Genomic DNA, 57,671 nt, shown 5'->3' on the forward strand with positions numbered 1-57,671 from the left:
AGTTCTTAACGAACTCCATTAAATTCAATAAACCTGTTTCACGTAATGAGAATAAGTTCATCGCATCCAAATTACAGATGCTGACATTGATTTCAGGGATATTATTCGGAAATAAAGATACTCTGCTTCTACCGCAGAATACTATTTCCGATCAAGTATCCGAAACAGTTGGATCAAAAACGATTTAAACCTGCGATATATGAATAAAAGTAAATTGATCGAACAAATAGCAACAGATACCGGCATGACAAAAACTGATGTAAAAGCCGTGATCAACTCCTTTATAGACAATGCTACGGAAGCATTACAGGATGGTGACCAGGTCGTATTCCAGGGATTCGGAACATTTCTTCCCTGGCAACAGACCGAACGGCCTGCCCGGAATCCCCAGACAGGAGAACCGGTGATGATCAAGCCGCGTACATCTGTCAAGTTCCGCGCAGGTTCAGATCTGTTAAAGGCTCTGAACAAATAATCCCAGGAAACTTCAGTATAACTATTCAACCAGCTATGGCTGTCTCTCCTGTGAAAGAAGATGATTTTTTCTATTTACGGGAATGTCTAAAATAATTATGACGTCCTCAAAAATATTTTGAGGACGTCATAAACAACTTTTATTGATGAAGAACATATCATCTATGTTCTATAAACCGGATCATATTTTACGATCACCTATTTTCCACCACAAATTTATAATCTCCCGATCCTACCTCCATACAGGAAAAACCATTGTCATATCCTAGTATTTTCATATCAGACACCCCCTTTAGGGAGCTGCCGCTTTCTGTTATCTTCGAATCTGTCGACGAGGGAAGATATATTCGCGCAGTTGTATTAGCAGGGACTGTTACCTGAAGTTCAAAGATATCTCCTTCCTTCTTCCAATTACTTACAATTGTTCCGTTTACAGATTCATAACTGCAATTTACCCACGAAAGATCGCCGGCCGGTTGCGGCTTGATCACTACTTTACTGAAACCGGGAGCCCCGGGGGTGATTCCTCCCAAAGATTGATACATCCACTCACCTACACTACCGAACATCGGATGGTTTTGTGAAAAGACATTGTCCGAATACCTCCAAGTTTCCCACAATGTAGTTGCACCGGATTCCAACATATGGCCCCAACCCGGAAAGTCTTTCTTGGTCACCATCTCATAAGCTATATCATTTCGGTTGTTAAGGCGCAAAACCTCAAAGACGGCGGGAACTCCGAAAATACCTGAAGCGACATGCCCATCCCATTTATCAATTGCTTGTAACAGGACATTGAAAGCTGGAGCCTTTTCATTTTCCGGAATCAAGTCATAGAACAAGGCAAAAGCTTGCGCTGCCTGGGTACAATTACCGACTTTTCCTGTACCGGCCTTCAGAAACTCTTTAATAAAAGCCTCCTTTATCTCTGAGGCCAACTGAGTATATGTCTGAACATCTTTTGTTTGTTTCGTCAGAGAGGCAAACTCTGCCAATAAAATCACATGATGATAATAATGAGCCGTTGCAAACAATGACGGAATACGTTCCTCAAGACTTTCATGATCATTGATACATCCTCCTATCCTATTCCCTTCTGCTTTCAAACGGAGAAATTCCACCTGTCTACGCAAAGCAGGGTAAAAGTCTACGATAGTTCGCAGATCACCATAATATTCGTATAACTGCTTCTGCATGAAAGCAAAAGCCAATTGCCAGCCAATCGGACCAGAGTCGTCTCCCAACCCCTCTGCTGCAATTCCGTTATAAGGAGCTGTTTCCGTTATCCCACCTTCAGGGCGTTGATCGTTAGCAAAGTCTTGAATCGCTTTTCGATAGAAATTCTCCATATCATAGAACCAGCAGAAAGTCCTGGCTGTACCGACAATGTCACCGCCATAACCGAATTTTTCGCGTGCCGGACAATCAGACTGCACACTGAATAAATTACTGTGGAATGTATAGTCTAGTACTTTATCCAAACGATTTAGCATCGGGTTAGAACATTCGAAACGCCCTGTCTTCTGCAAATCTGCACTCAAACGAACTCCTTCAATATCTGCCAGAGAGGGCCGACCGGGCCACCCGGTTATTTCAACATACCGAAAACCATGAAATGTAAAGCGAGGCGACCATATTTCCTCATCTTCGCCCTTCAAAATATAAACATCTTCCTGCCAGGCAGTCTGAGGTTGTCCGGGCATATTCCAATTGGCATTCCAAACTTTCTTCTGTTGTCCGGCAACCGAGGTCATAACATTCAAACTACCATCCGAATAGACATCTTCTCCGTAACGAATTTTCACGGCTATTCCTTTCGGACCTTTGACTTTGATACGTGCAACACCGGCAAAGTTTTGTCCCATATCGAATATAAACTCTCCCGGACGGCATTCAGTCATTCTGACCGGTTTTATAACTTCAAGAACCCGGACAGGTGGCTGCATCTGGACACTCAATTGTCCGGTCGGTATTTCCGGTACCAGTATAGCCTGTTTCCAATTGGTGTCGTCGAAATCCCCGGTATCCCAACCTGGAATCTCGTGACGGGCATCATAATGTTCACCCAGATAAACATTGTTACGCATAATCGGACCAGTTGCTGTTTTCCAACTTCCATCCGTACATACAGTCTCTATCGAACCATCTGTATACTGAACACGAAGCTGTGCCTTCAGACAAGGCCTACCGATAGTCAGATATTCTCTTAAAGGCTGAAAAATACGGATAGGTAGCGGATTATAGAATCCGTTTCCTAACATAACACCGATCGTATTCTTTCCGGAGGCGATCAATGAAGTAATATCATACGTACTATATAATATTTGTTTCCCATAATTGGTCCAACCTGGGTCGAGCACATGGTCTCCGACACGTTTTCCGTTCACACTGGCTTCATAATATCCGATACCGGCTATATATAAACGAGCTTCCTGCACCGGTTTACGTAATTGGAAATCTCTACGAAAGAGCGGGGCAGGATCATCCTTATAGAAATCCTCTTCCTTTTCCGGTGCTTTGGAACCGTCCGCGATCCACTCGGCTTTCCAGTCAACCGAAGACAACATGGCTGTCTCCCACCAAGCCGTCCGACTCCAATCGGAAACCTCACCGTCCTGATTATAAACACGAACCCGCCAATAGTAACGGGTAAAAGGTTTTAACTTTTTACCTGAATAAGTGATATTCACATTCTGTCGGCCATCAACCTTTCCGCTTTTCCAGACCAATTTCCTTCCATGCTGAAGATCATTTTCATTCAAAGAAACCTGTATCTCATAAGCCGATTGCATCTGGTTGCGAGCTTGTGACTCCAATTGCCATCCAAGCACTGGGGTTAGGGCATCCGTACCTAATGGATTTTCCACATACTCGCAGGTCAGTTTCTTCAACTGTAACGGTTCGGCACCTGCAAGCCAGACAAAACCAGCCAAAAGACAGATCAAAAGTCCTGTCCTTCTCATTATAAAGTTATTATTCATTATTCGTCTATTCCTAATGTTACATTAATTTAACAGGGCCCAACATACCTGTCGGTGCCCACTTTTGATGATGAGTCCATGCCTGCCCGATTTTATTTTCGGGGGTGGCCTTCAAATAATTACCGACTGTTGTCGTAATCTTTATCTGCAATGATTTGACCGGAGCCTTAGCTAAATGTTCAGGCAACTGATACACATGGTTTCCATACCATTTACATCCCAGGTTCTCTCCATTCAGAGTGACTTCAGAAACGCCATATACTTTCCCTAAATCCAGATAATAAAATCCGGCTGTATTCTCAACCGTCTTTTCATAATACAGGTTACCGGAAAACGATTGTGTTTCCGATTTTACAGAGAAGTCTACCAACGTATCCAGCTCACGTTTAGTCGATTCACCATTGATATGCGCCATCCTGACCGTCCATCCGTTCAGTTCGACCGGAGACGAACTCTGAAGCGGTAAAGCCGGAAGAGATATCTTCGAATCTTTTAGCTCCTCAAAAACAATCAGTCTGGAAGCGGCTGGCTCCAAATCTATCTGTAGAGTCGATCCGGAAGATACGGGATAAGGGCTCCGTTCACCTGTTTCCGGATTCCATAACCAAGGAGTTCTGCCATTCGCTGCAAATGTCGCCTGTATCCGTATTTCATCCTCCGGATTACAATTCGTTATAAAGTAGATGTCCTTATCTCCTGTCTGATGACGAATCTGGCTAATGTAAGGACTCGGTGCATCAATCTTCATATAAGGGACAATGCCGCATTGCTGTTGTATCTGGCGGAACCAGGAAATCATCTCAACCGGGGCTTCTACGAAAAAGACTTGTGACGGATAAGATTCCTTGATTCGGCTAATCGCCTGTCTGACTCTTTCGTCGTTTGCATCATGATCTTTAAACCCTGGAGATTTATGAGGTTCTTTACCGACAAAGATCAGTTTACCTCCGACTTTAACGAATTCAACCAGTGTCTCAGCTGTTGCAGGCATCATCGACTCTACTTCCAACAGCATCAATGTATTATATTTCCTATTATTGAAAATAAGGTTACCTTTCTTGAAACTGCTTTGTTGAATGACATTCTCGCTTATATAGTCACAACTATTCCCATTCTGATGAATTGCTTCCCACACATGGTATTGATAAGACGGATAATGCAGGCTGGGGAACGGATCACGTTGTGGCCCGTGTATCGTCCACATATCGGCCAGCGGATGCATCACGGCAATATCTGCAAAGAAGTCGGATTCCTGAAGAACCGTCGATACACGGCTCTTATAGGTTGCCCACAAATTAAAGTAAGGCCACCAACTATTCCGTTCGTTAAGGAATGCCCCGTACATGATCCAACCGGGGAACGGCACTTCCCGTGGACTATAGTTAAAACCATGCAGGATTGAATGAGTTACACCTGAAAGGTTACTCTGGTCTCCTGTCATCTTTATTTTTTCCAGCGAGGCATTAAAAGCATTGCTTGTATTGGTTATCTCCTCACAACTGACCAATCTTTTTCCTGAATAATGTGCAGCCGATGCCACAAACTTATTCACATTCGTATTTGTCGGTGACTTCACAAAAGCATCCTTGTCACAACTATCCGCATTCCAGAACCAAGTCTCGCATTCGGGAATATCGACTTCAAAAGAGGCTTCCAGTGGATGAAACTCACGACCATAAGCCTGTACCCTAGATTTGAAATTATACTTATTACACCATTGTGTATAAGGTTTTAGAAAACGGTCTTTGACAATATCCATACAAGTGACAAAAAAGTCATAACGAACACGGTCGACTTCTTCTTTCGCCTTCCCGGAGAGAGTCGTTGCTGCCACTCCTTCGATCGCATGTCCCATATGCCCGACTTTATACAAAATAAAAGGTAGATAAGGAGTTACATCATATCCTCTACGCTGTTGGAACTCTTTTGTAAAGTCATGGCACCAGTTCGCTCCCTCCAATTCCATACTGTCACAGAACATAGCTCTGAAACCTTTCAGTCCCTGAATCGCCGGGAACAGATGATCCGACATACGATTCAGGAATTTCTCTACCGCAACCTGATTATAATGGTTCAGCACAGGGCCAGCGGCACCAGGAGCACCATTAATCACAGCCTGAAAACCGGTTACCTTAACCAGAGCATACAGAATATGCTCACCTTCCGGTAATTCGACAGTGATCACCTCCGCCCCTTTTTCAAAAGGAATATCTTTACCCGGAGAAAACGTATTCATTTCTACGGGGGCCAAACACAATGAATGCAATTCACTGATTGATCCTTCATACTTGGAACCGACCTGCGGAGAAGCATCTTTCAGTAAATCTACTGTCTTCAACTGTATTTTACCGGGACCTTTTACTTTTTGGGCCGTTTGCGTCATTAATTGAGTCTGTTCCTCCGGTTGCAGAAATTCTCCGCCAAAAGGCCAGCCGGATCCGACTATGATATCGCAAATCATTCCACGTTCTTCAGCCCCTTTCAAAGCTGTTTTAACCATTTCAATCCACTCGGGACTCAACCATTCCAGTGACGGGATCCCTAAGTCGTCTCCACCAGGGAACCTGATCGGATTGATTTCGACACCACCGATACCAGCAGCTTTCATTATATCCAGTTCACGGAAAATCTCTTTGGCTGTCACTTTATCCCCGTTCCACCACCAGCGGACAAATGGCTTGGAGGTAACGGGCGGATTCTGAAACAGCATGTATAGACGGTCTTCTTCATCAGTTCCGGTTCCATTTTGGGCAAACCGGCATCCCTGCATCAATGGCAGACTCAAGATCGACATCATACCTGATTTAATAAAGGTTCTTCTTGTTAGGCTCATATTCTGTGATTTATAGATTTATATTCCTTCTTCCAATACAAAGTCTTCCATCAGACCATAATCTAGTTGATCATAATCATTACCCGAAGGACGCCCTCCCATTTTCCTAAAGTTTCCCGGTCCTACAATACCCCGAGACTGCACATTATGGAACGGTTCCATCAGATTCTTATTACTTCCAACCACTTTTATGCAGATTGTATTTTCTCCTTTCTGCAGATATTCGGAAATATTCAATGTATACGGTTGAGCAAAAATGATCCCCGCGGGTTTCCCATTGACTTCCACACCGGCGACTGTTCCTTCCCAATCGTTCAGACGCACACGATATAAATGCTCCGGATCTGTCAGATTATACTGTTTAGTATAAGTAACTGTTCCCGGATAAAAAGACCATCCCTGTTCTTTCCAGCTTCCAATTGACAGCTTTTCTACCAGAGCTTCGATCGTCCACCCTTTTGCTGCCGGTTTCACACAGAAATCACCTAAAATATAAATCGGTTCTATCTCCGCATGGATTTTCATCGGCGACAATTCCAAAGATAATAAATTCTCTCCGCTCTTTACGTTCGCACCTATGGAAAATACCCCCATATCTTGACCGAGCCAGAATTTTCCGACTTCCGGCTGAATCTGTTCCATATTCCTTTACAGGTTCAGAAACTGTTTGCTTAATGTATTAAAATCAGCTACACCATCTTTCTGTGCCTTATTACACGATATCAGCAATAACAACAAAGCAAAAATAAAGATGGAGAAGTGTTTAAACATGGTATATATGATTTAAATGTTGTATTTTCTGTTTTTATTAATCAGGAAGATGAACTTAATCATCTTCCTGATAGCTTATAATCAATAATCCTTATATCCTGGATTTTGAACTAACTTATCATTAATTTCCAATTCTCTCTTATTAAAAGCAAAGATCAAACGTTCCTTCGTTACATTGAATGCAGAAGGTAATATCCATCCATATAACCTCTTCATTTCTTTGCCATATTCATTCATCACTGAAACCGCTTGCCCTGTACGGATCAGATCCGTCCAACGGTGATTCTCAAAAGCCAACTCATGTCGCATTTCATCAGATACATTCTGCTTTGTTGCAACAGTCAGAGGTTTCAGACCAGCCCTTTCACGAACTTGATTTAAATAAGGAAGAGCTTCTGCCTCTTTCCCCTGTTCCACCAAAGATTCAGCTAACAATAACAAGGCTCCGGAATAACGATACAATGGGAAATTATCACCAGCCTGGTCAGGATAAACATAAGGCGGATGGTAATATTTACTACAGAAATAACGGAATGCCTTCCCAGCAGGAACCGTATAGTCTGCAATATCCTCCGTCACCAATTTATCAACCGTAAATAAGTCACCATCCAAAGTTCCTTCCGCAATATGAACAGAAATAGGCAAACGTTTATCTCCCGGTTCATACGATTGAATCAGTTCTTCAGTCGGTACATTGTTACCGGCATTACTTCCTCCATAATTGTCACATCTCACTCCCATCAAAAAATCTGTATTTGTACATCTGGGAATGCATCGCCATGGAATATTACTGTGTTGTCCACCTTCTCCGTCCAGATACTGAACTTCGAAGATTGATTCTTTTCCATTCTTGTTCGATGGATCAAAGACTCTAGCATAATCCTCCTCCAAACTATATCCCATTTTAGTGATATCTTTCAAATCTTGCTCAGCTTTTGCATATTCACGATTCGGCTTTGTCATATAAACATAAGCACGCAACATTTTCGCAGCCCCCTGAGTAGCTCTTCCAGACTGAGGGAAATGATCCGGCATCGGCAATCCGATCTCTATTGCTTCACTCAAATCGTTTATCAGTTGATTATAGATTTCATCAACAGTCGAATTTGGAACGAATGCATCCTTTTCACTAGTTACTTCAGTCAACATCAGAGGGACTGGTCCCCAGTGTTGTACTAAATAGAAATAATAAAAAGAACGCATGAATAAAGCTTCAGCCTTCACCTTAGACTTTTCTGTATCAGTCATTTGAGACCCATCAATTCGGCTTAACACCGTATTTAATCGAGCAATTCCTGCATAGATATCATTATAAGTATTACTTAAAACGGATGTTGTTTCATCATCTAAAAACAAAGCTACAACCTCCACGTTCAAATAAGGACTCCTATCCCCATTATTCATGGAATAAAATGTATTATCAGACCTTTGTTCATCCATAAAAATACCATTAAATGCTATCGGACGCAACTTCTCATAAGACCCGATCAAAGCCTGGTCGAAATGTTCAGCTGTCTGATAAAATGAAGATGAATTTATAGATGTCTCCGGATACAAATTCAAGAAATCATCAGAACAGGAATTCAATCCCATCAATGCAGCTAATAGCAAACTATATATATGTTTCATATTTCTACTATTTTCGTATTATTTAAAATTTAACATTCAATCCGACAGAGAATGTTCTTGCCACAGGATATGAACTATAATCCAATCCTTGTTGATGTCCTGCTGAACCATAAGCATTTACTTCCGGATTCATACCTGGATATCCTGTTATTGTAAACAAATTCTGTCCACTACCATATATACGTAAACTTTTTACATACGGATTAGACTTCAACGGAAATGTATAACCTATCGTCAAATTTTTAAGAGACAAATATGAACCATTAAATACCCAACGAGAGTTATTAAAACGGAACAATTCTGTCGTACCACTTCTTGTTCTGGGAATCTTTCCGTTACCCGGATTTTCTAACGAACGCCAGCGTTCCGCAACCTCTTTCCGCACATTAAACACACCATCCAGATTCTCTGTCCACTCATAGGTTCCGTCCATCACATCCCCACCGACAGCACCAGCAATCACAAAGCTTGCATCAAAATTTTTCCAGAAGAACTCATTCGTCATACCATAAATAAAATCCGGATTTGGATCACCGATCATTGTACGGTCATCCATATCAATTACTCCATCGTTATTTATATCTTTCATACGTACGGTACCAACCATAGAACTCGCATGCTTAGGTTGAGAATCAAATTCTTCTTGCGTCATATAAACTCCATCGTAAACATATCCCATAAAGAAACCGAGAGGCTTGCCTACTTCCAGTCTATGATAATCCATTTGGTTAGAATTACCTCCCCAAGGAACATTATTAGTACCCAGCTTCATTACTTTATTTCGATTGAATGTTACATTCAAATTGGTATTCCATTTGAAGTCACCTACAAGATTCTTCGTCTCAAGGCCAATTTCATGCCCCCAGAAACGAAATTCTCCGATGTTGGACTGTATGCTTGAAAATCCGGATTGATTAGGAATATCCACTCGATACAATAATCCATCCGTCTTTTTCCTATAATAATCGTAAATAAGGAAGATTCTATCATTTAATAATCCCACATCAATACCCACATCGTATTGATTGGTCGTTTCCCATGTCAAATCATTATTTCCGATTGCATTCAAGGCTTTTCCTCCAACAATTGTGTTATTGAAAACATAATTCGCACTACTTGCTGAAGCTATATAAGAATAATTACCGATATTATTATTTCCGACTTTACCATAACTAGCTCTGAACTTCAAGTAACTAAGAGGATCCATATTTTCCATAAAACTTTCATCTGAAACAATCCAACCTAATGAAACAGATGGAAAATTCGCAAATTTCGAATATGCACCGAAACGTGAACACCCATCACGTCTGAATGTTGCCGACAATAAATATTTACCATCATAATTATAATTCAAACGAGCCAAATAAGAAATAATAGCCCAATCATACCAATTACTGGCATCCGAACTTCCATCTTTGCGGGTTGCAATACCAACCCAAGGAACCTCATCATCCGGATATTGAGATGCCGATACTTTAGCATTCTGCGAAGTAGCCTTTTGTGTACTATAACCCAACATCGCATCAATTGTATGTTTTTCCATGAATGTTTTGTTATAAGTAACTGTATTCTCCAGCAACCAAGTCAGATAATTACGGCTATAATATTCTCCGGTAGCCGGATTAGGAGGAGCAGATCCCAAACCGCCTTGAGCCGTTGACGGAGTCCAACGGTTTACTGTCTGATTCGAAAGATCGATATTTGCACTAAATTTATATTTCAAATCTTTAATAAACTCGATTTCAGCAAAAGCATTCAAAAGACCGTTAATATCTTTCGTCACATTTTCCCGCTGAGTAAGTACCAAATAATAGTTCGGATTGGCAAACATTCCTGGCTGCGTATAAGAAATAGGATATGTACCATCATCATTTTTGTATTTCAACTGAGGGTCCATCAAATAAGCACAACCGATAATACCACGACTTTCTCCCAATCCCGGAGGTATTTGTCCCGAACGATAAGAACCACCCAGATTCAATCCAAATTTCAAATGATCATTCGCATTAAAAATATTATTAGCTCTGGCAGAAAAACGTTCGGAATAAGTATTTATAATAACACCTTCTGTTTTATTATATCCTAAATTCACAGATGATTTTATTTTAGCAGTACCTCCGGAAAGTGCCAAATTGTAATTTTGCGTATTAGCTGTACGCAATAACACATCATACCAGTCTGTACCGTTAGTCAATAATTCTGGATGCTGATAGACCTCGGGAACAGTAACATTCGGATCTTCATAACGAGCTTGATCTTCATAATATTCTTTTTTAAACTGAGCAAATTCTTGTGCATTCATTACGTCCGGCTTACCTCGGTTTGAAACCTTTTCCCATCCGTAATACATACTGAATTCTATATTCATCTTTCCTTCTTTAGCTTGCTTCGTTGTTACCAGAATCACACCATTCGCAGCTCTGGAACCATACAAAGCTGAAGATGCAGCATCTTTCAAAACGGTTATATTTTCAATTTCTTCCGGATTGATTGCATCCAAACCTGTGAGAGAAGGAAAACCGTCAATAACGACTAACGGACTATTACCGCCTGAGATAGAAGCTTGTCCGCGAACCCTAAAAGAGATTCCACCATTCGGCTCACCGGAATTCTGGTAAATCTGTACACCCGAAAACTTACCCTGCATTTTTTGTCCTATATTAGGGACAGGCATATCAACCAACTCATCTGTACTCAGTCGGCTCATTGATCCGGTTAGATTACGTACTTTCTGCGTTCCGTAAGCAACAACAACAACTTCATCTAATTGCTTCGTATCTTCCTGTAAAACAACATCTATTTTACTCTTTTCTCCAACAACCTGTTCTTTTGATACATACCCTAGATAATTAAAGACTAAAACAGCTTTATTATTGGGAACACTGATCGAATAATTACCATCCATATCCGTAACAGTGCCTTGCGTTGTTCCTTTAACCATAATAGCAACTCCTAACAGAGCCTCTCCATGATTGTCTGTAACTTTTCCGGTTACGAACTTTTCTTGTTTTACATTATTAATATCCGCAGATTCCTTTCCGGCAGAAAGAACAATATAATTTCCTTCTATCGAATAATTTACATCTGTTCCGTCAAAAAGGTTACTTAAAACATCTTTTAGAGATTTCTTATCCATATCCAAAGAAACCTTCTGATTCATATTTACATGCTTATTATAGACGAACAAATAATTAGATTGTTTTTCTATTTCTTCCAAAACCTGCTCTAATTGAATATTATTCCGTTTAATGGTAAACCGGAGATTTTGTGAATTGGTATTTTCTGCATGTAGGCAGAAAATGAACACGAATAATAACAAATAGGTTATTTTCATGATTCTAAAAAAGTGTTTACACCGTGAGCTTTTAGCATAACAAGTCCACGATAATGATTTTTTATTCATATCTTTGTAATTCTAGTATGATTAATACAATTATTATTTATTGTGTTAATTAATTGCCGATAAGTGTGGGCGCACTTGTCGGCATTTTTTAACAAGGCTAACTAAAGTGTTTTTACCATAGGCTCTTCATTTTTAAGTTATACAATTATTATTTAATATAAATCACAGAATCGTCTTCACTCCTCCTGAATGTATAATCAGCATCTTTTTGTAATACACGCAAGGCATTATCAATACCATCTGCAATACGAAATTTTCCACTGAACACATGATCTGACAATTTTTTATTTTCAATGATGATACGGATACCATAACTTTTTTCGAAACGAAGCATTAATTGATCAAAGCTTACATTTCTAAAGCAAATTAAGCCTTCCCGCCAACGAAATAAATCATAATCACCGATCTGGCTGGAAAAAAAGGTTCCATTAGCAAAATGAACTTCATGATCCGGAGAAAGTAATAAAGCATTCGAAGGATCATTCCTGTCTGTTACCTTTACGGCTCCCTCAATTAATGCTGTCGAGAAATCCTCCGAATCGGCATAAGCATCCACATTGAACTTTGTACCTAACACTTCTATGTCACATTTACTGGTATGAACAATAAATGGTTTATCGTTATCATGTTCTACTTCGAAATAAGCTTCACCATTCAATATCACTTCACGCCTGGAACCTGTAAAAAAAGCAGGATATTTAATTTCCGAACGAGCATTTAACCAAATTTCCGTTCCATCCGGTAATCTTAGATTAACTCGTTGTCCGGCCGGGACAACTATTGTGTTCATAGCTAAACGAATCTCATCCATCTTATTTGTATAAATAAAGAAACCAACTAAACATACTACTGCAACAACAGCCACAATCCGTACTATTTCAAATATTCGAGTCCGAGAATAAAAAGGATGTCTCTCCTGTTTTATTATTTGTACCTCTTTCCTGTGCCGAGATAAAATAACCGCATCATAAAATTCACGTTCCCGCATCAGTTCTTCCTTATGAACAGAGTCTTCTCTCAGCCAATTTTTTATAATTAACTTTTCTTCTTTCGAAGCCGTATTGTCAAAAAACTTATATAATGTTTCCTTGTCCATAATTAGCACCTTTCGTATAGTAAAGCAAATAAGTAAGTAATATCCCTAAACCAAAATCATTTTTTTTCAAAAAAAATCTCATATCTGTTTCTCATCAGAGATGATCTAATCAAAAATCCTATACATTATTAATAAGAAAGGGAAATAATCTTTCAAAGCATCTCTCAATAACTTTAACGTTTTGGTTATATGGTATTCTATACTTTTGGTCGAAAGACCGACTTCTTCCGCTATTTCCCGATGATTTTTATCTTGATATCTACTCATGATAAATATATTTCTTGTTTGTTCCGGCAAATCAGCCAATGTCTTATCAATAATATGCTGTACCTCTTCCGAAAATAATCTTTCCGGATTACAAGCTTCCAGAGTTGCTATCTTTATCTGTAATTCCCACTCCTCTGTCTGAATCAAATATTTTTCTATATCATCACGTGTTTTTAACCGCTGAAGGTAATTCAGACATTTATGCTTTATAACTGTCAGAATATAAGAAGGAATATTATTTCCCTCATTCAAAGTCGTTCGATTTTCCCAATAATACATAAAACTTTCAATGACAATGTCCTCTGCCTGATCACTGTCATAAACATAAGTTTTTGCAAAACGAGTAAAACGATCTTTGTATTCTCTAAATAACTGATTAAAAACTTCTATATCCAAATAATCTCCCATAAGATAATAAAGTTAACAAGGTAAAGATATGGAAAAACTTTACAATATTCATGTGATCATAAGAACTAAATAACAAAGTATCACGTATTCAAGTCTAGTGTCATTTTTTAAACTTTTAATATCAATTTTACAACACACACAGCTATATAATAATCTATCTTTGTCCCCCATTTAAACCATGAACAACTCTATATAAACGTTTATTCAGATGAAAACAACCTTAAAGAAGCTTTTTTTATGTGGTTTTCTTGTTAACAGCCTACTTGCAGCCTACGGACAAGATTTTTACGCACCCCAACGTGCTTCCTGGGCTGAAAAAGCAGAACAAAGTATTCCAAGGCTGACCGTTACCGAAAAAAAGCCTGTCGCCCTGGTCAATATAGTTAAAGATGAAACAGCATTTCAACAATATAAAGCAGTTCAGACTGCCCCTATAAACAAACTATACGACAGTTCGTTTAAAGAGACAAAGTCCGTTATCGTAGACTTTGGGGAACATATAACAGGAAGTTTCAGCTTCAGTACAGACTTGTTGAGAGCCGAATCCGACGCACCTGCCCGTTTCAAGCTGACATTCGGAGAAGTACCGTCGGAACTGGTCACACCTTTCGATCCCTATCAGGGAGGACTCAGCCGTGCATGGTTACAGGATGAAGTTGTTACCGTGATGACTATGCCTGCAACAATGACCATTCCCCGCCGCGTCTCCTTCAGATATGTAAAAATAGAGTTGATCGCCACACCTCCCGGTTATGATTTCTGTATTTCCGGAATGAAATGTGACGCAGTGACGTCGGCTGTCAACACACCTGAAGAGTTATCGGCAACCACACCTCAGTTGTTCAAGGATATAGACAGGGTTAGCCTGAATACATTAAAAGAATGTATGCAAACCGTTTATGAAGACGGTCCTAAAAGAGACCAGCGCTTATGGCTGGGAGACCTGTATCTGGAAGCATTGGCAAACAATTATTCTTTCAAACAGTACGACCTGACCAAACGATGCCTGTATCTGCTTGCCAGTTTAAGCGAACACAACGGAAAACTGAATGCGACTGTTTTTGAAGCTCCGGAACCGAAGCCTCAGGCCAGACAACATCTATATGACTATTCTTTCCTGTTTGGCGTGACCCTCAAAGACTACTTACTGGAAACCGGAGACAGGGAGACAGCGGAAGACCTGTGGCCCGTCGTTAAAAAACAACTGGAATCGGCCTACAAATATCTACAGGACGACGGAATGATGAATTACGAGCAAGCCTCCCGTGAATGGTGGATATTCTTCGACTGGAAAGATGGGTTACACCGGGAAGTAGCATTCCATGGCGTTACCATTTTCGCATTCCGGGAAGCCTACGAACTGGCACAACTGCTGAATAAAGAAAATGAGGTATCGCAATTACCGGGGCTTATCAAAAAAATGAAAAAAGCAGTCCGCAAGCACTATTATAATCCTAAAACAGGACTGTTCACCGGCATACTGAACGACCAGGTATCGTACGCCTCCCAGATCTGGATGGTGTTAGGCGAAGTACCCACACAAAAAGAAGCCCAAAGGGCATTAAGGGCTTTGAAAACGACAGAAAATGTATGTACGCCGGGAGCACCTTACCTCTTCCATTATTATATAGAAGCCCTGATCAAATCGGGATTGAAAGAAGAAGCCAAAAAAGAAATGGCGGAATACTGGGGCGGAATGATCCACAAAGGGGCTGATACCTTCTGGGAAGTCTATGATCCCCGGAATGAATACCTGTCACCCTACAACTTCTATCCGGTTAATAGTTACTGCCATGCCTGGAGTTGTACCCCTACGTATTTCATTCGGAAATATCCGGAAATATTTCAGAAATAAGTTATATTTGTCTCTGTTCTAACTGAAATACAGAGACATTATGAAAGTAAGAAATTCTACTATTCCTCCTGACAGCCTGATAAACCAATATCTTCCGGCTAATTATTCGGACTCATTCGAATGTGAAACAGACTCGGATAAAAAGATCACGCCGGACGATATTCAGGTATCATTCTGGACAACTATGCCTGGCTGGGTGAATCAGCTGTTCAAACTACGGAATCTACTGGTAAAGCCATTCGGCTTACAAGCCGGAGAAGGAAAGATTCAGGAGTTTAAAGAATGTATCCGGTCAGGAGGCAATTGTAGTTTTGCCAGTGTCACGGACAAATCCCCACAAGAAACAATTGTTTGTCTCGACGATAAACATCTCTGCGCTTATTTATCCATCCATATAGAAAACCTCGAAGGAAATCGTAAAAAGATCAGAAGTATTACCGTTGTACATTTCCATTACTGGCTGGGATATGTTTACTTCTATACTATATGCCCTTTTCATTACCTGGTTGTCAGAAATATGCTCAGATACACATTGAAAAAGTTGATATAAGCAAGTTTACGATTGATTTTTGAAGATATTTGACCGATTACTGAAACCTTATTACTACAGGATTATATTCCTTTGCCAACGAAAAAATGAAAAAAACAACAGATAGCTTTAAGGGATAACCCTCCTTTTTGAGTCTGACTAATATATCAACAAATCTATATATCATGAGAAATGTGTTTTTAATGTCTATCTTATTATCGGTCTTATTCGGTGCTTGCCACAGGACTTCTCAAAAGAATGCCGCTACGGTAGCCGATGTTACCACCATGCAAAAAAGCGAACTGTTTATGATATTGCCGGACGATTGCCCGACACCCGACGGTATGGCTATTGCCCCGAACGGTGACCTCATCCTGGCTTGTCCCAATTTTGCAGATCTGTCAAAACCGGCCTGCCTGATGCAGATTACCAAAGAGGGAAAAATCAGTAAATGGATGGATGTGCCCGTATTACCGGAAACGGGTTGGGCCGCACCCATGGGAATCACTTTCGATGACGAGGGTAACCTTTTCATTTGCGACAACCAAGGATGGAGCGGAGCCGAAAAGGCCAAAAACAAAGGGAGAATACTCTGTTTAAAATTAGACGGGTATAAGCTGAAAGAAGTTATTGAAGTAGCTTCCGGCATGGAGCATCCGAACGGAATCCGCTTCAGGAACGGGAAATTATATGTAACCCAAAGCTCCTTGTCTTCCATCCAGGACCCGTCCGGTTTGCTGGTCAGCGGTGTATATTGTTTCGATAAGAATGATAAAAATATAAAGATCACCAATACCCGGGAAGATAAAAACCTGATCACCACCGTCATTACCAAGAACAAAGATGTACAGTACGGACTGGATGGCATCGTGTTCGATAAGGAAGGTTATTTATATGTAGGCAACTTCGGTGACGGTACTATCCACCGGATAACAATGGATGGCAACAGCAATGTAACCAGTAATGAGATCTGGGCACAGGATCCCTCACAGCTACGCACCACCGACGGGATGTGTATCGATGACGACGGAAATATCTGGGTAGCCGATTTCTCCGAGAATGCTGTTGCCCGCATCGATAAGGACGGTCGTATTCAGCGTATTGCCCAGAGTCCGGATTGCGACGGAAGCGACGGCGGACTCGACCAGCCGGGAGAACCGATCGTATGGAACGGCCAGGTAATCGTTTCCTGCTTCGATATCGTAACAGGCCCCGACAAAGTAAATACCGGACACGACAAGCCTTTTACACTAGCTAAATTACAACTTAACTAACAGATTAACCATAATATCATGAAACACTACTTATCTACATTTGCCGGATCGGCCATATGCGGAGGTTTTGCTTTCGGCATCTGGCCGGAGCTTTGGAAGACCTACGGCCTCATGGGAGGATGGCTGGCGGCTACACTTATCATCGGGATCATGTGGTACATGAACCATTACAACGGAGCCATATTAAACCCGGAAGGAAAGATATGGCTGGACCAGGGATGGTGTATCGGTTCCGCCGGTATAGCCTGGGGGATCGTCCGTTTCCAGGGCGACATCACACAATTCTTTCTGGCGGCTCCTACCCTGTTTTGTTGTCTGATCGGGGGAGCTTTGGCCGGTCTGACTATCTGGGCGATGCGTTCGTGCGGTAACCGCCTGTCAAAAGAGGAGGAGGCAGTATGAGCGAGTGGTTACAGACTTACAATGAACTGTTCGGCATGTACAATGCCGGTATCATCACCAGTATATTCGGTTCTTTCGCCGTCACATTCACGGTTATATTCTGCTGGCCTAAACTGGTCAGGGACTTTGGAGCAAAGGGAGGCTTTATCGCCGCCGCATTAATTATTGGAACGTTCTGGCTCGTCAACCATAAATTGCCCGGCTTCGGTTTCTCCACCGGGCTGGCTCCGGATGCAAATGGACTGCCGATGCAGTTCAGCCTGATCCATCAAGGTGCACGCGGAAGTGCTCCCTGGGTAGATATGGGTTGGGCCATCGCGATGGGATTTGTGGTCTGCGATACGCTCTGCGCCCCGAAAGGCCAACGTCTGGGCTTATTGAAAGAAGCATTCCCGCGCTGGGTGGTTATCATAGCCGGAGGGATCGTTGGAGGTATTCTGGTCGGACTGACCGGATATACGAATGCTGCATTATAAATAATATTCTATAGACCATGTCAAAATACGTTATTGCACACGACTTAGGCACGAGTGGCAACAAGGCGACTTTATTCAACGAAGAAGGTATGCTGGTCGCCTCCTATGTAGCCTCTTACCGTACCGATTATGCTGCCGGCAACCGGGCGGAACAAAATCCTGCGGATTGGTGGAAAGCAATCGTTGAAACGACCCATGCGCTATTGCAAATCGTTTCGCCGGATGATATTGCCGGGGTTGCCCTGAGCGGACAAATGATGGGTTGTTTATGCGTCGATAAAAAAGGAAATCCGCTTTATCCCCACCTATTGTATTGCGATCAGCGTTCGCAGGAGGAGGAAGCGTTCCTGGCCGGAAAGATCGATCCGCTTCATTTCTACGAGATAACAGGCCATCGCATCAGTGCCTCTTATTCGATAGAAAAGCTCATGTGGATACGGAAACATCTGCCGGAAGTATTCGCAAATACTTACAAGATGCTCAATGCTAAGGATTATATCAATTTCCGTCTTTGCGGTACGATTGCCACCGATCCGTCGGATGCATCCGGTACGAATGCCTACGACCTGAATCGCTGGGCCTGGAGTGAAGAGATCATCGAGGCAGCCGGACTGGACATTTCGCTGTTCCCGGAAGTACGTTCCTCCATCGATGTGATAGGCGAGGTAACGGAAGAAGCAGCCAAAGCTACCGGACTCCGGAAAGGAACACCGGTCGTTTGCGGAGGCGGTGACGGCAGTTGTGCCGGAGTAGGCGTTGGCTGTGTAGCCCCGGGAACATCTTACAACTACCTGGGATCTTCCTCATGGGTAGCCCTGACTGTAGAGAAACCTGTTGTCGACGAACAGCGGCGCACGATGAACTGGGCGCATGTCGTTCCGGGCATGCTTCATCCGTCCGGCACCATGCAGACGGCAGGAGCTTCCTATAACTGGATGGTTCAGCAACTGTGCCAACAGGAACAGGAAGAAGCCAGACAAAGGAAAGGAAATGTATACGAACTGATCGACGAACAGATCCGGAAATCACCGATAGGTTCCAACAAGCTGCTGTTCCTGCCCTATCTTATGGGCGAACGTTCCCCGCGCTGGAACGTAAATGCCAAAGGAGCCTTTATCGGACTGACCGTAGGACATACGCATGGAGATATGCTTCGTTCCGTCATGGAAGGTATCACCTTGAACCTGGGACTTATCGTGAATATATTCCGAAACCACGTGCCGGTTGAGAATATGACCGTGATAGGCGGCTGTGCCAAAAATCCGATCTGGCAGCAAATGATGGCCGACATCTACCAGACAGAAATAAAGATACCGAACTATCTGGAAGAAGCCACCTCGATGGGTGCCGCTATCCTGGCCGGTATCGGAGCCGGACTGTTCAAGGACTTCAGCGTAACCGACCGCTTTATCCATATCGATAAGAAGATCACCCCTATCCCTGCCAATGTGGAGAAATATCAGGAATTAATCGGAGTATTCGATAGAACATACGACCATTTGAAAGAGGTCTATACCGATTTATCGAATTTAAACCTATAAGAAAGAATATGAAAGGACAAATGAAAAGCGTAATCGCAACAGCTCCCGGCGTAGTAGAAATCCGGGAGATAGATATACCGGCTATCACGCCGTATCAGGCTTTGGTGAAAACCGAGATGGTAGCCCTGTGTAATGCAACCGACAGTAAACTGATTTCCGGGCATTTCCCCGGAGCAGACCAGTTCCCGATGGCTCTGGGACATGAGAATGTTGGTATCGTAGTGGAAGTCGGGGCTAAAGTTCGCAACTTCCGTGTGGGCGACAGGGCCATCGGCGGGTTAAATGCTACTTTTACAACTCCTGGATTGAACAGTGCCTGGGGAGGCTTCAGCGAATATGTCGTCGTGAACGATTTCGAAGTGTTGCAGGAAGAAGGTCTCGCCACACCGGAACAGGGCTGCTGGGACAGCTTTGAGATTCAGAATGCCGTACCAGCCGATATACAACCGGAAGAAGCGGTAATCGCTTGTACCTGGCGTGAGATAGTCGGCGCATTTAAAGACTTCCGTCTGGCTCCGGGCAAGAAAGTAATGGTATTCGGTGCCGGTCCCGTCGGGTTGAGTTTCGTCAAACTGGGCAAGTTGTTCGGCCTGGGACAGGTGGATATCGTCGATATGCTTCCCGCCAAGCTGGAGCTGGCCAAACAGATGGGAGCAGACAACGGATATACTCCGGCAGAAATCGCCACCCCTGAATTTATAGCCGCTGCCAACCGTTCGTACGATACGATCATTGACGCAGTAGGTTTACCATCCATCGTTAACTCGGCTCTGCCGCTTATCAAAATGGCCGGCGACATTTGCGTCTACGGTGTAATGACCAAAAATCCGACAATCGATTTAGATCAGGCTCCATACAACTTCAACCTCTACATCCACCGCTGGCCGACCCGCTCAGAAGAGAAACGGGCCATGATCGCACTGACCGGATGGATACGTGAAGGCCGTCTGTCTGCCTCCGACTTTATCTCCCATCGCTTTAAGATTGAACAAATAAACGAGGCTCTGGAAGCCGTAAAACGTAACGAAGTAATAAAAACAGTATTAACATTCTAAACATCATTTATCATGAACGAAATAATCGCAAACTTAACAGCAGAAAAATTGGCAGGAATGATCGATCATACCTTCCTGAAACCTTTCGGCACGGCAGAGAACATCGAAAAACTGTGTGCCGAAGCACGGAAATATGAATTTGCAATGGTAGCCATCAATCCGGCAGAAGTAGAAACCTGCGTCAAACTGCTGGAAGGTTCGCCTGTTCGCGTCGGTGCAGCCATCGGATTTCCGTTAGGCCAGACGACCACCGAATGCAAAGCGTTTGAAACACGTGATGCCATCGAAAAAGGAGCAACGGAAATCGATACGGTAATTAATGTCCGCGCTCTGCAAAAAGGAAGATTGGACATCGTAAAGAAAGAAATCGAAGATATGGTAGCCATCTGCAAACCGGCAGGCGTGATCTGTAAAATGATTCTGGAAACCTGCTACCTGTCTGATGCAGAAAAGGAGACAGTCTGCCAAATCGCCAAAGAAGCAGGTGTCGATTTCGTGAAGACTTCGACCGGTTTCGGCACGGCCGGAGCCACCGTAGAAGACGTTGCCCTGATGCGCCGGGTAGTTGGTCCGGAAATCGGAGTGAAAGCAGCAGGCGGCATCCGCGACCTGGATACGGCATTAGCCATGATTAAGGCAGGCGCTACCCGAATCGGTACGTCTAGCGGAGTCTCAATCGTAGAGGCTTACAAAGTTTCTTCCTTATGAAACATTAGTTTCATACCAAGAAACAACAGTTTCATCCAGAAGAAACAAATTGAAACAAAGCATCGTTTCAGTTTATTCCGGTAACCGGATTATTAATAAAGAAGGGAGTAACATGAATAACTTACACAAAATAGGAATGGGACTTATACTCGTTGTACTGGCAGCCTGTCAGAACAACGAGTATAAAGATCACCATCCCGCCGATAAGCAGGAATTTATAGCCGAAATACAAGACCGATTCAATAAAATAAAGGCTACCGAAGGGGTAGTCTCAAAAGACAGTACCGCCACCCTGATCCGGGAGGCGCATCTGCATTTATATCATCACTATCCCGTCTATTACGACTGGTGGCTACAGGATGGAAGTAATGTGAAATGGTTTGACGGGACTTTTTCCGGTCAGATCAGCGAACGCCTGCACAAACTACAGCTGGAAACAAAAGTAACCGATACCCCGGAAAGCATCACACAGGCTTTGTCTTCCTATCTCGACGCCTGTACGAAAAGAAGAGAGCAGCGGCTGGCTTCATTTATAAAAAACACTCCCGAAGTTGTGTTTACCAAATTCCGTACGCTGCGTCCGTCTTTCTTTGCCTATACGGAAGGTTTGTCCGATGCCCGTGCGGAATGTAATTTCTTTGCCGGGGGAGAATTGGCATCTTTTAAGATGGATGGTATCTGGGCTAAAGAAGAAACCTTGCTGAAAGATACAGCCGGCGTTTTCCGTGATCCGGACGTACATTTCGATGGAAAGCATATATTATTTGCCTGGAAGAAGTCACAGAAAGAAGACGACTTCCACCTGTACGAAATGGAAATGCCCTCCCGGAAACTGAAACAGATCACTTCCGGCCTGGGATTTGCCGATATAGAGCCGATCTATCTACCGGACGAAAATATCCTGTTCAACTCGACCCGCAACGGTAGTGCGGTAGACTGCTGGACCGTAGAAGTCAGCAACCTCTATCTCTGCGACCGCGAAGGACGTTATATGCGGCAGGTCGGATTCGACCAGGTGCATACCTCCAATCCGACACTGCTCGACGACGGCCGCGTTGTCTATACCCGTTGGGAATACAACGACCGTGGTCAGGTATTTATGCAACCGCTCTGCCAGATGAATCCGGACGGTACCGGACAGGCTGAGTATTACGGAGGAAACAGCTTCTTCCCTACCACGGTCACACATACCCGCCAAATCCCCGGAACACGAAAGGTGATGGCAACCATACTCGGTCATCACACACCTCAACACGGTAAATTATGCATCATCGACCCTGAAGCCGGACGCGATGAGAACGAAGGTGTCATGTTGGTTGCCCCGCTCCACAGGCCGGAAGCTGTAAAAGTCGATACATACGGACAATTCGGCGACCAGTTCCAACACCCTTACCCTTTGAATGAAGAAGAGTTTCTGATTTCCTATACGCCGCTGGGCTACCACGTAGGCCATCCGATGGAATTTGGTATCTACTGGATGACACCGGACGGAGAACGCGAACTATTGGTTTCGGATGCCAGCATATCCTGCAATCAGCCAGTTCTGCTGGCCGAACGTGAACGTCCTTTCGAGCGTGTAAACAATGTGGACTACACGAAAGAGGAAGGTGTCTACTATATGCAGAACATTTACGAAGGAAACGGTTTGAAAGGCATCGAGCCGGGAACGATCAAGAAACTGCGGATTGTCGAACCCATCTACCGCGTAGCCAGTATCGGTGCCGCTTATGGCTTTGATGCGGGGGGCGGCGGACATGCCTTTTCCCCGGTAGGAGTCGGCAATGCCAGCTGGGACGTAAAACGGATACTGGGAACGATAGATGTGCAGCCGGACGGTTCGGCCTTCTTCAAAGTGCCTTGCCGCACGCCTTTATACTTCCAGGCATTGGATGAAAACAACCGCGTTGTACAGACCATGCGCAGCTGGTCGACTTTGCAGCCGGGAGAAACACAAAGTTGTGTAGGATGCCATGAGCACAAAAATACGGTTCCGGTAGCTTCGCATCCGGTATCTATAGCGATGAACACCGGTATCCAAAAGATCGAGCCGGAAGGAATTGGCGACCGTTGCTTCAGCTACATCAAAGAGGTGCAGCCTATCTGGGATGCTCATTGCATATCCTGCCATGACGGGGTGAAAAGCAAACTGAGCCTGAAAGGCGAGTTGAAAGTAGTCGACCAGCAGACCAAGCGCAAGTTCTCAGACTCTTATCTGAACCTGACGCATGCCCGCCAGATGACGAGAGACAACGACTCCTGGCAGGGAGATGCTCATCACCCGGAAGTAAACTGGATAAGCAATCTGTCCGAACCGACGTTGCTCGCCCCTTATTTTGCCGGTTCCAACACAAGCAACCTGATCAAACGGCTTGAAAACGGGCACGGCGGATGCAACCTGAGCAAGGAAGAAATGGAAACGATCGCTTTATGGATCGACCTGTGCGTACCGTTCATCGGTGATTACCGGGAAGCAAACAACTGGACACAGGAGGAGAAGGATTATTATACGTATTATGAGAAGAAACGGGAAACATCCCGGGCTGCCGAGAAAGAAAACATCCGTCAGTATCTTCAATCGTTAAAAGCAAAGAAGTAAAGATTATGAAAATAAACTGGACTTATATAGCCTGTCTGTGCCTGGCTGCCCTGACAGGATGCAACGGGAATGATGTTTTTGCTCCGGATCATATATGGAGTGCCGGAGAAGGAAGCGGACTTCTGGTGACAAACCGGGATAAAAAAGAAATATGCCTCATCGATACCCGTTTAAAGAATACAGGTATCAAAGTGACATTGCCAACCGCCGCCAACGACCTGACGGAAACGCCCGACCGGCATATCTGGGTGGTATGCGACGGTGTCGGAGGCTCTTTATGTGAGCTGAACGGGAAAGACCTGTCCGTTATCTCTCAAACAGCCTTGGGACACACGCCTTCTGCCCTCTTGTTCAACCGGCAGACAGGTTCTTTATGGACAACCCAACGCTTCAACAACGAACTGTGGGAAGTATCTCCGGAAACCAAAGAGGTGTTGAACCGGATTACCGTAGGCCGAGAACCGGTAGACATCGTTTCATTCGCTGGCGACAGCTTATTGCTGGTTGCCAACAACCTGCCGGAAATGTCATCGCTCACTTATCCGATTGCCTGCCAGTTGGATATTGTCGATGTAAACAATAAAAAGGTAGTGAAACGCTTACAGCTTCCAAATGGTTCCACAGATGTAAAAGCATTGGCTACGGACAGCAAAGGCGATTATGCGTATGCCGTTCATCTGCTGGCACGCTACCAGCTCCCGACCAACCAGGTAGACCGGGGATGGATGAGTACGAACGTCCTGTCCGTCATCAACCTGCATACACAGGAAGTGGAAAACACGGTCCTGTTGGACACTCCGCAGAAAGGCGCCTCCAATCCGTGGAACGTTGTCGTTTCGCCGGATGACAGTAAAATATGGATCTCTGTCTCCGGAACTCACGAACTGGTTTGTGTAGACAGAACCTCATTGCATGACCGCTTGGCACGGGCAAAAGACGGCAAAAAAGTAACCCCTTCGACCAAAGATTATGCGCATATCCCGGATGATGCCGGTTTCTTATACGGCATCCGCGATTTCTACAAAACGCAGGGGAAAGGTCCCCGTGCCTTGTACGTCACACCGGATAAAGTCTATACGGCGAATTACTATACCGGAGAATTGGTTGCCTTCAACGGAAGCGGCAAGGATATGGTTTCTACCTCATTGGGTGCTACGCTCGCATCCACTCAAAAAGGGAAAGGCGATATGTATTTCCACGATGCTTCCATCGGTTTCCAGGAATGGCAGAGCTGTGCCAGTTGCCATCCCAACGATGCCCGCATGGACGGGCTGAACTGGGATTTGCTGAACGACGGCATGGGGAATCCTAAGAATACCAAGACATTGGTTTTATCCCACCAGACTCCTCCCTGTATGGTTTCCGGTATTCGTAAAGATGCGGAAACGGCTGTCATCTCAGGTATCAAGTATATCTTATTTGCTGCCTCGACAGAAGAAATAGCTCCGGCCATCGACGTGTACCTGAAGTCATTGTCACCGGTTCCGAGTCCTTACCTGGTAAACGGTAATTTATCCGAAGCAGCCCAAAAAGGGAAGGTACATTTCGAGAAAAACTGTGCGTCCTGTCATTCGGGTACTTATTATACGGATATGAAACAATACAAGGTAAACTGGACGAACGGGCCGGATCAGAACGTAAAAATGGATGTTCCCGCCTTGAACGAAGTATGGAGAACAGCTCCTTACCTGTATGACGGGCGCAGCTACACCATGCAGGAAATGCTGAAAGTGCATGGCCCCGCAGAAACACTGTCGGAAAACGAACTGAACGACCTGGCAGAATACGTATTATCTCTTTAAGAAACAACATTATGAGACATTTTACTTATATCCTTTTTCTTTCCTGCATCCACTGCTTTAATGTATTGGCACAATGCGGGAACTTCGCCGGAGCCGATTACTCCCAGGGGATCGTTTTCATTATGGAAAACAACAAGATCGTCTGGCAACATGAGGCTCCGGAATCGAATGATCTCTGGGTACTTCCGAATGGGAACTTATTGTTTTCGGTTGGCAAAGGAGTACTGGAAGTGACCCGGCAAAACGATACCGTCTTTTATTATGCTTCGGAAAGTCCCGTCTTCGCCTGCCAGCGTCTGAAAAACGGGAATACTTTTATCGGTGAATGCAATGCCGGACGCTTACTGGAAGTTTCTCCCGGGGGGAAAATCGTAAGTGAGGTGTGCATCCTGCCGGAAGGTGTCTCGGACGGAACATTCGCCTTTATGCGTAATGCCCGCAGACTGGATAATGGCAATTATCTCGTTGCGCATTACGGAGGGGAATACGTCAAAGAATACAATTCAAAAGGAGAAGTGGTCTGGCAGGTACAGGTCCCCGGCGGTCCTCATTCTGTGATCCGGCTGCCGAACGGCCACACACTGGTCGCCATAGCCGATAAGACACAGAATCCCCGCATTGTCGAATTAGACAAAAAAGGCAACACCGTATGGGAAATATCGAACAAGGACATTCCCGGAGAGCCTTTAAAGTTTCTGGGAGGCATGCAATATTTCCCTGACGGGCGCTTGCTCTTCACCAACTGGGTCGGGCATGTAAATCCGGAAAAACGGGATCATCTGTTCCTGGTAGACAGGGATAAGAACGTTCTATGTACATTAAAGGATCAGGAAGGGATACAAACCATGTCTTCCGTATTCAGCCTGGATGAAAATACCGGTTCATTTCATTAAGGCATTTTCTAATTCGTTGTTATTCAAACAATCATTCAGACAACAGCTATATGAGAAAATTATTTTTTATATCCTTATTCGGGATTGCATCGCTTACAGCCTGTCTGGCCGATAAGCCGCTACAAACAGAAAATAAGACCTATAGGAATCCTGTCATCGATTACAGTCTTCCGGACCCCAGCCTCATCAAAGCCGATGACGGTTACTTTTACGTGTATGCAACGGAGAATATTCGTAATCTTCCTATCCACCGTTCCAGAAACCTGGTAGACTGGGAAGAAGTAGGTACTGCCTTTACAGACGAAACCCGTCCGACTTTCGAGCCTAAAGGCGGTCTGTGGGCACCTGATATCAATTATATCAACGGACAATACGTTTTATATTACTCCATGTCCGTCTGGGGTGGAGAATGGACCTGCGGCATCGGAGTCGCAACTGCCGACAAACCGGAGGGTCCTTTTACCGACCGGGGGATGATGTTCAGGAGCAATACGATAGGTGTGCAAAACTCCATCGACCAGTATTACATCGAAGAGAATGGCAAAAAGTACATGTTCTGGGGAAGCTTCCGGGGAATTTACGGGATAGAGTTGTCAGACGACGGACTAACCCTGAAGGAAGGAGCAGAGAAAAAACAGGTAGCCGGTACAGCTTATGAAGGAACTTATATTCATAAACGTGGCAAATATTATTACCTGTTCGCCTCTATCGGCAGTTGCTGCGAAGGATTAAAAAGCACCTATACAACCGTAGTCGGCCGTTCAGAAAACCTGTTCGGTCCTTATGTGGACAAAAAGGGGCAACCGATGATGGAAAACCATCATGAGATACTGATTCGCGGAAATGAGGCTTTTGTCGGTACAGGTCATAACTCGGAAATAGTGACTGACAAAGCTGGAAACGACTGGATGCTTTATCATGCGGTGAGTAAAGAAAATCCTACCGGACGTGTTCTGATGCTCGATCAGGTCAGATGGGTAAACGACTGGCCGGAGGTAACCGGCTCTACCCCCTCACTGGAGGCTGAAACCCCTGTATTCTAAATACTGAAAAAGGATAAGGTAGCACTATAGACTCAGATGTATCAACATTACAAACCTACATCTATCAGCACTATAGACTTACACCTGTCAACACTATAGTGCTACCTTCCCCACATCGATATGCTACTTATTTCTGCCGCGTACCTTCTATTACCTCCCGGTTGATTTGTTTAACCTTATCCAGATTCATCTTCTCAACCCAACGATCATAAGTGACCAACCCGTTTATTTCGTGCTCCACATCCGTCGTCTGCGTGTAAATAGCCGTACTCAAGCCAAAGTATTTAATCATTTGCTCCAATTCGTTAAGCATAAGTATATATGTATCGGTCAGTACCTCTTTGTTCAACATCATTTCATAAGCATCATTCCTTACAGGCCATAAATGATCTCTGACAAATAATCCTTTTCCTCCGAACTCACCGAGAGACGCAGCTCTTTTCTCATCCGGACGAGGCATTGCCTTCGGCTCTATTTTGCCGTAATGATGCATATCGACAAAATCACCATTACCGGGATCTCCATAGGCCGGCCGGTAACCCGGTGCATAATTATAGCCGGACAAACCATTGACCAGGCGGCTCGGATCATACTTTTTCACCCAGGCTGTTATATCAGTAACCTCGAACGCTCCCCAGTTTTCATTAAAAGGAACCCACATCACAATGGAAGGTGAACTGATATGCTGATCGATCATTACTTTCAATTCTTCGCGGAATTGCTTACGTACAGCAACAGAATCGGTACCATCCGGTTCCCAAAGATTAGGCATATCCTGCCAGACCATCAATCCCATGCGGTCACAATGATAGTACCAACGCTGCGGTTCCACTTTTATATGCTTACGGATCACGTTAAAACCGGCCCGTTTGGCTAATTCTATATCATACAGCAATGCTTCATCCGTCGGAGCCGTAAAAATACCATCCGGCCAATAGCCCTGATCCAGCAACCCTATTTGAAAAACAAACTTACCGTTCAATAAAGGGCGGTTTACTCCATCCACCTTTCCTAAAGAAACGGAGCGCATTCCAAAATAAGAATCGACTTCATCCACTACCTTACCTTTCGTATTCTTCAGCTGTAACTTTAAATCATACAAAAAAGGATCTTCAGGAGTCCAGAGACGAGGGTTCTGTATGGGAATATAAAACTTACCATTAACGGTTCCTTCCGCTTTCGCTATTTCCTTTCCACCATCTTTTGCTACTGCCGAAACTTTTAACCCGTCATTATCTGTGTTAACAAGCACCTCCAAACGGTTGTTCTTCAGATCGGGGATCAGCTTGATCCGAGAAACATATTGTTTTTCCACAGGTTCTAACCAGACTGTCTGCCAGATACCGGACGTAAAAGTATAATCGCCACGCGGCCCGTTTTTACCGGATGCTGCTTTTCCATCGTTAGGATCATAGGCACCGACCACAAGAGTATTTTCACCCGACTTCAAAAAAGCAGTAATATCAAAAGTAAAAGCATCATATCCTCCTGTATGTGTGCCCACTTTCTTTCCATTCACAAACACAGTCGAAATACGGTCTACCGCACCAAAATTCAATAAGACATTCTTTCCTTTCCAGGCTCCGGGTATAGTAAAGCTTCGACGATACCATAGACAAGTATCCCCTTTGCGGGCAATACCTGATAATTCTGCCTCCGGAGGGAAAGGAACCCTGATTTGTTCCGGCTTAACGGGGAATGTCGGGACAGAAGTTGCCGATACCGGGTCCTGTAAGTCTTTTCCACCCATATAATCCCATACACCATTCAAATTCAACCACTCCGTCCTCACCATTTGTGGCCGCGGATATTCCGGCAAAGGAACAGCAACTTCCAATGCTTTATTGGTCCAGGGAGTTGGTAATGTAAACTTTTTCGGGCTTTGCCCTTTCATACTAATCCCTCCCCCTAAAAAGAAACAGAAGAGAAAGCAAATAAACACAACTTTTTTCATGATATTGTTATTTAATATAAGTAAATGAGATCTAGAATGAGATAATTGCCTGAAAGTTCAATGGGTCAAAATTAATAAGTAAATCCCACTTTCTATATCATTGTATAAATATTTCTATATTGAAAAATATAAATAGCCAAAGGCATGTACTTTCATAACTATATATTTTGAGGTCATAATAAAAAAAGGGTGCATCATTATCTAATGACACACCCCTCCTACAAAGCAATTTATTTTACAGCAAGTTCGAAGACCTCCGAATAAATAAACTGGTCAGCTCCTTCTGCCTTAATACCTATACGAGCATACACTTTTCCTGTACGATTCTTTGCATTCTCCAAAGATTTTAGCTGTGATGCATCGGTTATCGCGAATGAGAAGTTTTTATTCCCGGCAGACTTATCTTCAGAATAGTCCATACGTGCGAAATTCGTCTGCTCATCTACAAACCGGGTAGAACTAATAAACACACTTTGCGTATTTATCGCTGCATCAGAAATAATCTGTTTTACAGCACAGGTAGCCGATAAATTAGTTCCATTCAGACTGATTGCAGCATTTTCTATCATAAAATAAGGAGTCACATAGATCTTGACTTCGGTACTACCCTTCAGTGTAAAATCGACTGTATCTTTTTTTACTTCAGATATCTGTACAGTTTTCCAGGGACCATTATTATTGTTTGTAATCATATGGTAATCGCCGTCAAAAAGAATGGCTTCAAACTTAGCATCCTGGTCGGCATACAACGTAATACCATCTGATAACTGCCAGCCATACTGATATAACGAGAGTTTTATGGCTTCTCCGGTACCTTTCACCTGTAAAGGATGTTCTACGCCACCGGCATCTTTGTACAGGATCTGGCCATACAACTTGGATTCGGGAGCATCGTAATTATCCATACCACAACTAGTGGCAAAAACAGCCAACAACAATAATGAGGCTATATTATATATTATCTTTTTCATTCTCATTACCTTTTAATTAAGATTGATACGGATTCTTTACCATCTTAGGATTCCTGTTAATCCAATCCTGGTTAATAAAGTTATAATAATTCTTCGGTTGAAAATAACGAGGATACGGAGACATATAAGTTGTTGTAGCATCAAAAACCCATTTCAAGTCATTCGGATCGCCCACCTGATCAATCTGATAAGGGAACAATACACGATGAATGGCCGTCGAGGTGTTCTCATTGTTATCCCAAAGCTTATCAGCCAATCTCCAACGTTTCAGATCATAGAAACGATGGTTTTCAAAAGCAAACTCCACACGATTTTCACGAACAATATCATTCAGTGTGATAGTTCCGTTCAGCGGCTGGATACCAGCACGTTCACGAACTGCATTCAAATAACGGCGAGCATTATCCTGATCGTTCATTTCCATGGCTGCTTCAGCAGCAATCAGATACATTTCCGATACACGGAAACGAGGGAACCATACTTCAGAACCACGGCCACGGGTGGTTGCACCGACAGTTTCATCCATAAACTTTCTGACAAAGAAACCTGATTTGTTTACATATTGGTCGTCACCGGTAGTCATCGGACCATTTACCGGAGTAATGATCAAACCTCTTGAAGTCACATCCTGTCCACGTTTGCCATGATAGCTTTTCCATTCACCGCTCTCATTACGTTTAACACCTGCGCGTAATACGACTTCCGAACCTCTGAAAGAAGAACCCGGTACTATTACAGTTGCAAACAAACGAGGATCTTTATCCTTGAACAGGTCTATTGCCTTATCGTAAGCGATATAGCTACCGTCAGAATTTTTTATATTCAGTTTTCCATCACGATTACCGATGTATTCGAAATCTTCCACCAGATTTAGTACCGGGCCTAAATACGCCTGATCGATATCTTCGGCATGCGATGACGGAACATTATCGCGAGTCCATCCCTGATAATTGGACGGACCTTTATAATCACGTGCCCAAATAACTTCGGTATTATTATCTTTCAATGTAGTTGCAGCATAGAAATTATCTGCTTTATCAGATATATTATTCTGTAACACATACACACCTCCATCAATCACAGCTTTCGCAGCATCATATGCTATCTTATAATATTCAGAGGCTTTAGATGCCGGAATACCGACTTCGTCACCCGGAGTAGAAACCGGATTCTCCATTTTGTTATTATAATTGGCAATAGAACCGGCATAAACAGCAGCCCGAGCTTTTAATGCCAACGCTGCCCATTTGGTTGCACGGGCTGAATTTTTGGAAGCTTCAGATGGTAACATTCCATCCGCTGCGATTTCGGTACATTCTTTAATAACGTAATCATACAACTCTGCTTCTGTCGAACGAGGATATTGTAAAGTAGTGATATCCATTCCCGATTCATACGAAAACACTTCGTCGCCAACAATCGGCATTCCTCCCATACATCTGCACATGCAGAAATAAGTATAGGCACGCATAAAACGGACTTCACCGCGAAGCTGGTTCTTTCTCTCTTCAGATATTACATCTGTATTATTCAAGCTGGCCAAAAACTGGTTGATATTGCGTATCAATCCGTAATCATAAATACGCCAGTGATCGTCACCAAAAGTACGGAATAAATCAGGACCTCCGCTCGAACGTAAAGCCTCGTCCAAACAAACATAAGAACCGGCATCTGTTATGCGTTGCCCCCACTCCATACGACCATAGAAGTTAGCCAGAACAGAGGTAATCATTTTCTCATCACTAAACACCTGTTCATCAGACAAGATACGGTCCGGATCCCGATCCAGAAAATCGGAACATCCGCAAAATGCCAATGTAAAAGCCAAACAGGCAGAATAAATATATTTCTTTTTCATACTAATTAGAATTTAAGAGTAAGACCTAAATTAATAATACGTGTTGTAGGATAAGCCAGACCTGCCGAATTCTCAATTTCCGGGTCTATACCATGAGTATTGGTCAGAGTCAGTAAGTTCTGTCCTGAAACATACAAGCGTAAATCAGTAATAAAAGCTTTAGCCAGTATCGATTTCGGTAATGAGTAACCGAATTCAAGATTTCGGAGCTTCATATAACGTACATTATGCATCCAGAAATCGCTCTTCCAATAGTTACTGTGTCCTGAATTCCCGATCAATAAAGTCGGATATTTACCCGGAATCAAAGCACTGTTCGAATCTGTAATATCAGCTAAATGCCAAGTATCTTCCATATAATACTGTGCATTATTACCTCCGTCATGGAACGGATTACGTTGCTCATAATCCTGATATCTACTGTTCAAACCACCACCTGTCAAGTCGAATGCCAAGTCAAAACCTTTCCACTGGAAGCTGAAGTTAAGACCAAAGTTTACAATGGGAGTACCACCTTCTCTATATCCTAAAGGACGTTCATCCATACTATTAATTACACCATCACCATTCTGATCGACATATTTAATATCTCCCGGGCGAATTGTTTTATTGCCCTGACGGTCATTATCAATCGGCCAGGCAGCAATTTCCTCCCAACTCTGGAATTGTCCGTCAGATTCCAGCATCCAGTTCAGGTTACCATAACGTTCATCAATAGAATTACGATAATAATGCCATGAGTTACCGAAACGAGGTTTATACTGATTCCAATCCAGGAAACGTGAATAAGTCATATTCACTCCGATCGAATAATAAAAATCTTCTACATTATCATTCCACCGGATAGACAGGTCATAACCTGTATGCACGTCTGATTTCAAATTTTCATAAGGTAAATCAAAACCTGCTTCAGCCGGGATCAACACATCATAACGACGATCAGGCAAACCATCACGTGTACGACGGAAATAGTCAAACTGACCGGACAAACGATTATTGAGGAACGAAACGTCAAAACCGATGTCCAGTATTTTAGCTTTTATCCATGAGATAGTTGTAACGGGCAGACCACGGGGAACAGAGCCGACAACATAAGCGCCATCGATAGTTGAACCACCATCTTTGTAGTTATATCCTCCCATAAAATCAAACTCTTTATAAGAATCACCCAGGTTGTCATCACCTAACAAACCATAAGAACCACGGATCTTAAAATCATTTACGATATTCGACAACTTACTGTCTTTCCAGAAATTTTCTTCTGAGATACGCCATCCGGCAGAACCTGACGGGAAGAATCCCCAACGGTGATTAGGCGGGAATTTCCAGGAACCGTCATAACGTCCGGAGAATTCTAACAGATATTTAGATGCAAAATCATAATTGGCTCTGAAAGTATAACCCAAGCGGGCTTCCGTCCTATTACCATAATCATTAAATTCAACAATTTCATCTACATCTATTAAATGTAACGTATTGGATGTTGGAGTTGAATGGATAAAATGTTCCGGCTGATCACGTTTAATGGACTCCATACCTGCCATTACATCGATATGATGATCGTCAAAACTTTTCTTGTAATTCAACTGAATATTTGTCGTAATATCCTGGACTCTTTTGATCGTTCTGTCCCGGTAAGGGTTATGCATACCATCCACAACGATATACTCATCCTTATCTTCATCATAACGATACAGGTCCCATTCATTTTCCTGGTTATTCTGTTCACGCTGAGCGTAATAGAAGCCGAACTGGGCTTTTGCCGTCAATCCGTCAATAATCTTATATTCACCATTGAATGTAAGTTGCATTACACGCCAGTCATCCTGATATTTACCGGAAATATCATAATTCAACAGACCGAAATTCACATCCTTATTACCGGATGTTAATGCCGGATATTTAGGATTATCGTTTGCAAATGGACGAACTGTCGGAAGATTTCGGTAAGTACCGAATACCGGCAACCAATAGTCGTCACCACCCGGAACACCCGGATTGACACGCGATTCGATACGTCCGTTCATAGATGCACTCATTTTAAAACGTTCGGTAATCTGAGCATCAATATTCATCTGCGTATTATATCGTTTAAAACCGCCATAATTACGGATCATAGCATCCTGGTCGATATACCCTAAAGAGAAATAATAATTTACCTTATCAGATCCACCGGATACATTGGCTGAAACATAAGACTGAGGAGATGTTTCCCAAATGAAATCATACCAGTCAAATGATTGATAACCCTTCTCTGTTCCTTGTTGCCACTTACCCAAATCTTCCATCGTGTACTTACGGTTCTGTTCTTCCACTCCTTGTAACGTTTCCGATTGTATCCAATTAGAAACATAGGTAGCAGCATCCGCGGGTTTTGGGAATGCAGATGCAGACTGCCAGCCATAACGTGCGTTGATAGTTACCGTATTCTTTGTATTTCTGCGACCTTTCTTCGTTGTTACAACTACTACACCATTGGCAGCACGTACACCATAGATAGAAGCAGAAGCATCCTTCAATATAGAGATCGCTTCAATATCATTAAAGTCAATATTATTAAACTGCCCTTCATCCGTCTGGATACCATCTATTACATACAACGGAGTACCCATATTACGAATCTGAAGACCGGTACTTGCACCCGGACGACCATCCGTCTGACGGGAGTTCACACCAGCGATCTTACCAACCAATGCACCCGAAGATGTAGAGGCAGAAGAACGGGCTATATCTTTGGAGTCAATTAAAGAAATTGCACTCGTCAGAGATTCTTTCTTTTGTGACATACCGAAACCGGTAATAACAACTTCATCCAAAGCCTGTGCATCTTCTCTTAATGTTATATTTACAGTTGAACCTTTAACAGGTGCACGCTGAGTTATATACCCGATAAACGAAACTTCCAAAGTTGCATTTGGAGATGTACTCAAAGAAAAGTTTCCGTTCATATCTGTAATAGTACCATTAGTTGTTCCTTTTTCAACAACATTAGCTCCAATTACAGGCTCTCCTAAATTATCGATAACTGTTCCTGTTATCGTAGTTTTTTGCTGTTGTACCTTTGTTGCAATTGGCTCCAATCCATTTCTACCGGTTGCTCTCTTTTCATCCGGCAATAAAACAATCTGATTATTCGAAATCTCATAAGCTAATCCCGTCGATTTCAGAATACTATCCAAAATACTAGCAACAGTCTGGTTCTTCGCATTTACACTGACCCGATGAGAAAAATCTATTTTATTCTCATCATAAAAAAAGGAGTAACCACTCGCCTTTTCGATCTGGTTAATGGCCTCACTTAACAATACATTTTCTAATTGAATTGAGAAAGCTTTTGCCTGCTCGTTTGAATATCCATACAAACTTGAGGCAAGAAAAAAGAGACCGACAAACAGGGGTATTCTCCATATTTTCCCACTGGTCTCATAGAACATTTGCTTCTTCATAAACTCTTATTTTAAGATTATTATCGAAATAAATTAATTAATAAAAAGGTTAAAACAATATTACTTTTTCTTTCCTGTTACTTCATAGGCATCTGATTTTAAAGATTTTACTTATTCATAATTTTCACGATATTCTTTTCATCAAAACTATATTGGATTGGATTTGTCCGGGCCATTAACCGAAGAATCTCTTCCAGAGGCTCATGCCTGATAGAAAAAGTATAAGCCTGATCTTCAGGAATAAGAGGGTCCAGTATGATCTTTACACCATACCATTTAGATAAATATTTGGATAATTCCTTAATTGATTTACGCTCAAAATGAATAGACTCATTTGCCCACATGGCAGCAAAAAAGACATCATTTTTCTTTGTTAGGATACTGCCCTGTTTTTTGGAACAGACAGCCGTTTCACCCGGTACTATCGTTTTTGAAACTGAGCCATTGCCGACAACTACAGATCCGGACAACAGGCTAACATTTATATTCGGTTCATTATCACGTGCTGCCACGTTAAAAGTAGTACCATGTACTCTGACATCAAAATTATTACTCTTGACAATAAAAGGACGATCCGGATCCTTCTTAACATCAAAATAGGCTTCGCCCTTCAATTTGACATTTCTTGTTTTATTCCAGATTGAAGCTGAATATTCCAACGTAGATTCAGTATTTAACCAAACCTGCGAACCATCAGGAAGTATTACTTTCGATTTACCTGTCAGAGAAGAATAGGTATAAACCGGCCCTCCTTTATATGTTTCAAGAGAGATATATCCGGTTAAAGACAATAAAGCGAGGATTAAAATACATGCAACCCCGGAGAACCAGCGAAAAGAAGCCTGCGAGAATTTTATTATTCTAGGTTCATCTTTCTTCATGCGAAGCTCCATCTTTGCCCACAAAGCATCCACATTCGATTCAAAAGTTGTACCTTCTTCTATAATAGCTAACCAAAGAGATTGTAAATCTTTATATACGGAGAGATTCTTCTCGTCAGCAAGCCACCGTTCCAAATCAAGTTGCTCTTCTAACGAGATTTCATGTTTAAATCCCTTTATTATAATATCCCAAGGTATGTTTCTATCCATTTTTTGCATCTTATACATCGTGAGACTCAAAAAGAATAGCTACCCCCTAAAAGGATTGTATTTTTCTTTGAAAAAATTTGATCCGGGAAGATCACGGAAAGATAAATTGCTCATATTCAAAACGGTTACCAGATCCACCAGTTTCCGAATTGGATAATAAAAAAAGAAGCGTGGAAACTGTTGACATATCGATTCTGAGGCTCTGGACTGCCCCTATGACCAATATATACAACAGCCCACGCTCTTTATCTTGGTATACGCAATAACTTAGGTATATAACAAGAAAAGAGCATGAACGTTTGTTGTACCTTATCCGGTCATAGTGAAATTGTCCAGATTTCAGAATCGGATAATATCTTAAACGCTTATGCTTTACTCGTACATTGTACAGCCGGTTACGCTTTCCTTTTGCTGTACGAGGCAAAGATAAACAGAAGATTCCAATATCTACATATACTTTCTATACATAAATAATCCGTAAAGGATCAATTTCATAGCTAAAGAGATCGGTCACAACATCTACTCCGTTGTCGGAAACGATGCAATACGCAAACGGGCAGCTCCCATCGGAACCAATGTTATTTCGTCCAATGCGTCTGCTTTCGGGGCATCTTCACAAGGAAGCACACCGCATAAACCATATTCATCGATCTTCCATTCAGGAATAAGACGTCCTTTTGCCTTAAATTCCAACGGGACATTAGTCAATGTAAATGGATTATTATCAAAAGGCCATTCCTTACGCTGAACCGAGATCGGGCTGTTGAGCTGCAAAGCATAGTTCCACGGACTTGCCGGATAGATCTCATAAGTAGGCCATGCAGAAGCATCGGCACCCTCCTGCCATTTTGAATCGCCGATAGCTGTTTGACGACTGTCTTTCTGTTGATAATCTTCGTCTATCTTTAAAGACAAGCTCAGAGGACCATAATCGACACTAACGCTATTTTTATTTACCTGCCATTGGCGATAATTGAATGTCATGGGAACCGTAAGAACGATTTCGTCTGCATCCGACCACTCACGTGTGATCTTGGCATATTTACCGCTAATCAAATCGACACCCAACTTCTGACCGTTTACGGTAATCGACGCATCTTTACACCACGACGGAATACGCAAATAAAGTGGGAATGAAACCTTTTCAGGTGTCGTCAAAGTAAAACGAATCGTTTCCTCAAAAGGGTAGTTCGTTTGTTCTTTTATCGTCACTTCAGTTCCGTTTCCAACTTTAACTTTCGCCTGACAAGCATTATATAAAACAGCAGCTATTCCGTTATCCGGTGTTGCATAAATTAGATTTTCAGTATAATACGGCCATCCGAAACCATGATTATGCTGGCAACAACGACTACTGAACGGATTCATGGAAAGAAACGGTCCGCTATTATCAATACCCGGATGATGATTTTTAGAGTCACTCACGACATGATTCGGACTGGTTATATAACGAAGGGCCTTATAATCCGGCATCAATGCCGCCGGATAACTATTAAATGCCACATCCTCACAGTTTTCAGCCCAATAAGGATCGCCACTGATTTGCAGCATAATTTCATCTGAAGCCATCTGCTCCACAAAACCACAGGTTTCAGTACCTTGCCGGGGATCAAAGAAGCCGATACGTGCATTTTCGTCCGCACCGAACATACCCCCCGGTACTTGACCGAAAGCCCTGCGCACCAGGCTTTGCACATTATAGCTGGCAGCCAGCATGGATGAGTCCCCCGAAAACAGATAATAAATAGCCGGCTCACGGAAACACTGCGCTACATTTACATTATGCCAGTTAGGCAATTGAGTCGACTTTGTCCAGTCGGCCGTATTTTTATGTATTTTTTCGCCCAACGTAAGTAAGTTCTTATCGCCCGTGTGATTATATAGCCACACGACACTCCAAAGATTATCTCCGCCACGGCTATTTTCCCAATAGCTATATAAGAAATCTTCATCCGGGACAGTAAGCAGGTAATTACAATACTTTGTCATAAAATCGATTATCCGCTCATCATTCGAATATTCATAATAAGATTGCATGATCCACAGGACAATCATATTCGGCCAAAAATCCTGTTTACCGTCATTCAGATGCATCGGACCGAAGTTACCGTCTTCCCGCTGACTTTTCAAGATACCCTCAATCCAGAATTTAGCTTCATTCAGCATCTGATTATCTTCAACAATATAAGCCAGGTTTGCATACCCTCGCAACCAGTAAGGCACTTCTTCCCATCCCCACTGGCCTCCGGTTTCCAACCAGGCATTATCTTTCTTTTGCAACCAGGCACTGATCTCTCCCAGATGTCCGTTCAGACCTTCTTTTTGTAACTCCAGTTGTTGCTTCAACCATCCTTCCGGCTGAATAGTACCGGCCGGGAGTTTTATAAACTGCTGCGGCTGTAAAGGAGCCCGGTTACTTACATAAAAATCATTCTGCGTAGAAGTTGATAATCGATCGACCTGTTCCAGCAAGGTATCTTGTGGAGCTGTACAGGCACCACAAATCAAAGAGAGGAACAATATACTTTTCTTCATAATACAATTATTTTATTTCCGGAGAGATAAAATTCCGGAGAGGTTATTTAATCATTTATTCATTAATTGAGGAAAGAAAAAGGTATCAGGCAAAATACTAAAACGAATGATGCCATCCTGTGCCTTTTCCTGCAAAGAGACAATAGCTGTTTGCCTGGGAGATACAACGGAGTTCGAATAATGGGTATGGAACACATAACGCATATCCCCTTTTTCATCAATAAAAACATCTCCATGACCGGTCCCGTTATGCTTCAGCAGTTTACGGCTAATAACCGGATTCCCTTCATACTTCTTCCAGGGACCATAAGGTGAACAGGAGGTTGCGTAACCTACCGCATAATCTATATTCCGGAAATCATTAGCTGAATAGAAAAAGTAATAAACACCCTCTTTCTTAAGGATAGTAGGGCCTTCAGAAACCGGCCATTCCGAATGTGCTGTATTTTCCCAGTCTTCAGTTGCAGAGAGGCATTCCCGAAGAGTGTTTTCTTTTATAGCGGTAAGATCTTCATTCAGTTCAGCAACAAACAGGCGGTTTCCTTTTGTTAGACGGACATGATACAGATAAACCTTGCCATCCTCATCAAAAAACACATACGGATCGATCTGCTTGATTTCAGCAGGTAGTTTAGCTATTTTATCCTGACGAAAAGGTCCTAAAGGACTGTCGGCAGAAGCTATGGCTATAAACTCGTCAGCCGTATAAGCCATATAATATTTCCCTTTATAACGAAAAACCTGAGGCGCCCAAAACCCCTTCGATCCAAATGAATCGCCTTTCTTTAAAGCATATCCGTCGGAAGCGCCATTCGGTCCCTCCCACATTTTCAAATCTTTAGAAGTATATACCTGAAAACCGAAATTAGAATCTCCACCTGTACCATACAGGTAATAAGTTCCGTTTTCATAAAAGATCGTAGGATCAGCCAAAGAAATATGCTGTCCACAGACAGAGGTCACTCCAACCCAAAAGAACACAAAAAGCATCAAGAATATTTTTTTCATGGCATTGAGAATTATTGTAAAACATTTTCTTTTACAAAAATAGACTCAAAAAGGCTTGATACCCCCTAAAATATAAAGTTTTTTTACCACAAATATGAATAAGAATCGCCCAAATAGACTCTAATCTTCTTAAGGGCTATCGTTATTTGTCCCTCCACCGTCTTCTCTGAAATATGAAGTTGCTGGGCTATTTCTTTATTGGTTAAATTCTCTTCGCGGCTTTTCTTAAATATCTCCCTGCATTTCTCCGGCAAAAGACATACGGCCTCTTCTATCAAACGGTACAATTCCTGGAACTCCAAATCCGAATTATAATCTTGCCCCACTTCACCGGCAGAGACATCTTCCAGATAGACAGGTATTTTTTTATCACGGATATAAGTAAAAGCCTTATTACGGGCTGACTGAAAAAGATAGGCCTTCAATGTTAACTTTATCTCAAAGCGTTCGCGGTTTTCCCATATATAAGTAAAAATATCCAATACCAGCTCCTGCGATTTTTCCCGGTCATGGATATAATAGGTAATAAAACGCTCCAATGAATCCATATACTGATAAAACAAATGCTTAAAAGCAATCTGATCACCTTGTTTTATTAGCTTTAGCAATAATATATCATCGTTGTTACTGCCCATCCTCCAAATTCATTGATTGTTTTCACTGGCTTCAAAGATACACAAAGATTCAATATTTTCTTAATAAAGGAATCTTTTATTTAATATTCACGGATTAAAGCACTAAACATCAAATCCTTTTATTACCCTTAAAGATTAGTTGGATTACATAAAAAAACAAACCCCTCTGCAATTTGTAAATTGCAGAGGGGTTTACAAGCAGTGATTCCGGAGCGATTCGAACGCTCGACCCACGCCTTAGAAGGGCGTTGCTCTATCCAGCTGAGCTACGGAACCATCCTTATTTGCGGTGCAAAGGTAGTACTATTTTTTAAATATGCAAACCGGAAAGTCTTTTTTTTCATCAGAAGGGATAACCTACTGCAAAATGCCAGGCAAAGTTATTCTTCAGGTTAGGCTTCAAAATAGCCCACCGGTCCTTTCCTCGCTCCATCGGATTATATGCTTTCATACCCGTATCGAAACGAATCAGGAAGAAGTCGAAATCAAGACGCAATCCCAAACCATAAGAAACAGCTATCTCTTTATAGAAACGGGAGAAGTCGAAATTTCCATCCTTACGTTCCTTATCCGGTCTCATCGTCCAGACATTTCCGGCATCGACATAAGCAGCCAGTTCAAACTTCCAGAACATCTTTGTCCGGTATTCCAGATTCAGATCCAACCGGATATCTCCTACCTGGTCGGCAAACGATTTGACAGAATCCGCCAGCATACCGCCCGGCCCCAAGGTTCTAACAGACCATCCACGGACACTATTCGCCCCTCCCGAGAAATAAGTCCGTTCAAAAGGCAATATCTTCGCATTCCCATACGGATAACCAATCCCAACGCCCACATGAAAAGCGATTTTATTACGGCTATCCAGCACAATACTCTTACTAAAGTCGACATCCCCTTTCACAAACTGGGCATAATTGATACCGAACAAATTATATAATCCGTCTTTATCTTTTTTCGCCTGAGTCATTTTAGAGAATGCATACAACAGGTTACCTGCCATTTCAAACGAGACACGCAGCGAATGTGTATTCCGGAGACGGTTCTGGGGATTGTAATTCGTAAATGAATATGTATAACCGGAACCTACGACAAACTGGTCGGTAAAATTGTAAATCCGGGTAGAATTCGGCAAACTCTCTTCAAAGTCATGATCGATCTTCGGCAAATGTACATAATCGATATCGAGTAACTTAAACACATGGCGGGCTTGCGTATTCGACCGTTCCTGCCAAATATAACTCCAACCGCCGGACAGAATGGCACGCCTGTATTCCGGACGCGTTTGAATACTGTAACTAACCTTCAGTTCCGTAGATGCCCGTACCTTCCGTTTGAAATTTTCACTGACAAAAGGGAACAGGAAACGAGGAAACAATACAGATGTCTCTGCCCCCAACTCCCAATAATTACCGCCTGCCGAACTCTTGGACAAAGCCTCATAAGCACCACGCACCTTCGCAGAGAAAACCTCTGAACCTTTGAACAGATTCCTGTGCTGATAATTCAAGCTGGAAGCAAATCCGAAATCGCCCGCCGAATTTGTCCCTTCCAGGTCAACACCGAATCCCTGCAATTTAGCCGGAGAAGTCAGGATAGTACAATTCAGCATCATGGTATCCTGAACCTCCACTTCCGTAAAACGGATATTCACATTTCTCAAGGCCCGGAGAGCGGCAAAAGAAGAATAGGTTTGTTCAACCGCCCGCTCATTAAACAATCTGCCGGGAGTAATATAAGTACTTCTTCGCAAAACACCCGGACGGATACTCCTTCCATTATTTCCATAGAGGATCTGCAGATCTCCGGCTTTTACCGTATCGCCTGAAAGAGCCGACAAATCACTCTGCGCCTGGTTCAGCGGATCATAATCGGTAACGATCGTCACGTCTTTTATATAATACTGGCGATGAACGGTATCGACCACCGAGCCATCCGGCTTCAGTTTACGGTAAGGCTTCAGTATCATATCCAGATCGACTATATTCCTGTTATAAGAACTGTCTGCCAGATATGCCAGGTAATCGCGGTTGAACGCATAATATCCCCGTCTACGAAGCAAAGAGGTGATCCGCTGCCGTTCTTTATCCAGTATGTCCCTGTCGAACAAAGCACTGTCTTTCACCAGAGAAGTATAATCTTCCGGATAAATACGGAAAGCAGATGATACGGCCGAACGTTTGGGAGCAGTCAGATGAGCTATACTGTCGATCTTCGGATCATCCAGATTCATCGTATAATTATGTATCCGGTAAGGGATATTCGAATTGATCCGGTAAGTAACGACAGCCTTCTTCTGGCGCGAAGTATCCACCTCCGCCGTCACTTCCGCGTTTACATATCCTTTATTGATAAAAAAGCGCCTCAACTCATCCGCCGATTGATCGACCAGCGTAATGTCCAGAATCACAGGCGGCTCACCGATACGGCGAAGCTGCTTACTGAGCCAGCGTTTTTCATTCCGCCCCGACCAGTCGTAGACAAAAAGCTGCCACTTCATCAGACCGAACACCTTAAAGTTAGGCTGCTGCCTGAGATAAGGCTTCAGATCATTCGTTTTATAGGCTTTATTATCAGAGACAATCTCTACTTTATCAAGCAGATATTCACCGTCACCGACATATTTTGTCGTACTGCAGGCGGCCAGTATCCAAACAAGGCATATGAAATATAATATATGGAGGATTCCCTTCATCATTCGACCTTTTACGCACGCAAATGTAGCTGAAATTAAATAAAATCCCGTACTTTTGCTTTGTAAAAAGAGTAAAGATGCTGAGTAAGTCAAAAGTAAAACAGATACGTTCACTTGAATTGAAGAAGTTTCGTAACGAGACGAATACGTTTGTAGCCGAAGGAAATAAGCTGGTGGCAGACATGCTGCCTGCGTTCGAATGCGACCTGTTGATCGCCAAACCGTCGTGGATGGCAACGCAAGGTGATATTCCCGCCAAAGAACTGTTGGAAGCCGATGACGATGACATACGGAAAGCCAGCTTCCTGAAAAATCCGCAGGATGTACTGGCTGTTTTCAAACGCCCCGCCTGGTCATTGGAAGAAGCAAACCCTCAGCAGCAGCTCATCCTCGCTCTCGACGGCATACAAGACCCTGGGAACCTGGGAACGATCATACGGCTCGCCGACTGGTTCGGCATCGAACATATCGTTTGCAGCCAGGACACAGCCGACGCATTCAGTCCCAAGACAGTACAGGCGACCATGGGAGCACTCGTCCACGTAAAAGTCCATTACACAGACCTGCCCGCTTATCTGCAAAAACAAGCGGAACACCAGGTACCGCTATACGGAACATTCCTCGACGGAGAGAACATATACACAAAAGAACTATCGGAAACAGGCATTATCATTATGGGAAATGAAGGAAACGGCATCCGCCCAGAAACCGAAGCACTGGTCAACGAGAAGCTATATATCCCCAATTACCCGCAGGAAAGAGAAACGTCAGAGTCTCTGAACGTGGCAATCGCCACGGCCGTTGTCTGTGCCGAGTTCAGGCGTCGCGGGGGTAAAACAGGTTAAACGATAAATCAGCACCTGATCCCCGGCTGACACAGCTTCAGTCTTATTCAACCATTTAGCTCGGGATATAAAGATATCGGAAGGAGAATCCGAACTAACCGGCAACAACAAAAGTGTACCGTCATAAAACTCCGTACCTGCAATTTCCTGATCCAACGGAAAGACTCCGATCAGCTGTCCTTCCGCATTCAATTCGATATAATGCATACGGAACCATTGCTTCCAGTATATATAGTGTGACGCTATTCTACGCATAATTCCTTAAAACGAAAATTAGCGTTTAATTCTCTTTAAAAGGACTACAACATCCCAAGCAGACCACACCAATATCAAGAGCAAGAAAAAAGCCAAACACCATATTCTCCAATTCCATTCGCTTACATCCACAAATACAACCGTAAAAACAAGTGCTACGAGACAAACAACAATTCTAAATGCAGGAAACAGAATTTTCACTTTATCTTTCATAATAGACATATAAACAAATCACTTGATCGAATCAGTAGAAAGCCGTCCGTAGTTATACCTCATCAGGTTCAGGCTATCCACATAGATTTTGAAATAAGAGGTCGAATCCTCTTTTCCGTCCAGGCGGATAAAACCATACACACTCTTCACCTGCTTGGTCGGTAGCGTACGTAAAATCGTCTCATGATAACCATCCTGAAGGATCTTGTCGTTTACGGTAATGACCGTATCCCCCTGGTTGGCACTCAAACGGATCTCCGGATGACTTTTCATAGCATCGTTCAATCCCCAGACACGCATTCCCAGAACGAACGTACTACCGGAAGGATAGTTTGTTTCCGGTTTGATATCGACCGTTATGCCGTTGAATACAGCTTTCGGTTCAAAGGTAAGATAAGTAAGACGAGGCCAGATATCAACGGAATCCTGTTTGGAGACCGGAGCTGCACTAGCCTGCACGTCTCCCAACGCTTTCTGCCGTTCGTTCAGTTCCGCCAGTACCAGGTCATACACCTGCATATACACATCCAGGTTACTTCCATACCAGACGAGCGAACTGTCGTAAACGGCCTGTTCGATATTATGTTTGCGAAATACGGACTGATAAAGCGCTTCCTTTTCAGCATCGTCGATATATTTTTTATAGTCGGTACTGATCATAGCTTCCGCCAGTTGCATATCTATCAGGACAGCCTTCATCTCCTTTTCGGACAGAATACCATCAGGCACCTTACTACAGGAAACCACTAAAGCCGCCGTCAATAATACGACACCGTATCTGCGCAATTTACTCCGCATTTATTTACTACTTTCTTTTTCTTTTGAGAGACTGGCCGACAAAGTGTGCCGGTAAAATATCAATAACAAGAACACACCTACGCAGATAGCCGAATCTGCCAGGTTGAAGATCGGACGGAAGAAAACGAACTCCTCTCCTCCCCAGATCGGGACCCAGCCCGGCAATACCGTCTGGATCAACGGGAAATAAAACATATCCACCACTTTCCCGTGCAACCAGGTAGCATAACCACCGCCGGCAGGCATAAAAGAGGCGACCTGACCAAAACTATGGTCGAATACGACCCCATAAAATATAGAGTCGATTATATTACCGATGGCTCCCGCAAAGATCAACGAGACACACGCAATAAAGCCAAAACTGTACTTCTCCTTAACCAGTTTATACAGATAATATCCGATAAAACCGACCGCCACAATGCGGAATACGGATAAGAACAATTTGCCTATCACCTCTATACCGAAAGCCATTCCCGGATTTTCGGTAAAGTACAGATAAAACCACGGAGTGATCTCTATACTTTCGTGCAACTGCATGTGCGTCTTGATCCAGATTTTAAGAGCCTGGTCAAGAATAAGGAGCAGCATTACGATTAACACTGCTCCCCAACCTTTAGAAAATTTCATTTATCTTTTACCTCCTTGTTTTGCTTCGATACTCAAAGTAGCATGAGGTACGGCACGCAGTCTCTCCTTCGGGATCAACTTACCCGTTTCGCGACAAATGCCATAAGTCTTATTTTCAATACGGATCAAAGCAGCCTGTAAGTTCTGTATGAACTTCATCTGGCGCTGTGCCAGACGTCCGGCCTCTTCCTTCGACAAAGTTGCGGCACCTTCTTCCAACACCTTGAATGTTGGAGATGTATCGGCCACATCGTTCCCATCAGAATTGGTTACACCCGATCTCAACAACTCGTAATCCTTTTTGGCTACCTCCAACTTCTCTAAAATAATGGCGCGGAACTCCTCGAGTTCAGCATCCGAATATCTTGTCTTTTCTGCCATGGTTCATTTAATTTTAGGTTCCACAATTCATAATATATATCAGGCGATCCAAGTCGCAGTCCAAATATACGATAATATTTATATGCGGCAAGGGACACCTTTCTTTTTTAAGAAAAAAATCACTCTTTCTCAATACGCACCGACAGGTTGAAATCCTCGAAATCAAGGACAGTCGCATCACTTATCGCATGCTCTGTAATTTCAACAGATACGGCCAGCACCTGGTTCGCAATATATTCATTAAACTCCTTAATTGCGTCGTCCATTTCGTCGGAAGAAAGAACGGTCACGTTGATCTTATCGGTTATATCGTATCCGTTGCTCTTACGCAGGTTCTGGATACGGTTCACCAATTCACGTGCCAGCCCTTCTTTGCGCAGGCTTTCCGTCACGGTGATGTCGAGGGCAACCGTCAGGCGGCCTTCGTTGGCAACCAGCCATCCCGGTATATCTTCGGAGATGATTTCAACATCAGCCAGTTCGACTGCTGCTTCCTGTCCCTCCACATTCAAAGTAAATGTACCGGCAGCTTCGAAAGCAAGGATATCCTCCTGGCTCATACCCTGGATAGCAGCAGCCAAGCTCTTCATGATCTTTCCGTAACGCGGGCCTAACTTCTTGAAATCAGGCTTGATACGTTTAACCAGGATACCGGCGGCATTATCGACGAATTTCAGTTCCTTTACATTCACTTCGTTCAGGATCAGATTCTTCACCGCTTCAATGCTTTCCTGCTGGTGTGCATCCGTAACAGGCACCATGATGGTCTGCAGCGGCTGGCGAACTTTAATATTCACTTTACGACGCAGAGCCAGTACCATAGAAGAAACATCCTGTGCCATCTTCATACGTTCTTCCAGATCCTTGTCGATCAATGCTTCATCATATTTCGGGAAATCCGACAAGTGTACGGATTCCACCGTTTCACGTCCGGTAACGGCAATCAGGTCGCTGAACAGCTGATCGCCATAGAACGGAGCGATCGGAGACATCAGCTTGGCTACAGTTTCCAGACAAGTATATAAAGTCTGGTAAGCAGACAACTTATCCGTTGTCATGCCCCCGCCCCAGAAACGGCGACGGTTCAGGCGTACATACCAGTTACTCAGGTTATCGTTCACAAACTCAGAGATAGCACGTCCCGCACGGGTCGGTTCGTAAGTATCATAGAATCCGTCAACATCTTTCACCAATGTATTCAGCAAAGAAAGGATCCAGCGGTCGATTTCGGGACGTTCGTTCAGAGGAACATCCGGTTCCGAATAATCGAAGCCGTCCACGTTTGCATACAAAGCAAAGAATGAATACGTATTATATAATGTACCGAAGAACTTTCGGCGCACTTCATCCATACCGTCGATATCGAACTTGATATTATCCCACGGAGACGCATTGGTGATCATATACCAACGCAACGGGTCTGAACCATACTGTTCGATCGTCGAGAACGGGTCGATTGCATTACCCAGACGTTTAGACATCTTATTACCGTTCTTATCCAGTACCAGGCCATTGGAAACAACCGCTTTATAAGCCACGCTGTCGAAAACCATCGTAGCCAGTGCATGCAGGGTAAAGAACCAGCCACGAGTCTGGTCGACCCCCTCTGCGATAAAGTCTGCCGGATAAACCGTACGGTTATCCAGTATTTCCTTATTCTCAAACGGATAATGGATCTGTGCATAAGGCATCGCACCCGAATCGAACCAAACGTCGATCAGGTCGGTCTCACGCTTCATCGGCTTGCCGCTTTCGGAAACAAGGATCACCTCATCCACATACGGACGGTGCAGGTCGATCTTTTCGTAATTGTCCTTATTATATTCGCCCGGATTGAACCCTCTGTCCTTATAAGGATTAGATTCCATGAATCCGGCCTTAACGGCTTTCTCTATTTCATTGTACAGTTCTTCTACCGAACCGACACACATCTCTTCCGTTCCGTCTTCCGTACGCCAGATAGGTAACGGAGTACCCCAGTAGCGGCTACGGCTCAGGTTCCAGTCCTGCAGGTTTTCCAGCCATTTACCGAAACGGCCCGTACCTGTACTCTGCGGCTTCCAGTTGATCGTATTGTTCAGTTCAATCATACGGTCACGGCAGGCAGTTGTGCGGATAAACCAGCTATCCAGCGGATAGTATAATACAGGTTTGTCGGTACGCCAGCAGTGCGGATAATTGTGCACTTGTTTTTCGATACGGAACACACGGTTCTGTACCTTCAGCATCATACATATCTCGATATCCAATGTCTCATCTTTGTCGGTCTTTTCCGGATCGTAAGCATTCTTCACGAACTTACCCTGGAACGGATCGTAATCGGCTGCATTCATACGAGTCTGTACAAATTCAGGGTCCAGATCTTCCAACAGGTAGAACTTACCCGTCATATCGACCATCGGACGGTTGTTGCCATCCTTATCGATCATCATCAACGGAGGCACACCACTAGCTTTTGCCACACGGTCGTCGTCCGCACCGAATGTCGGAGCGATATGTACGATACCCGTACCGTCTTCAACCGTTACATAATCGCCTGTGATTACACGGAACGCACCTTCACCCGGGTTCACCCACGGAATCAGCTGCTCATAGTGCATACCGGCCAGTTCCGGTCCCTTCCATTCACCTACGACTTTAAAAGGTACCAGCTTATCTCCAGCCTTATAATCAGACAATTCAAGATCGGCTGCTTTCGGATTGAAATATACGTTCAACAGATCTTTAGCCAGAACTGCCGTCATCGGCATGCCAGTATACGGATTGTAAGTCTGAACAGCCACATAGGTGATATTCGGACCTACACAAAGCGCCGTATTTGAAGGCAATGTCCACGGAGTAGTCGTCCATGCCAGGAAGAATGCATCACCGAACTGAGCCATTTCCGGTTTCGGATCGAGGATATGGAATTGTGCCGTACAAGTGGTATCCTTCACGTCGCGGTAACAACCCGGCTGGTTCAACTCGTGCGAGCTAAGCCCCGTTCCGGCAGCCGGTGAATACGGCTGAATGGTATACCCCTTATACAGTAACCCTTTCTTATACAATTCTTTCAGCAGATACCACAATGTTTCGATGTAACGGTTATCGTAGGTGATATACGGATTTTCCATATCCACCCAGTACCCCATTTTATTGGTAAGGTCTTCCCATTCCTTGGTAAACTTCATCACATCTTTGCGGCAAGCTGCGTTATAGTCAGCGACAGAAATCTTCTTACCGATATCTTCCTTGGTTATACCCATAGATTTCTCAACGCCCAGCTCAACCGGCAGGCCGTGAGTATCCCATCCTGCCTTACGGTTCACCAGATATCCTTTCATGGTTTTGTAACGGCAGAAAATATCTTTAATCGAACGAGCAATAACATGGTGAATACCCGGCATTCCGTTTGCAGAAGGCGGACCTTCATAAAATACAAACGAGGGGTATCCTTCACGGATTTCAAGACTCTTATGGAAGATGTCGCCATCCTGCCATTTCTTCAACACCTCTTTATTGACATTCGATAAATCGAACTTAGAGTATTCGGTAAATTTCTTACTCATATCGCGCTATTTTTAACTATCTTCTAAAAATGCCGCAAAGTTAGTGATTTAATTCTAATTAGACAATAAAGAAATGAGCATGGAAAAATACAATCGAATTGTAACGACAAGAAGTCAGAATTTAAACAAACCGTTTTCGTCCAGATCGATAGGCAACATAGCAGAGTTGGAGGCATATTCTTTGGGGATAGCCTGCTCGATACGTTGTAAATCTTCCTTACTGAGATCGATCTCAATTGCTTTCACGGTATCCCGAAGCTGACCGACTGTACGCGAACCGACCAACGCCAGCATATCGCCGCCCTGTGCCAGTACCCATGCAATGGCAAGTTGCGACACGGAAACATTCTTCTCTGCGGCCATTTCCTTCAATACATCCAGCCGTGCCACAGCCTGTTTCAGCTTCTCTGCAGCCTGGGGAGGCATCCTCCGGCTCAAGGTTGCCAGTTTTTCCTCCGGGTTACTACCTCCTATCACGCCATGAAACAGATTGGCAAAAGTAACAATTCCGATACCCAGTTCACGTGCTGTAGGAATCAGGCTTTGTTCTATCTCTCTGTCGAGCAGCGAATACCGCACTTCCACCAGGCTGATGGGGTGAACAGCATGGGCCCGGCGCAATGTTCCGGCATCTATCTCGGTAATTCCGACATTACGCACATATCCGGCTTTTACCATATCTGCAACGGCTCCGATCGTTTCTTCCACCGGGATATGCGGATTGATACGGGCAGGTTGATACAGGTCGACATAGTCCGTACCCAGGCGTTTCAAGGTATAGGCCAAATAATTCTGAACACTCTGCGGACGTACGTCGATGCCATAAAAACGATCATCAGGAGTCAGCATTCCACCAAACTTGACAGAAATAAAGACATCTTCCCGTTTACGTGTTTTCAATGCTTCACGGATAATCAGTTCGCTTTCGCCATGACCATAAAAATCACCTGTGTTCAGATAAGTAATCCCACTGTCCAAAGCTGCATGTATGGTATCGATCCCTTGCTGAATATCAGCCATCCTCATTGCCCCCAGGCCAATGCGGGAAAGGGTAATGCCATTCGTTTCTTTATTCAAATACTTCATTGTTTCGCAGTTTAATATTTATAGGCTATAAAAATATACATTTGCTTGCATATAATCGATCTTTTCAAAACTGATTATGAGAAGATCAGGAATAATATGTATCTTTGTGATACAGATACATAGCAAAATGAAATATGCAACAAGAAATAATACATATTTCCCGACCGATTGATCACAAGATCATGGAGTTTGTGGTCTTTGCCATCGAAAGTGCTGCACAAAAGACAGGCATTCCTGCCCCAACACTTTATAATCGATTAGAAAAGGTCAATCTTATCTCCCGCTATTTGATCGAGGGATACGATATGCTTCATACTCAAAGCAGAGACTACATTGCAGACACACTGATAGAAGCCCTTAATAATTGGGAAAGCTATTATAAAGAAAAAGGAGAACTAGCATGAAAGTTTTTCATGGAAGTACATCAGAGATACAAAATCCTTTAGCCAATATCGGGAGAGACAATCTTGATTTCGGAAAGGGATTTTATGTTACAGATATTTATAATCAGGCAGAACGATGGGCCTCTGTTATGATGTTACGGCGTCCTGGTTCTGTTGCTACAATCAATATATACGAATTAAATATTGAAAAAATATCTTCTTCTAATTATAAGTCATTGCACTTTAAAGGGTATAGCACCGACTGGCTTGATTTTATCGTCGCTTGTCGGCGAGGAGAAAAACCTTGGCTGGGATATGACTTGATAGAGGGAGGCGTTGCTAACGACCGGGTATTTGATACTATAGAAAATTATATCGAAGGACAAATTACAAAAGAAACAGCATTAGGACGTTTACAATATGAGCAACCGAATAACCAAATTTGTTTACTAAGTCAACAGCTTATAGACGAATGCTTGTCGTTTCAACAATGTGTAATACTTAAATAATAAACGATCTATGATTGATGTTTTAGTGTGGAATAAATATAGTCGTATCGTAATGATGCTGGCCGAACAACTGAAAATATCTCCGGTCAAAGCTTTGCACTTGTTTTATAACAGCAAAGTATATGCTCTTTTACTCAATAAAGAATATCCTTTAATAACAATGAGCGATGCATATATTACAGACGAAATCATAATTGAACTGCAGCAACAACAATCCTAATAGTCTTAATTTGCTCGTATATAATTGATCTTTCCTAGAATAAAAATGAAAAAGATCATGAATAATATGTATCTTCGTATCGGATTCATAAACTATAAATAATTATTACCATGGCCAAACCTATCAAAGAGACTCCGATCTTATTCGGAGAAGAAGCAAAGCGTTTTAACAATCCATCAAGGATGTGAAGCCAGCTTCTGACGATGAAAAAAGACGTATAAAGGAAGCTTATGAGAATATAAAGAAAATAGCAGCCTTTATGATGTAAATAGGAAATCAGCTAAGAACTTATAAAATAAGACCTGCATTATGACAATAATAGAACTTGAAGCTAGCAAAGCAGAATTGGTTCGTGAAATATTAAATATCGACAATAGCGAAACCATCGGGAAACTCCGTAAATATCTAAGTAAAATCCGAAGTAACAAACAGGAGGTAAGTTCCTGTGAATATACGCTTGAAGAGGTGCGCCAACGATTATCCGTCACAGGCAAAGATGCTATTGCCGGAATAGGAATCAGCGGGGATGAAATGGAACAGCACATGAAAAATATTATATAATGGAGATAATATGGCATCCACTCGCTTCGAACGATTTTGACCAAATTATATTTTATTAATCGACCAACTCACCTACCGCTCATTAGTTTCCGGTCATATTAAAATAATTTATACCATCCACGATAAATATCTATATATTCATATGCTTTGGGATTGTAGACGTAATCCGGAACTACTTCAAAGCGAAATGAAAGAGCGCAAGTAAAACAGAACTTATGATTTTTAAGCCTAACAGGCTTTTTTTCCTTATAAACGGTTGTTTATTCCATCGTATATACTATCTTTGCAGTACTACAGAAAGTGCAGAAACTATAGCGTTAGGTTCTGTTCTGTAGAAATATTAGAATAAGGCATTTTAAAATATTATCTCGGTCCCTTGTAAACATCCAAACATACGCACAACTGAGATAGTAGCAACAAAATGCCCATGTTATTTGTATATACATAGTTATATATGATATGACGTGGGCTGTTGCTTACTATCAGTGTGCAAGGGAGGGATACCCACAAGGGCTGAGATGTAGCAATAGCGCCACGTTTTTTTATGCCTTTTTCAAGCTATACTTTTTACATCAACACATTAATATGTTAAACAATCATACAATCAGTAAAAAGGAATAGCGAAGAGGGGACTCTGCCACTGTCCGGTTCGCGAGAATAGGATAGTATCTATTTGTATAGCACAATTATGTCTATCAGATAAAACACTTGTATTATGATAAACTTGTTAACTAAAATACGTGATTATGTACAACTTCTCCTCCCCAACGACCAGAAGCCAAGCTTTTCGGGCCATGTACTGACAGATCACAAAGAAACAACATGGGAAGAAGCCAGTATCGTATCTTCATCTGTAAATATACCGACGGCTGATGAGCAGCCTCCGGAAGAGAAGAGGGATAAAGAAAGTGATTTTATTATTGAAGCGTTTAAAAGGCTGACACCCGATTATTTATTGATCGTATCGGAAATGAGGAACTTACTAAACTCCGATCTAAAAAAAATAGTATTCCATGCATTAGCCACCGGATTAAACGTGGAAAAAGTTGCAACACATTTGGGCCTCTCCTCCCAGGAGGTAAAAGAGATATTTCAGAATGCCATTACAGATATAAGCATCCAATCAGGATTTGTCAGAGCCCATATCAATAACGGTATTCGAAGAGAGATAGAAATCGACAAATTAAAATCAAACATACAATCATTGAAAACACAGTTAACAAAGGATGAAATCAAACATCCCGCCCCAAAGCGAACGTCATCCCAAATACCTTACGTCAAACAAAAGAAATTACTATCCCAACCATTAACCCATAGCCTCGATTTAGAGACAAGAACCCTGACTATTCTTAAAGCGGTAGAAATATATACATTGGAAGACTTACTGAAATTTATTTCAACCAACGGACTTGCCGCACTGAAGAAACGACGAAACTTCGGGAACTTATCTTTAAATAAACTGGAAAAAGAATTAATAAGAAAAGGGATCTTTGACCCGAGCGGTCATTGTGAACTATATCAAGAGATAGCTAAGAGATAATACCTAATAATTTTTTCTGAAACTGTATTGCAGTTATAAGCCATCCGGCTCGTGAGAGTCGAATGGCTTTTTTGGAAAAATATACCTTCATTCCTTCAATTAGGCTATATACTTCTAATTATAAAGAAATTACAGATGAAGCCTTTTTGCAGACACATTGTCCAATGAAGAAAAATCACCGTATTTCCTTCACATGATATACATTTCCACGTAAAATATGCCGGCTTGGGACATTGTTACGACGCAACAGGCGGCCGAAAGCATTTATAGTGGTGTTGCTAAAAGTCAGGCGGCTACGCTTACGGATACGTTGCATGATCTCGGCAGCGGGAAGCCATTCGCCAATTTCACCACCTTCTTCAGACAACGGCTTGAAATATTGCAGGAAAAGCTGCTCTTCCACCGGAACCTGTTCGAACACTTCATTCTGAAGAGTAATAGATTTTTCTTCCTCCCGCGTCAGCCAATACCGTTCGCCTGTACGGAGCGCATGGATCGCCTGAGCATACAGCTGGTCATAATCGATAAAATGCCTGCGGTCTATCTCACCATTTATTTCCACACACAGAAAACGCCGACTGCCGGTCGGATCGGATAACAAGTCCATATTATTACAAGTTCCGACAAATCCGGCATACCGTTTCAAAGCCCGCACACTCGATTTGTAGGCACTACGAGCATTCACCTCGGGCTTTTGAAGCAGATGTTTCAGGAAAGACTGACGGGAGTTTCCTATCGAGTCGAACTCGTCGATATTTATAAGGGCAAAACGGTGCAGCATCAGTTCAGCATCACGACGATTTCCAAAATCGATACTGTCGGTATAAAACTCACGCAAAACCGGTGGCATTAAATTACGGCACCAGGTAGACTTTCCACATCCCTGATCCCCCACCAATAAGGGTAACAGGCTGTTAGCATGCACCCCACCCATCTGTTTCCATTGGGCGACTAACCCCAGGAACCAGATATAAAAATGCTCGCGCCACAACTTCGATGATGTCGGTACCGTATCCGCCAAGGCACGTATATGGTCTTTTCTGTCCCATTCCGGCAGATTATCCAGATAATCATCCAGCGGATTAAACAGCGGAATCTTATTGGAATAGATATAACGTTTCACATCACGATCCCACAAATCGAGTCCTTCCGCCTGCGCATGCAGGGAGATCGTATTGAGAACCTCATCGGTAACAGGAAAGAAACTATAATAATAGGAACGTCGTTCGCGATATTCCACTTCACCTTTCAACTCGTTCCTCCGGAACTCATAGCGACGTTTCATAAACTCATCCATCCGAAATACGAGGTTCTGGCAAACCGGCATGACCGGACCGACACCAAAATATTTATCCAGCAGATAAGTATTGTGTACCACCGCCCGCAGTTCCGTCTCGTTCCGTTGGAAATGTACATTCACATACGCCCATTTCACCACATCTTCTTCCGGTATGCCTGCACGAAGGCAATTCTCTGCCAACCGTACCAGCAAAGCATCCGCCGTCGTATCGCCAGACTCCTTCCCCACTTCTTCAATTGCTTTTTTCAAGGCCACCTGATAAAGCAGGTAAACGGAATAACTGCGTTCATGCCCCGCCTCCATCCGTTGAAGAGGCATCGGCTCCTGCTGTTTCAACTCACGGAACGTCGGTTCACCAGGCACTTGCAAGGGTTGTTCGAGCGTAGCCGGTACAGCCGTATCTCTACCGCCTCCCTATCGCCCGACAGGTTATCGACTTCCAATAGAACAAGACCGTTGTAAGCTTTCATCTCCAAAGTCTCATTTTTCTTTTTCAATTCTGCACCGAAAACGATCCGAGGAAGTTTGGTTGCTGCCGGACAAGGGTATCCCGGAGGATATTCCTCTAGCTTTTTCCGGAACTCTTCTACCGCATGTCCGGATACAGAGTTCCTCATCGTATCGATCAATTCATTAAGGGATAGGGGTTTAACGGATTTATTTCCGTCTTTGTAATGTGTGATATTCATTCGCTTGTAATTTAAGGTGTACTTTCTGCTTAAAAGTAAGAAAAAAAGCCATGTATAACAAGGCTTTCATCAATTATTATTTATATCTTTAGTCCGTTATTCTTTCTTATTTGACAACTGACAAACGCTTGTTAGACTGTTGTCGAATAAGCGTTTGTCAGCTGTCGAACAAGCGTACGACAATTAACAAACAAAACAGAGTAAGGCATTTCGGAATTACCGGATGCATAGTTTTACCTTAAACAAATACTGATATGTGTGCAAGATATCGAATGGTTCGCAATCCGAACCCCACAGGAGACAAGAAAAAGCAAGCATTACATCCGCGTGTTGTACCTTACGGGACAATCCACACCAATGATCTGATAGAAGAAGCAGAAGGCCGTTCCGGAATTTCGGGAGCCGACATCAAAGGGGCTTTACAGGTCATAGCCGATGTGATGGCCAGACGTCTGGACGACGGATATAATATCGAACTGGACGGCAT

Annotated in this window: 46 protein-coding genes and 1 tRNA gene (1 of these 47 cut by a window edge); 21 read left to right on the forward strand and 26 right to left on the reverse strand. The window is 43.1% G+C overall.

Going from position 1 to position 57,671, the window contains the following annotated elements; genetic code table 11:
• A partial coding sequence (locus DWW23_RS26725; protein WP_233564339.1) for a hypothetical protein occupies positions 1-188 on the forward strand: 188 nt, incomplete at its 5' end.
• A gap of 11 nt (positions 189-199) precedes the next feature.
• A complete protein-coding gene (locus tag DWW23_RS14175) occupies positions 200-475 on the forward strand; it encodes an HU family DNA-binding protein (RefSeq protein ID WP_122353936.1) in 276 nt (91 codons plus the stop codon).
• A gap of 193 nt (positions 476-668) precedes the next feature.
• On the opposite strand, the gene DWW23_RS14180 is transcribed toward DWW23_RS14175, so the two are convergent.
• From DWW23_RS14180 to DWW23_RS14210, 8 genes are all read right to left on the reverse strand, one after another.
• Positions 669-3,437, reverse strand: a complete 2,769-nt coding sequence (locus tag DWW23_RS14180; RefSeq protein ID WP_199664150.1) for a family 78 glycoside hydrolase catalytic domain — start codon at positions 3,435-3,437, stop codon at positions 669-671.
• A 37-nt stretch (positions 3,438-3,474) separates the two neighbouring features.
• Complete coding sequence (locus DWW23_RS14185; RefSeq protein WP_158583190.1) at positions 3,475-6,252, reverse strand: glycosyl hydrolase; 2,778 nt, start codon at positions 6,250-6,252, stop codon at positions 3,475-3,477.
• A gap of 54 nt (positions 6,253-6,306) precedes the next feature.
• Positions 6,307-6,930 carry a hypothetical protein gene (locus tag DWW23_RS14190; RefSeq protein ID WP_122353938.1) on the reverse strand — a complete coding sequence of 208 codons (624 nt, stop codon included), beginning with the start codon at positions 6,928-6,930 and terminating at the stop codon, positions 6,307-6,309.
• Between the two features lie 6 nt (positions 6,931-6,936).
• On the reverse strand, positions 6,937-7,059 hold the full coding sequence (locus DWW23_RS26940) for a hypothetical protein (protein ID WP_255419610.1): 123 nt from the start codon (positions 7,057-7,059) through the stop codon (positions 6,937-6,939).
• 81 nt (positions 7,060-7,140) lie between these two features.
• Entirely contained in the window at positions 7,141-8,688 is a 1,548-nt protein-coding gene (locus DWW23_RS14195) for a RagB/SusD family nutrient uptake outer membrane protein (RefSeq protein ID WP_122353939.1), read from the reverse strand.
• Positions 8,689-8,710: 22 nt separating this feature from the next.
• Positions 8,711-12,022: a TonB-dependent receptor gene (locus DWW23_RS14200; RefSeq protein ID WP_122353940.1), complete on the reverse strand. Its 3,312-nt coding sequence runs from the start codon at positions 12,020-12,022 to the stop codon at positions 8,711-8,713.
• A gap of 217 nt (positions 12,023-12,239) precedes the next feature.
• Positions 12,240-13,187 carry a FecR family protein gene (locus DWW23_RS14205; RefSeq protein ID WP_122353941.1) on the reverse strand — a complete coding sequence of 316 codons (948 nt, stop codon included), beginning with the start codon at positions 13,185-13,187 and terminating at the stop codon, positions 12,240-12,242.
• 105 nt (positions 13,188-13,292) lie between these two features.
• A complete protein-coding gene (locus DWW23_RS14210; RefSeq protein WP_122353942.1) occupies positions 13,293-13,862 on the reverse strand; it encodes an RNA polymerase sigma-70 factor in 570 nt (189 codons plus the stop codon).
• A gap of 208 nt (positions 13,863-14,070) precedes the next feature.
• Here DWW23_RS14210 and DWW23_RS14215 point away from each other — a divergent pair, with 208 nt between their 5' ends.
• The 12 genes from DWW23_RS14215 to DWW23_RS14270 all read left to right on the forward strand — a co-directional run bounded on the left by DWW23_RS14215 (position 14,071) and on the right by DWW23_RS14270 (position 28,036).
• A complete protein-coding gene (locus DWW23_RS14215; protein WP_122353943.1) occupies positions 14,071-15,717 on the forward strand; it encodes a family 78 glycoside hydrolase catalytic domain in 1,647 nt (548 codons plus the stop codon).
• A 40-nt stretch (positions 15,718-15,757) separates the two neighbouring features.
• Positions 15,758-16,267 carry a DUF2867 domain-containing protein gene (locus DWW23_RS14220; protein WP_122353944.1) on the forward strand — a complete coding sequence of 170 codons (510 nt, stop codon included), beginning with the start codon at positions 15,758-15,760 and terminating at the stop codon, positions 16,265-16,267.
• A 164-nt stretch (positions 16,268-16,431) separates the two neighbouring features.
• On the forward strand, positions 16,432-17,520 hold the full coding sequence (locus DWW23_RS14225) for an SMP-30/gluconolactonase/LRE family protein (RefSeq protein WP_122353945.1): 1,089 nt from the start codon (positions 16,432-16,434) through the stop codon (positions 17,518-17,520).
• Positions 17,521-17,538: 18 nt separating this feature from the next.
• On the forward strand, positions 17,539-17,922 hold the full coding sequence (locus DWW23_RS14230) for an electron transporter RnfD (protein WP_122353946.1): 384 nt from the start codon (positions 17,539-17,541) through the stop codon (positions 17,920-17,922).
• Positions 17,919-18,398, forward strand: coding sequence for a hypothetical protein (locus tag DWW23_RS14235; RefSeq protein ID WP_122353947.1), 480 nt, complete (start codon positions 17,919-17,921; stop codon positions 18,396-18,398). The genes DWW23_RS14230 and DWW23_RS14235 overlap by 4 nt, the downstream gene beginning before the upstream one ends.
• A gap of 17 nt (positions 18,399-18,415) precedes the next feature.
• On the forward strand, positions 18,416-19,939 hold the full coding sequence (xylB, locus tag DWW23_RS14240) for a xylulokinase (protein ID WP_122353948.1): 1,524 nt from the start codon (positions 18,416-18,418) through the stop codon (positions 19,937-19,939).
• A 20-nt stretch (positions 19,940-19,959) separates the two neighbouring features.
• A complete protein-coding gene (locus DWW23_RS14245) occupies positions 19,960-20,994 on the forward strand; it encodes a zinc-binding dehydrogenase (RefSeq protein ID WP_122354013.1) in 1,035 nt (344 codons plus the stop codon).
• A 12-nt stretch (positions 20,995-21,006) separates the two neighbouring features.
• A complete protein-coding gene (deoC, locus tag DWW23_RS14250; RefSeq protein ID WP_122353949.1) occupies positions 21,007-21,702 on the forward strand; it encodes a deoxyribose-phosphate aldolase in 696 nt (231 codons plus the stop codon).
• A gap of 112 nt (positions 21,703-21,814) precedes the next feature.
• Entirely contained in the window at positions 21,815-24,298 is a 2,484-nt protein-coding gene (locus tag DWW23_RS14255) for a hypothetical protein (protein ID WP_122354014.1), read from the forward strand.
• A 5-nt stretch (positions 24,299-24,303) separates the two neighbouring features.
• Positions 24,304-26,100 carry a c-type cytochrome gene (locus DWW23_RS14260; protein WP_122353950.1) on the forward strand — a complete coding sequence of 599 codons (1,797 nt, stop codon included), beginning with the start codon at positions 24,304-24,306 and terminating at the stop codon, positions 26,098-26,100.
• Positions 26,101-26,111: 11 nt separating this feature from the next.
• Positions 26,112-26,993 (forward strand): aryl-sulfate sulfotransferase, encoded by an 882-nt coding sequence (locus DWW23_RS14265; protein ID WP_122353951.1) that lies wholly within the window; start codon positions 26,112-26,114, stop codon positions 26,991-26,993.
• Between the two features lie 50 nt (positions 26,994-27,043).
• Positions 27,044-28,036: a family 43 glycosylhydrolase gene (locus DWW23_RS14270; RefSeq protein WP_122353952.1), complete on the forward strand. Its 993-nt coding sequence runs from the start codon at positions 27,044-27,046 to the stop codon at positions 28,034-28,036.
• A 127-nt stretch (positions 28,037-28,163) separates the two neighbouring features.
• Here DWW23_RS14270 and DWW23_RS14275 read toward each other — a convergent pair whose 3' ends face one another.
• The 10 genes from DWW23_RS14275 to DWW23_RS14320 all read right to left on the reverse strand — a co-directional run bounded on the left by DWW23_RS14275 (position 28,164) and on the right by DWW23_RS14320 (position 44,232).
• Entirely contained in the window at positions 28,164-29,990 is a 1,827-nt protein-coding gene (locus DWW23_RS14275) for a glycoside hydrolase family 2 protein (RefSeq protein ID WP_122353953.1), read from the reverse strand.
• A 230-nt stretch (positions 29,991-30,220) separates the two neighbouring features.
• Complete coding sequence (locus DWW23_RS14280; RefSeq protein WP_158583191.1) at positions 30,221-30,961, reverse strand: DUF3823 domain-containing protein; 741 nt, start codon at positions 30,959-30,961, stop codon at positions 30,221-30,223.
• A gap of 16 nt (positions 30,962-30,977) precedes the next feature.
• Positions 30,978-32,819: a RagB/SusD family nutrient uptake outer membrane protein gene (locus DWW23_RS14285; protein WP_122353955.1), complete on the reverse strand. Its 1,842-nt coding sequence runs from the start codon at positions 32,817-32,819 to the stop codon at positions 30,978-30,980.
• 5 nt (positions 32,820-32,824) lie between these two features.
• Positions 32,825-36,265, reverse strand: a complete 3,441-nt coding sequence (locus tag DWW23_RS14290) for a TonB-dependent receptor (protein ID WP_122353956.1) — start codon at positions 36,263-36,265, stop codon at positions 32,825-32,827.
• Positions 36,266-36,372: 107 nt separating this feature from the next.
• Positions 36,373-37,356, reverse strand: coding sequence for a FecR family protein (locus DWW23_RS14295; RefSeq protein WP_233564340.1), 984 nt, complete (start codon positions 37,354-37,356; stop codon positions 36,373-36,375).
• Positions 37,357-37,875: 519 nt separating this feature from the next.
• On the reverse strand, positions 37,876-39,891 hold the full coding sequence (locus DWW23_RS14300; RefSeq protein WP_122353958.1) for a beta-L-arabinofuranosidase domain-containing protein: 2,016 nt from the start codon (positions 39,889-39,891) through the stop codon (positions 37,876-37,878).
• Between the two features lie 51 nt (positions 39,892-39,942).
• Positions 39,943-40,899, reverse strand: a complete 957-nt coding sequence (locus tag DWW23_RS14305) for a glycoside hydrolase family 43 protein (protein WP_122353959.1) — start codon at positions 40,897-40,899, stop codon at positions 39,943-39,945.
• A gap of 83 nt (positions 40,900-40,982) precedes the next feature.
• Entirely contained in the window at positions 40,983-41,534 is a 552-nt protein-coding gene (locus tag DWW23_RS14310; protein WP_122353960.1) for an RNA polymerase sigma-70 factor, read from the reverse strand.
• A 202-nt stretch (positions 41,535-41,736) separates the two neighbouring features.
• Positions 41,737-41,810 (reverse strand) — tRNA-Arg (locus DWW23_RS14315).
• Positions 41,811-41,877: 67 nt separating this feature from the next.
• Positions 41,878-44,232, reverse strand: a complete 2,355-nt coding sequence (locus DWW23_RS14320) for a BamA/TamA family outer membrane protein (protein WP_122353961.1) — start codon at positions 44,230-44,232, stop codon at positions 41,878-41,880.
• A 74-nt stretch (positions 44,233-44,306) separates the two neighbouring features.
• Between DWW23_RS14320 and DWW23_RS14325 the strand changes: the two genes are divergently transcribed.
• Positions 44,307-45,074, forward strand: a complete 768-nt coding sequence (locus DWW23_RS14325) for an RNA methyltransferase (RefSeq protein ID WP_122353962.1) — start codon at positions 44,307-44,309, stop codon at positions 45,072-45,074.
• On the opposite strand, the gene DWW23_RS14330 is transcribed toward DWW23_RS14325, so the two are convergent.
• The 6 genes from DWW23_RS14330 to DWW23_RS14360 form a co-directional block, all read right to left on the reverse strand.
• Positions 44,997-45,329 carry a hypothetical protein gene (locus tag DWW23_RS14330; RefSeq protein WP_122353963.1) on the reverse strand — a complete coding sequence of 111 codons (333 nt, stop codon included), beginning with the start codon at positions 45,327-45,329 and terminating at the stop codon, positions 44,997-44,999. The two genes, DWW23_RS14325 and DWW23_RS14330, sit on opposite strands and share 78 nt — an antisense overlap.
• A 231-nt stretch (positions 45,330-45,560) precedes the next feature.
• Complete coding sequence (locus DWW23_RS14340; RefSeq protein WP_122353965.1) at positions 45,561-46,340, reverse strand: DUF4296 domain-containing protein; 780 nt, start codon at positions 46,338-46,340, stop codon at positions 45,561-45,563.
• On the reverse strand, positions 46,341-46,967 hold the full coding sequence (locus DWW23_RS14345) for a lipoprotein signal peptidase (protein WP_122353966.1): 627 nt from the start codon (positions 46,965-46,967) through the stop codon (positions 46,341-46,343).
• A complete protein-coding gene (locus DWW23_RS14350) occupies positions 46,968-47,348 on the reverse strand; it encodes a TraR/DksA C4-type zinc finger protein (protein ID WP_007657507.1) in 381 nt (126 codons plus the stop codon).
• Between the two features lie 119 nt (positions 47,349-47,467).
• Positions 47,468-50,896 (reverse strand): isoleucine--tRNA ligase, encoded by a 3,429-nt coding sequence (gene ileS / locus DWW23_RS14355; RefSeq protein WP_122353967.1) that lies wholly within the window; start codon positions 50,894-50,896, stop codon positions 47,468-47,470.
• Positions 50,897-51,010: 114 nt separating this feature from the next.
• Complete coding sequence (locus tag DWW23_RS14360) at positions 51,011-51,982, reverse strand: aldo/keto reductase (RefSeq protein WP_122353968.1); 972 nt, start codon at positions 51,980-51,982, stop codon at positions 51,011-51,013.
• Between the two features lie 134 nt (positions 51,983-52,116).
• Here DWW23_RS14360 and DWW23_RS14365 point away from each other — a divergent pair, with 134 nt between their 5' ends.
• The 5 genes from DWW23_RS14365 (at position 52,117) to DWW23_RS14385 (ending at position 55,195) form a co-directional block, all read left to right on the forward strand.
• Complete coding sequence (locus tag DWW23_RS14365; RefSeq protein WP_222941150.1) at positions 52,117-52,386, forward strand: DUF3791 domain-containing protein; 270 nt, start codon at positions 52,117-52,119, stop codon at positions 52,384-52,386.
• The gene (locus DWW23_RS14370) at positions 52,383-52,874 is read left to right on the forward strand and encodes a DUF3990 domain-containing protein (protein WP_122353969.1); all 492 of its coding nucleotides are present in this window, start codon (positions 52,383-52,385) and stop codon (positions 52,872-52,874) included. The genes DWW23_RS14365 and DWW23_RS14370 overlap by 4 nt, the downstream gene beginning before the upstream one ends.
• 10 nt (positions 52,875-52,884) lie before the next feature.
• Positions 52,885-53,094 (forward strand): DUF3791 domain-containing protein, encoded by a 210-nt coding sequence (locus DWW23_RS14375; RefSeq protein WP_122353970.1) that lies wholly within the window; start codon positions 52,885-52,887, stop codon positions 53,092-53,094.
• Between the two features lie 309 nt (positions 53,095-53,403).
• Positions 53,404-53,655, forward strand: coding sequence for a hypothetical protein (locus DWW23_RS14380; protein WP_122353971.1), 252 nt, complete (start codon positions 53,404-53,406; stop codon positions 53,653-53,655).
• Positions 53,656-54,370: 715 nt separating this feature from the next.
• Positions 54,371-55,195, forward strand: coding sequence for a hypothetical protein (locus DWW23_RS14385; protein WP_122353972.1), 825 nt, complete (start codon positions 54,371-54,373; stop codon positions 55,193-55,195).
• A gap of 175 nt (positions 55,196-55,370) precedes the next feature.
• Here the strand turns inward: DWW23_RS14385 and DWW23_RS14390 are convergent, their stop codons facing one another.
• A complete protein-coding gene (locus tag DWW23_RS14390) occupies positions 55,371-56,858 on the reverse strand; it encodes a VapE domain-containing protein (RefSeq protein WP_147382614.1) in 1,488 nt (495 codons plus the stop codon).
• Positions 56,828-57,184, reverse strand: coding sequence for a BT4734/BF3469 family protein (locus DWW23_RS26730; protein ID WP_122353974.1), 357 nt, complete (start codon positions 57,182-57,184; stop codon positions 56,828-56,830). The genes DWW23_RS14390 and DWW23_RS26730 overlap by 31 nt, the downstream gene beginning before the upstream one ends.
• Before the next feature lie 254 nt (positions 57,185-57,438).
• Here DWW23_RS26730 and DWW23_RS14400 point away from each other — a divergent pair, with 254 nt between their 5' ends.
• Positions 57,439-57,671: the 5' portion of an HU family DNA-binding protein gene (locus tag DWW23_RS14400; RefSeq protein WP_122353975.1), read on the forward strand. It continues 373 nt past the right edge of the window; only the first 233 of its 606 coding nucleotides appear in the window; the start codon lies at positions 57,439-57,441; the stop codon falls past the right edge of the window.

It is taken from the genome of Parabacteroides sp. AF14-59 (genome assembly GCF_003479515.1).
Taxonomy (GTDB): domain Bacteria; phylum Bacteroidota; class Bacteroidia; order Bacteroidales; family Tannerellaceae; genus Parabacteroides; species Parabacteroides faecis.

Coding starts and splice junctions, on each gene's coding strand:
- DWW23_RS14175 (WP_122353936.1), top strand. CDS start 200: ATGAATAAAAGTAAATTGATCGAACAAATAGCAACAGATACCGGCATG.
- DWW23_RS14180 (WP_199664150.1), bottom strand. CDS start 3,437: ATGAGAAGGACAGGACTTTTGATCTGTCTTTTGGCTGGTTTTGTCTGG.
- DWW23_RS14185 (WP_158583190.1), bottom strand. CDS start 6,252: ATGATGTCGATCTTGAGTCTGCCATTGATGCAGGGATGCCGGTTTGCC.
- DWW23_RS14190 (WP_122353938.1), bottom strand. CDS start 6,930: ATGGAACAGATTCAGCCGGAAGTCGGAAAATTCTGGCTCGGTCAAGAT.
- DWW23_RS26940 (WP_255419610.1), bottom strand. CDS start 7,059: ATGTTTAAACACTTCTCCATCTTTATTTTTGCTTTGTTGTTATTGCTG.
- DWW23_RS14195 (WP_122353939.1), bottom strand. CDS start 8,688: ATGAAACATATATATAGTTTGCTATTAGCTGCATTGATGGGATTGAAT.
- DWW23_RS14200 (WP_122353940.1), bottom strand. CDS start 12,022: ATGAAAATAACCTATTTGTTATTATTCGTGTTCATTTTCTGCCTACAT.
- DWW23_RS14205 (WP_122353941.1), bottom strand. CDS start 13,187: ATGGACAAGGAAACATTATATAAGTTTTTTGACAATACGGCTTCGAAA.
- DWW23_RS14210 (WP_122353942.1), bottom strand. CDS start 13,862: ATGGGAGATTATTTGGATATAGAAGTTTTTAATCAGTTATTTAGAGAA.
- DWW23_RS14215 (WP_122353943.1), top strand. CDS start 14,071: ATGAAAACAACCTTAAAGAAGCTTTTTTTATGTGGTTTTCTTGTTAAC.
- DWW23_RS14220 (WP_122353944.1), top strand. CDS start 15,758: ATGAAAGTAAGAAATTCTACTATTCCTCCTGACAGCCTGATAAACCAA.
- DWW23_RS14225 (WP_122353945.1), top strand. CDS start 16,432: ATGAGAAATGTGTTTTTAATGTCTATCTTATTATCGGTCTTATTCGGT.
- DWW23_RS14230 (WP_122353946.1), top strand. CDS start 17,539: ATGAAACACTACTTATCTACATTTGCCGGATCGGCCATATGCGGAGGT.
- DWW23_RS14235 (WP_122353947.1), top strand. CDS start 17,919: ATGAGCGAGTGGTTACAGACTTACAATGAACTGTTCGGCATGTACAAT.
- xylB (WP_122353948.1), top strand. CDS start 18,416: ATGTCAAAATACGTTATTGCACACGACTTAGGCACGAGTGGCAACAAG.
- DWW23_RS14245 (WP_122354013.1), top strand. CDS start 19,960: ATGAAAAGCGTAATCGCAACAGCTCCCGGCGTAGTAGAAATCCGGGAG.
- deoC (WP_122353949.1), top strand. CDS start 21,007: ATGAACGAAATAATCGCAAACTTAACAGCAGAAAAATTGGCAGGAATG.
- DWW23_RS14255 (WP_122354014.1), top strand. CDS start 21,815: ATGAATAACTTACACAAAATAGGAATGGGACTTATACTCGTTGTACTG.
- DWW23_RS14260 (WP_122353950.1), top strand. CDS start 24,304: ATGAAAATAAACTGGACTTATATAGCCTGTCTGTGCCTGGCTGCCCTG.
- DWW23_RS14265 (WP_122353951.1), top strand. CDS start 26,112: ATGAGACATTTTACTTATATCCTTTTTCTTTCCTGCATCCACTGCTTT.
- DWW23_RS14270 (WP_122353952.1), top strand. CDS start 27,044: ATGAGAAAATTATTTTTTATATCCTTATTCGGGATTGCATCGCTTACA.
- DWW23_RS14275 (WP_122353953.1), bottom strand. CDS start 29,990: ATGAAAAAAGTTGTGTTTATTTGCTTTCTCTTCTGTTTCTTTTTAGGG.
- DWW23_RS14280 (WP_158583191.1), bottom strand. CDS start 30,961: ATGAAAAAGATAATATATAATATAGCCTCATTATTGTTGTTGGCTGTT.
- DWW23_RS14285 (WP_122353955.1), bottom strand. CDS start 32,819: ATGAAAAAGAAATATATTTATTCTGCCTGTTTGGCTTTTACATTGGCA.
- DWW23_RS14290 (WP_122353956.1), bottom strand. CDS start 36,265: ATGAAGAAGCAAATGTTCTATGAGACCAGTGGGAAAATATGGAGAATA.
- DWW23_RS14295 (WP_233564340.1), bottom strand. CDS start 37,356: ATGGATAGAAACATACCTTGGGATATTATAATAAAGGGATTTAAACAT.
- DWW23_RS14300 (WP_122353958.1), bottom strand. CDS start 39,891: ATGAAGAAAAGTATATTGTTCCTCTCTTTGATTTGTGGTGCCTGTACA.
- DWW23_RS14305 (WP_122353959.1), bottom strand. CDS start 40,899: ATGAAAAAAATATTCTTGATGCTTTTTGTGTTCTTTTGGGTTGGAGTG.
- DWW23_RS14310 (WP_122353960.1), bottom strand. CDS start 41,534: ATGGGCAGTAACAACGATGATATATTATTGCTAAAGCTAATAAAACAA.
- DWW23_RS14320 (WP_122353961.1), bottom strand. CDS start 44,232: ATGATGAAGGGAATCCTCCATATATTATATTTCATATGCCTTGTTTGG.
- DWW23_RS14325 (WP_122353962.1), top strand. CDS start 44,307: ATGCTGAGTAAGTCAAAAGTAAAACAGATACGTTCACTTGAATTGAAG.
- DWW23_RS14330 (WP_122353963.1), bottom strand. CDS start 45,329: ATGCGTAGAATAGCGTCACACTATATATACTGGAAGCAATGGTTCCGT.
- DWW23_RS14340 (WP_122353965.1), bottom strand. CDS start 46,340: ATGCGGAGTAAATTGCGCAGATACGGTGTCGTATTATTGACGGCGGCT.
- DWW23_RS14345 (WP_122353966.1), bottom strand. CDS start 46,967: ATGAAATTTTCTAAAGGTTGGGGAGCAGTGTTAATCGTAATGCTGCTC.
- DWW23_RS14350 (WP_007657507.1), bottom strand. CDS start 47,348: ATGGCAGAAAAGACAAGATATTCGGATGCTGAACTCGAGGAGTTCCGC.
- ileS (WP_122353967.1), bottom strand. CDS start 50,896: ATGAGTAAGAAATTTACCGAATACTCTAAGTTCGATTTATCGAATGTC.
- DWW23_RS14360 (WP_122353968.1), bottom strand. CDS start 51,982: ATGAAGTATTTGAATAAAGAAACGAATGGCATTACCCTTTCCCGCATT.
- DWW23_RS14365 (WP_222941150.1), top strand. CDS start 52,117: ATGCAACAAGAAATAATACATATTTCCCGACCGATTGATCACAAGATC.
- DWW23_RS14370 (WP_122353969.1), top strand. CDS start 52,383: ATGAAAGTTTTTCATGGAAGTACATCAGAGATACAAAATCCTTTAGCC.
- DWW23_RS14375 (WP_122353970.1), top strand. CDS start 52,885: ATGATTGATGTTTTAGTGTGGAATAAATATAGTCGTATCGTAATGATG.
- DWW23_RS14380 (WP_122353971.1), top strand. CDS start 53,404: ATGACAATAATAGAACTTGAAGCTAGCAAAGCAGAATTGGTTCGTGAA.
- DWW23_RS14385 (WP_122353972.1), top strand. CDS start 54,371: ATGATAAACTTGTTAACTAAAATACGTGATTATGTACAACTTCTCCTC.
- DWW23_RS26730 (WP_122353974.1), bottom strand. CDS start 57,184: ATGAATATCACACATTACAAAGACGGAAATAAATCCGTTAAACCCCTA.